The 57671-nt window shown below is 33.3% G+C and carries 45 protein-coding genes, 1 riboswitch and 1 other annotated feature (1 of these 47 running past the window's edge); of the genes, 10 read left to right on the top strand and 35 right to left on the bottom strand.

Annotation, left to right across the window (positions count from 1 at the left end; all coding sequences use genetic code 11):
* Positions 1-122, bottom strand: a sequence feature (ribosomal protein L20 leader region) (it extends 4 nt beyond the left edge of the window).
* A 62-nt stretch (positions 123-184) separates the two neighbouring features.
* From HMPREF2864_RS00745 to HMPREF2864_RS00680, 14 genes are all read right to left on the bottom strand, one after another.
* Positions 185-1678: an amino acid permease gene (locus tag HMPREF2864_RS00745; RefSeq protein WP_002458892.1), complete on the bottom strand. Its 1494-nt coding sequence runs from the start codon at positions 1676-1678 to the stop codon at positions 185-187.
* A 238-nt stretch (positions 1679-1916) separates the two neighbouring features.
* Positions 1917-2092: riboswitch (Lysine riboswitch) on the bottom strand.
* 49 nt (positions 2093-2141) lie between these two features.
* Positions 2142-4079: a threonine--tRNA ligase gene (thrS, locus tag HMPREF2864_RS00740; protein ID WP_070544752.1), complete on the bottom strand. Its 1938-nt coding sequence runs from the start codon at positions 4077-4079 to the stop codon at positions 2142-2144.
* Between the two features lie 359 nt (positions 4080-4438).
* Positions 4439-5359, bottom strand: a complete 921-nt coding sequence (gene dnaI / locus HMPREF2864_RS00735; RefSeq protein WP_070544751.1) for a primosomal protein DnaI — start codon at positions 5357-5359, stop codon at positions 4439-4441.
* Positions 5359-6735: a replication initiation and membrane attachment family protein gene (locus HMPREF2864_RS00730; protein WP_070544750.1), complete on the bottom strand. Its 1377-nt coding sequence runs from the start codon at positions 6733-6735 to the stop codon at positions 5359-5361. The genes dnaI and HMPREF2864_RS00730 overlap by 1 nt, the downstream gene beginning before the upstream one ends.
* Positions 6736-7206 carry a transcriptional regulator NrdR gene (gene nrdR / locus HMPREF2864_RS00725; protein WP_002458887.1) on the bottom strand — a complete coding sequence of 157 codons (471 nt, stop codon included), beginning with the start codon at positions 7204-7206 and terminating at the stop codon, positions 6736-6738.
* A gap of 315 nt (positions 7207-7521) precedes the next feature.
* Positions 7522-8529: a biotin synthase BioB gene (gene bioB, locus HMPREF2864_RS00720; protein WP_002493146.1), complete on the bottom strand. Its 1008-nt coding sequence runs from the start codon at positions 8527-8529 to the stop codon at positions 7522-7524.
* Positions 8530-8701: 172 nt separating this feature from the next.
* Entirely contained in the window at positions 8702-9703 is a 1002-nt protein-coding gene (gene gap / locus HMPREF2864_RS00715) for a type I glyceraldehyde-3-phosphate dehydrogenase (RefSeq protein WP_002458885.1), read from the bottom strand.
* A gap of 146 nt (positions 9704-9849) precedes the next feature.
* A complete protein-coding gene (coaE, locus tag HMPREF2864_RS00710) occupies positions 9850-10455 on the bottom strand; it encodes a dephospho-CoA kinase (protein WP_070544749.1) in 606 nt (201 codons plus the stop codon).
* Positions 10456-10470: 15 nt separating this feature from the next.
* On the bottom strand, positions 10471-11343 hold the full coding sequence (gene mutM, locus HMPREF2864_RS00705; RefSeq protein WP_002458883.1) for a bifunctional DNA-formamidopyrimidine glycosylase/DNA-(apurinic or apyrimidinic site) lyase: 873 nt from the start codon (positions 11341-11343) through the stop codon (positions 10471-10473).
* A gap of 16 nt (positions 11344-11359) precedes the next feature.
* A complete protein-coding gene (gene polA / locus HMPREF2864_RS00700; RefSeq protein WP_070544748.1) occupies positions 11360-13993 on the bottom strand; it encodes a DNA polymerase I in 2634 nt (877 codons plus the stop codon).
* A gap of 325 nt (positions 13994-14318) precedes the next feature.
* On the bottom strand, positions 14319-16028 hold the full coding sequence (pnpS, locus tag HMPREF2864_RS00695) for a two-component system histidine kinase PnpS (RefSeq protein WP_037545462.1): 1710 nt from the start codon (positions 16026-16028) through the stop codon (positions 14319-14321).
* On the bottom strand, positions 16028-16738 hold the full coding sequence (locus HMPREF2864_RS00690) for a response regulator transcription factor (protein WP_002478052.1): 711 nt from the start codon (positions 16736-16738) through the stop codon (positions 16028-16030). The genes pnpS and HMPREF2864_RS00690 overlap by 1 nt, the downstream gene beginning before the upstream one ends.
* Before the next feature lie 203 nt (positions 16739-16941).
* Complete coding sequence (icd, locus tag HMPREF2864_RS00685; RefSeq protein WP_070572086.1) at positions 16942-18210, bottom strand: NADP-dependent isocitrate dehydrogenase; 1269 nt, start codon at positions 18208-18210, stop codon at positions 16942-16944.
* 47 nt (positions 18211-18257) lie between these two features.
* On the bottom strand, positions 18258-19376 hold the full coding sequence (locus HMPREF2864_RS00680; protein WP_002458878.1) for a citrate synthase: 1119 nt from the start codon (positions 19374-19376) through the stop codon (positions 18258-18260).
* A gap of 346 nt (positions 19377-19722) precedes the next feature.
* Between HMPREF2864_RS00680 and HMPREF2864_RS00675 the strand changes: the two genes are divergently transcribed.
* Entirely contained in the window at positions 19723-21081 is a 1359-nt protein-coding gene (locus HMPREF2864_RS00675; protein WP_002458877.1) for an amino acid permease, read from the top strand.
* Between the two features lie 550 nt (positions 21082-21631).
* On the opposite strand, the gene pyk is transcribed toward HMPREF2864_RS00675, so the two are convergent.
* The 8 genes from pyk to HMPREF2864_RS00635 form a co-directional block, all read right to left on the bottom strand.
* Positions 21632-23392, bottom strand: coding sequence for a pyruvate kinase (pyk, locus tag HMPREF2864_RS00670; protein ID WP_002458876.1), 1761 nt, complete (start codon positions 23390-23392; stop codon positions 21632-21634).
* Positions 23393-23409: 17 nt separating this feature from the next.
* Positions 23410-24378, bottom strand: a complete 969-nt coding sequence (gene pfkA / locus HMPREF2864_RS00665; RefSeq protein ID WP_002458875.1) for a 6-phosphofructokinase — start codon at positions 24376-24378, stop codon at positions 23410-23412.
* Between the two features lie 162 nt (positions 24379-24540).
* The gene (locus tag HMPREF2864_RS00660; protein ID WP_002492588.1) at positions 24541-25485 is read right to left on the bottom strand and encodes an acetyl-CoA carboxylase carboxyltransferase subunit alpha; all 945 of its coding nucleotides are present in this window, start codon (positions 25483-25485) and stop codon (positions 24541-24543) included.
* Between the two features lies 1 nt (position 25486).
* Positions 25487-26344 carry an acetyl-CoA carboxylase, carboxyltransferase subunit beta gene (gene accD / locus HMPREF2864_RS00655; protein ID WP_002458873.1) on the bottom strand — a complete coding sequence of 286 codons (858 nt, stop codon included), beginning with the start codon at positions 26342-26344 and terminating at the stop codon, positions 25487-25489.
* A gap of 88 nt (positions 26345-26432) precedes the next feature.
* A complete protein-coding gene (locus HMPREF2864_RS00650; protein WP_002458872.1) occupies positions 26433-27662 on the bottom strand; it encodes an NADP-dependent malic enzyme in 1230 nt (409 codons plus the stop codon).
* A 204-nt stretch (positions 27663-27866) separates the two neighbouring features.
* Positions 27867-31061, bottom strand: a complete 3195-nt coding sequence (locus HMPREF2864_RS00645) for a DNA polymerase III subunit alpha (RefSeq protein ID WP_070544746.1) — start codon at positions 31059-31061, stop codon at positions 27867-27869.
* Positions 31062-31080: 19 nt separating this feature from the next.
* A complete protein-coding gene (locus HMPREF2864_RS00640; RefSeq protein WP_002458870.1) occupies positions 31081-32022 on the bottom strand; it encodes a DHH family phosphoesterase in 942 nt (313 codons plus the stop codon).
* Between the two features lie 16 nt (positions 32023-32038).
* On the bottom strand, positions 32039-33340 hold the full coding sequence (locus HMPREF2864_RS00635; RefSeq protein WP_002478044.1) for a DRTGG domain-containing protein: 1302 nt from the start codon (positions 33338-33340) through the stop codon (positions 32039-32041).
* Positions 33341-33580: 240 nt separating this feature from the next.
* On the opposite strand from HMPREF2864_RS00635, the gene HMPREF2864_RS00630 reads away from it, so the two are divergent.
* Positions 33581-33994 (top strand): universal stress protein, encoded by a 414-nt coding sequence (locus HMPREF2864_RS00630; protein ID WP_070544745.1) that lies wholly within the window; start codon positions 33581-33583, stop codon positions 33992-33994.
* 81 nt (positions 33995-34075) lie between these two features.
* Here the strand turns inward: HMPREF2864_RS00630 and HMPREF2864_RS00625 are convergent, their stop codons facing one another.
* Complete coding sequence (locus HMPREF2864_RS00625; RefSeq protein WP_037545471.1) at positions 34076-34765, bottom strand: metal-dependent hydrolase; 690 nt, start codon at positions 34763-34765, stop codon at positions 34076-34078.
* A gap of 160 nt (positions 34766-34925) precedes the next feature.
* Between HMPREF2864_RS00625 and HMPREF2864_RS00620 the strand changes: the two genes are divergently transcribed.
* Complete coding sequence (locus HMPREF2864_RS00620) at positions 34926-35981, top strand: M24 family metallopeptidase (RefSeq protein WP_070572084.1); 1056 nt, start codon at positions 34926-34928, stop codon at positions 35979-35981.
* Between the two features lie 56 nt (positions 35982-36037).
* Here HMPREF2864_RS00620 and ald read toward each other — a convergent pair whose 3' ends face one another.
* The gene (gene ald, locus HMPREF2864_RS00615) at positions 36038-37159 is read right to left on the bottom strand and encodes an alanine dehydrogenase (protein ID WP_070544743.1); all 1122 of its coding nucleotides are present in this window, start codon (positions 37157-37159) and stop codon (positions 36038-36040) included.
* A gap of 141 nt (positions 37160-37300) precedes the next feature.
* Here ald and HMPREF2864_RS00610 point away from each other — a divergent pair, with 141 nt between their 5' ends.
* Positions 37301-37801 carry a universal stress protein gene (locus HMPREF2864_RS00610; protein WP_002458864.1) on the top strand — a complete coding sequence of 167 codons (501 nt, stop codon included), beginning with the start codon at positions 37301-37303 and terminating at the stop codon, positions 37799-37801.
* A 360-nt stretch (positions 37802-38161) separates the two neighbouring features.
* Here the strand turns inward: HMPREF2864_RS00610 and HMPREF2864_RS00605 are convergent, their stop codons facing one another.
* From HMPREF2864_RS00605 to ezrA, 7 genes are all read right to left on the bottom strand, one after another.
* Positions 38162-39358, bottom strand: a complete 1197-nt coding sequence (locus HMPREF2864_RS00605) for an acetate kinase (protein ID WP_002458863.1) — start codon at positions 39356-39358, stop codon at positions 38162-38164.
* An 81-nt stretch (positions 39359-39439) separates the two neighbouring features.
* Positions 39440-40387 (bottom strand): class I SAM-dependent methyltransferase, encoded by a 948-nt coding sequence (locus tag HMPREF2864_RS00600; RefSeq protein WP_002478040.1) that lies wholly within the window; start codon positions 40385-40387, stop codon positions 39440-39442.
* Between the two features lie 118 nt (positions 40388-40505).
* Entirely contained in the window at positions 40506-41000 is a 495-nt protein-coding gene (gene tpx, locus HMPREF2864_RS00595; RefSeq protein ID WP_002478039.1) for a thiol peroxidase, read from the bottom strand.
* Positions 41001-41105: 105 nt separating this feature from the next.
* Positions 41106-41876 (bottom strand): TSUP family transporter, encoded by a 771-nt coding sequence (locus tag HMPREF2864_RS00590; RefSeq protein WP_002458860.1) that lies wholly within the window; start codon positions 41874-41876, stop codon positions 41106-41108.
* 37 nt (positions 41877-41913) lie between these two features.
* A complete protein-coding gene (gene thiI, locus HMPREF2864_RS00585) occupies positions 41914-43137 on the bottom strand; it encodes a tRNA uracil 4-sulfurtransferase ThiI (protein WP_002478038.1) in 1224 nt (407 codons plus the stop codon).
* Complete coding sequence (locus HMPREF2864_RS00580) at positions 43137-44270, bottom strand: cysteine desulfurase family protein (protein ID WP_002478037.1); 1134 nt, start codon at positions 44268-44270, stop codon at positions 43137-43139. Before HMPREF2864_RS00580 ends, thiI begins: the two co-directional genes overlap by 1 nt.
* A gap of 264 nt (positions 44271-44534) precedes the next feature.
* A complete protein-coding gene (gene ezrA, locus HMPREF2864_RS00575) occupies positions 44535-46229 on the bottom strand; it encodes a septation ring formation regulator EzrA (protein ID WP_002478036.1) in 1695 nt (564 codons plus the stop codon).
* 130 nt (positions 46230-46359) lie between these two features.
* Here ezrA and HMPREF2864_RS00570 point away from each other — a divergent pair, with 130 nt between their 5' ends.
* Positions 46360-46827: a GAF domain-containing protein gene (locus HMPREF2864_RS00570; protein WP_002478035.1), complete on the top strand. Its 468-nt coding sequence runs from the start codon at positions 46360-46362 to the stop codon at positions 46825-46827.
* 226 nt (positions 46828-47053) lie between these two features.
* Positions 47054-47656 (top strand): 30S ribosomal protein S4, encoded by a 603-nt coding sequence (gene rpsD, locus HMPREF2864_RS00565; protein ID WP_070544740.1) that lies wholly within the window; start codon positions 47054-47056, stop codon positions 47654-47656.
* A gap of 168 nt (positions 47657-47824) precedes the next feature.
* Here the strand turns inward: rpsD and HMPREF2864_RS00560 are convergent, their stop codons facing one another.
* On the bottom strand, positions 47825-48571 hold the full coding sequence (locus HMPREF2864_RS00560) for a glycerophosphodiester phosphodiesterase (protein ID WP_002458854.1): 747 nt from the start codon (positions 48569-48571) through the stop codon (positions 47825-47827).
* 78 nt (positions 48572-48649) lie between these two features.
* Here HMPREF2864_RS00560 and HMPREF2864_RS00555 point away from each other — a divergent pair, with 78 nt between their 5' ends.
* From HMPREF2864_RS00555 to serA, 3 genes are all read left to right on the top strand, one after another.
* Positions 48650-49096 (top strand): SACOL1771 family peroxiredoxin, encoded by a 447-nt coding sequence (locus HMPREF2864_RS00555; protein WP_002458853.1) that lies wholly within the window; start codon positions 48650-48652, stop codon positions 49094-49096.
* Between the two features lie 269 nt (positions 49097-49365).
* Positions 49366-50526, top strand: a complete 1161-nt coding sequence (locus tag HMPREF2864_RS00550) for a pyridoxal-phosphate-dependent aminotransferase family protein (protein ID WP_070572081.1) — start codon at positions 49366-49368, stop codon at positions 50524-50526.
* Positions 50516-52135, top strand: coding sequence for a phosphoglycerate dehydrogenase (gene serA / locus HMPREF2864_RS00545; protein WP_070572080.1), 1620 nt, complete (start codon positions 50516-50518; stop codon positions 52133-52135). The genes HMPREF2864_RS00550 and serA overlap by 11 nt, the downstream gene beginning before the upstream one ends.
* Before the next feature lie 385 nt (positions 52136-52520).
* Here the strand turns inward: serA and HMPREF2864_RS00540 are convergent, their stop codons facing one another.
* The 3 genes from HMPREF2864_RS00540 to HMPREF2864_RS00530 all read right to left on the bottom strand — a co-directional run bounded on the left by HMPREF2864_RS00540 (position 52521) and on the right by HMPREF2864_RS00530 (position 56222).
* Positions 52521-53645 (bottom strand): HAD family hydrolase, encoded by a 1125-nt coding sequence (locus HMPREF2864_RS00540; protein ID WP_002492601.1) that lies wholly within the window; start codon positions 53643-53645, stop codon positions 52521-52523.
* A gap of 130 nt (positions 53646-53775) precedes the next feature.
* Complete coding sequence (nagE, locus tag HMPREF2864_RS00535; protein WP_062077740.1) at positions 53776-55245, bottom strand: N-acetylglucosamine-specific PTS transporter subunit IIBC; 1470 nt, start codon at positions 55243-55245, stop codon at positions 53776-53778.
* Between the two features lie 359 nt (positions 55246-55604).
* Entirely contained in the window at positions 55605-56222 is a 618-nt protein-coding gene (locus HMPREF2864_RS00530) for a lysophospholipid acyltransferase family protein (RefSeq protein ID WP_002458847.1), read from the bottom strand.
* Between the two features lie 163 nt (positions 56223-56385).
* On the opposite strand from HMPREF2864_RS00530, the gene HMPREF2864_RS00525 reads away from it, so the two are divergent.
* Positions 56386-57609, top strand: coding sequence for a S1C family serine protease (locus tag HMPREF2864_RS00525; protein ID WP_002492617.1), 1224 nt, complete (start codon positions 56386-56388; stop codon positions 57607-57609).
* The last annotated feature ends 62 nt before the right edge of the window (positions 57610-57671 follow it).

Raw genomic sequence — 57671 nt, 5'->3', positions numbered from 1 at the left:
GCAAAAAAGAGCAGGTATAGCATACCCGCTCTTTAATCTGACATAATAATGCCTGTCATGTTAACCTGCCAACAGCTTGATGCGTCGCTACAGGTGAGAAACGGGTGTTTCTACTTGGTACGTTTCGTATTCAACGTATACAATCATAACAACATTATATGATTAAGTCAATTACTTTTATAAATTAATGGTGTTTTATTTCATTCATGTGAACATCTTGTCTTAAATCAACTTCTTCTAGTGGAATCTTTTTGGTTTTGTATCTTAATTTATGATAGATAAAGAACACTAAGAATACCGGAATACCCATATAAGTAATAACAAAGCGATTTAAATCAAATTCACCAGTTTTAATGAAATCCACATCTTGACCTATGATAACAATAACGCATAGAATACCAGCAAAAATAGGTCCAAATGGGAACCATTTAGCTTTGTATTTTAATTCTTTTTTATTATGGTGTTGTCGTTGGAATGCACGTCTAAATCGATAGTGACTTACAGCAATACCTACCCATGCGATAAAACCAGTCATGCCACTTGCCGCAACGATATATTCATATGCATTGCCACTAACCTTTTGAACTAAAAAGATAATGATCACTAATATTGCTGTGAGTAATAAAGATAAATATGGCACACCATATTTATTAGTTTTCCCGAAAATCGGGAATGCTAATTTATCTTTACTCATTGAATAAAGCATTCTTGTTGATGCATACATTCCAGAGTTACCAGCGGATAATACTGAAGTTAAAATAACTGCATTCATAAATGATGCGGCAAAAGCTAATCCAGCATTTTTAAAAACTAATGTAAATGGAGAAGTTGCAATGCTATTATCTCCGCCCATTAAGGCATTACTATCATAAGGTATTAACATTCCAATAACAAAAATTGCTAAAATATAAAATAACAATATTCTCCAAAACACTTGTTTAATCGCCTTTGGCACGGCACGCTCTGGATTTTCAGATTCTCCAGCAGTAATCCCTATAAGTTCTGTACCTTGGAATGAAAAACCTGCTACTAAGAACACACCTAATATAGATAGCAAGCTTCCGCCGAAATTCCCACCAAGTATAGGTCCTTCGCCTTTAGTAAATGTTTCAAAGCCAACAAATTTACCACCCATTATTCCAATAATAGTTAGAAGACCTATAGCAATGAAAATAATAACCGTAACAACTTTAATTAAAGCGAACCAGTATTCACTCTCACCATAGATTCTTACAGATAATGAATTCAATGAGAATATGATGACTAAAAAGATACAGCTCCATAGCCATGCAGGTATCCCTGCCATTGGTGTCCAATATTGAATAACTTGCGCGGCAATAGTTACATCCGCAGCAACCGTAATAACCCAGTTAAACCAATAATTCCAACCTAATGCAAAACCTAATGAAGGATCTACAAAGCGCGTTGCATAAGTACTAAATGAACCTGAGACAGGTAAGTATGTTGCCATCTCTCCTAAAGAAGTCATTAAGAAAAATACCATAATACCAATAATTGCATATGCTATCAATGCGCCAAGCGCACCTGCATCGTGTATGGCACCACCAGAAGTCATAAACAGTCCTGTACCAATACACCCTCCCATAGCAATCATAGAAATATGACGGTCTTTTAATCCTCGTATAATACCGCCATTTTGACTTTCAATCTTAGACATAAAAGCTCCCTTTCTTTTACGTAGAGGCTAGCTAAATACACCCGTTTTTCAATTGTAGATAAGGGACAAAACACATGATGAACGTATCTTTATATCGTCAAATACACAAAAATTTCCGTTGAGAAATTATTATTGTTTTACAAGTGTTTTATCGCGTCCTTTTCTTTTTATCAAACGAATCGATGTTAAAGCATAAAAAATGGTTACATATCTATAAGAGATATACAACCATTTTTTCTATATTGGTAGCACATCACATATTGTGACAGTACAGTATCTATTCGATAACTGTCCCAACAAACATATATTATGGATAAACATTTGCTTCGGCAACATTACCTTTCACTCACCTATATGCGTCCCATAAAAACTATAGATAAGTTACTTATTAAAGTTGCAACCTCTAACTCAAATTTAAAATTTTATATAATGAATATACATTAATTCCTACTATATTACAAGACTATCTATGTTTTTTTAGTCTGATTTCATCAACTAAATTCCATATAAATTCGTCCCTTTCAAGCGTCTGTTGATCTTGAGAGCCGTATTGACGAACATTAACTTGGTTATTCTCAACCTCTTTATCACCGACAACAATTTGATATGGAATTTTCTGCATTTGTGCTTCACGTATTTTATAACCCATTTTTTCATTACGATCATCAATTTCAACTCGTACTCCTTGGGATTTTAATTCATCTTGCAAGTTTCTTGCATAGTCATAATGTAAATCAACATTGACTGGAATAATTTCAACTTGCTTAGGTGCCAACCATGTTGGAAAAGCGCCTTTTGTTTCTTCTGTTAAGAAAGCGACAAAACGTTCCATCGTAGATACAACGCCACGATGTATCACTACTGGTCTATGATACTCACCATCACTACCGATATAAGTTAATTCAAAGCGCTCTGGCAATAAAAAGTCTAGTTGTGCTGTTGATAATGTTTCTTCTTTGCCCATAGCAGTTTTAACCTGAACATCTAGTTTAGGACCATAAAATGCCGCTTCACCTATTGCTTCAACATAAGGCAAACCAAGCTCATCAACTGCTTCTTTTAACATTGACTCTGCTTTATTCCACATATCATCGTCATCCATATACTTCTCTTTATCTTCAGGGTCTCTGTAACTTAAGCGGAATGTATAATCTTCAAATCCAAAGTCTTTATATACATCTTGAATCATATGAACTACACGCTTAAATTCATCCTTAATTTGGTCAGGTCTAACAAAAATATGTGAGTCATTTAAAGTCATACCTCTAACACGCTGTAGGCCTGATACTGCACCGCTTGCTTCATAACGATGCATTGTGCCTAATTCAGCAAGACGGATTGGTAACTCACGATAAGAATGTGGTTTATTTTTATAAATCATCATATGATGAGGACAATTCATTGGACGTAATACCATTTCTTCATTTTCATCTAATTTCATCGGTGGAAACATATCATCTCTATAATGAGCCCAATGACCAGAAGTTCTATATAAATCGACATTTGCTAAAACAGGTGTATAAACATGGTCATATCCCATACTAACTTCTTTATCAACGATATAGCGCTCAATTTCACGTCGTATTGTCGCACCGTTTGGTAACCAAAGAGGTAATCCAGCACCAACTAACTGATTATTTGTAAACAACTCTAAATCTTTACCAATCTTACGATGATCACGTTCACGACGTTCTTCAAGTAATTGTAAATGTGCTTTTAAGTCTTTTTTGTCGAAGAAAGCAGTTCCATATATACGTTGAAGCATTTTATTATTGCTATCTCCACGCCAATATGCCCCTGCAGTAGATAATAACTTAAATTCTTTGATTTTTGCTGTTGAAGGTACATGTACCCCACGACATAAATCTGTGAAGTCGCCTTGTGAATACAATGTGACCATCTCATCTTGAGGAATTGCATCAATTAATTCTAATTTATAAGGGTCATCCTTAAAGAATTCTTTAGCTTCTTCTCTAGAAACAACCTTACGTTCAATTTTATGATTTTCATTAACGATTTGTTTCATCATTTTTTCAATCTTTTCAAAATCGTCTGAGGAAATTTTATTTTCCATATCAAAGTCATAATAGAACCCGCCTTCAATAACCGGACCAACTCCAAATTGTACATTTCCATATAAACGTTTTAATGCATTTGCCATTAAATATGCTGTTGAATGTCTTAACACTTCTAATGCTTCTTCACTACCAGGAGTAACAATTTCGATTTCTCCATCTTCTTCAAGTGGTCGTGCTAAGTCAATGAGTTGCTGATTAAACTTACCAGCTACAGCTTTTTTACGTAATCCAGGACTAATTGACTGTGCAATTTCTTCAGTAGTAATACCTTTATCGAAAGCCTTCTTATTACCGTCAGGAAATTGAATATTTATTTTGGTCATACTAACATCCTCCTAAAATATGAACTAGTATCGTTGATTCTTTATTATATATAGCAGCAAAATAAAAATCCCATCCCAACAAAGGGACGAGATTATCGCGATGCCACCCTAATTAAGTAATGAAAATTCATATATCTTAAAGTACTTATATGAATATATCATCACTCTACCTCTACATAAGATAACGGTCTTGAGCCGGACATTCATTACAAATGTCTACAAATGAAGGAGTAACACGAAAAGTTATTAACCATTTTTCATCAACCAATGGCTTTCTAAATAATACCCTTAACATGTCGTATCTTCAAAAATTTCAACGATATAGATTTACGTTCATTATACAACACATATTTAAAATATCAATTGTTTCTATAATTTTTTCCTTCTAAATATACATCATCAGCTAAGCTTTTTATACGCTCTATAATCCTTGCAGCTTTTGTTTTTTCTGCCCCTTCACGTGTTATAGACAAATGATGTTCCAATTCTTCAAAGCTTAAATTAGAACTAAAGAAAGTTGGCAATTCTTGAACCATACGATAATGTAATAAAGGTCCAATAATTTCATCTCTAACCCATGGAGTTACTTCTTCAGCACCTATATCATCTAACATTAATATTCCAGCTTCTCTAATTCGAGCTAATCGTTGTTCGTAACTGCCGTCTTTAAAACCATTCTTTAAGCTTCTAATATATTCAGGCAAATATACGATAGTTGAGGCAACTTTTTGTGATTTTAACTGATTAGCCATCGCACCTAAAATAAACGATTTTCCTGTTCCAAATGGTCCATAAATGTATAAGCCTTTGACACTTTTACCATTAATAATACTTTTACATATGTGATTAGCTTTTATCGCTATTTCTAATCGATCTCGATCTTCAGTAAATATATCATTTAACTTTGCATTAAGTGTGTCACGCTGCATATGGTGGGAAGTAACTAGTTGGCTATCAAAACGCGCTTCATCGTATTTAATTTTGCAAGGACATGGTAAATATTTTATTTTTATGCGTTCATCTTCAACATAAAGTTCAGGTATGTGTCCTTTAACAAAGTTGGGACATGAATGATAATCATGACCATCATAATGCTTTTGCTGGTCTTTAAATTCTTGCAATACATTTAAATCACGATCAATCATGGCATTTGTTAATTCACTTTGGTGCATAGTTAAAAATTGCTTAACATCTGGATCGTTAATAACTTGTTGCTTGATTTGTGAAATACGCTGTTCTAAATTTGAATCTGATCCCATAATATTTTTAAAGCTTTTCATTAATCATCACCCCAATCTTTTTTTAATTGCTCTAGGAATTGTTGTCTATCTTTCTCCAAATTGTCATCTTTTTTCTTTATTTTCTCTTGTCTTTTAGCAGTGTCTCTGTTTTCCAGCCATTTCGGTGTTTTCTCTCTAGAAACAATTTGTTTTCCATAATAACGATTCTTTGCATTTTGAGGTTTTTGCTCTACTTGTTTTGGTTCATTCATTTTTAGTGCTCGTTCGTATGCTTCTTTTGCATTTGAAATGCCTAATTTTTTCCAATTAGAAGCAACTTCAAATATATATTTTTTAGGCAACATCATTTCGTTTTTTAACATCACAAATTGTAATAATATATTTATGACGCCTAACGGTAGTTTTTCTCTACTAACCAATTCTTCTATCATCAGCTTTTGTTGATGAGTCGGTTCTGAACCCGACCATGAGGAGAGCATATCAACTGGGCTTATATTATCTAAACTAGATAGCCACTCGTCTTGTTTTGTATTAGTCGAGTTATCGCGCGTATGTTGGCTCTCAGAATCATAATATTTATCAGCATTTATCTCTAATTTAGGCAATTGCTGTTCATGCTCAATTAAATAATATGATCTTGCTTGTTTGCGTAACTCTTCAAACGATAAAGTTTGTGCACTTGTAATAGAGTTTAAAATCATGCGTTTCATTGCCTCAACAGTTAAACCGTATAAAGTAGCCAATTGTAAGATTAAAGCTTTAGCTTCATCTGTAACTATTTCACTACTAATAAAATGATGTTGAAGTAACTCTTTAAGTAATTCGAAATCAAAGTGTTCATTAGACAAATCAAGACCTTTATAATATTGAGATGATTTAATGTTTTGACTATCAATTTTAATATCTTTATTAGGCATTTTAAAAACTTCAGTAAATTTGTGCGTAATATTTTGATAATTTGTTAAATCTTTTCTATCTTGCTCAAAATATTGTTTTAACTGTACAAAGCGCTTTTTATCGACTTCACTAAATAAAAAAACTGACAGCATAGGATCATTAAAAAATTGATAAGCTGTAGGTGGTTGTATTAGTTCATAGATAAAATTTGAATTATCAGATTGATGGCGCACAAAAGATTTAAGCAAGCCAATCCCCTCTAAATAATCCATTGTCTTTCTAAAATCTAATAAATTAACCTTTAACTCATTCATAATGGTATAATGCGTTAGCAATTCCTGATTATTTTCAGATACAAACTGATTTAAATAATGATATAAACCAATGGCATGCGTACCAATCAATGGAGCATATAATCGATTCAATATTTCTAAGTGAGCCTGACTAAGCTCAAAATGACGAATAACTTCAAAACTATCTCTTGGTCTTAAATCAAATTGGTAAGCTTGCATGGTCATTTAAGAGTCACTCCGTTTATTATCATTTAAGATACCTTGCATGGAAGCTAGAAGCTGATCAACATCTTTAAATTCTTTATATACGGATGCGAATCTGACATAAGAAACTTGATCGACATGCATAAGTAAATTCATTACATGTTCCCCAATATCTCTCGAAGAAATTTCAGTGTGACCCTCATCACGCAATTGCCATTCTACTTTGTTTGTAATATCTTCTAATTGTTGATAACGCACAGGTCTTTTTTCACAAGATCTTACCAAACCGTTTAATATTTTTTCTCTTAAAAATTGTTCACGTGTACCATCTTTTTTAACAACGATTAATGGGCTCACTTCTATGTGTTCAAAAGTAGTAAAACGCGTGCCGCATTTCTCACATTCACGGCGGCGACGGATTGCATTTGCTTCATCCGCATGTCTTGAATCAACAACTTTTGAATGTGTAGAGCTACATTTTGGGCATTTCATTTATATCACCCTCTTGATTAGATTATGCTTCATTATACTATATTTTCTATTTTGACAAAAGCAGTGACATGTTCATTGAATCCATACAGAATTTTAACAAATAGCAATTTAACATAACTTTTTTATACACGCTATTCTTATATATTTATAAAACCTTTTCTATTTTACTTTTTTCAAGAAAAATTATTCAATTATGGCTTTACTTTACAGTTTGCCCCTCCATAATAAATATTACTTATTCTCAATAGCGGAACAATATATTAAAATTTTTTAATTGATGTTGTTTGTTGAATTGTAACGTTGTTTTTTCTGTATTTACTTTGATTTGAATTGTGGATGACTAAAAGTTATTTCATCGTCATTGCCATAATCAATTTCAAAACCTAGATCCTCGAGCATTTGATAATCTAACTCATTTGGTTGACCACCGGTAATTAAATAGTCACCTACAAATATCGAGTTTGCAATTTGTAATGCGAGTGGTTGTAATGATCGCAAATTTACTTCACGGCCACCTGCAACACGAATTTCTTTTGTAGGGTTTATTAAGCGGAATATAGATAATATTCTTAAACACTTCATAGGCGTTAAATCATCCATACTACCAAATTTTGTTCCTTGTATCGGATGTAAAAAATTCACTGGAATACTATCAGCATCTATTTTTTTCAATGCGAAAGCCATATCAATTATGTCTTCATCGCTTTCACCCATACCACATATTACGCCTGAACATGGTGAAATATGATGTTCTTTCATATATGATAACGTTTGTATACGTTCATCATATGTATGTGTTGAAACAACTTGCCCATGATACGACTCGCTAGTATTAATATTATGATTATAGCGATCAACTCCAGCAGCTTTTAATTTTTCTGCCTGCTCTTCGTTAGCCAATCCAAGACAGGCACAAATCTTTAATTGTGGATGATCCTTTTTTATATCTTTTACCGTTTTTGTAATATGTTCTACTTCTTTGTCACTTGGTCCTCTACCACTCATAACAATACAATACGTACCAATTTTATTATTTGAAGCAACATCTGCGCCCTTACATATTGTTTCATTTGACACCAAGGCGTATCGTTGTTTGTGCTTCATCTCTCTAGATTGACCACAATAGCCACAATCTTCAGAACAAATTCCACTTTTTGCATTCAAAATCATATTTAGTTTGACTTTATGACCGAAATAATGTCGTCTAATTAAATAAGCTTCATGCACTAAATCTAATGTAGCTAAAGAAGCATCTCTGTAAATTTTTAAGCACTCAGCCTGAGTTAAATATTTCCCGTTAATAATTTGATTTGCTAAGTTCATTTCCCCACATACCTTTCTGCTTTCAATATAGTTATATCTTAGTCTTTGATACCAACATTGTAAACCATAGATATTATAAAGTTTACAATGTAGTTGTTTATTTTGTTAAGACTTAAAATATAAAACGAGGTAAGTTTCCAACTTACCTCGCATTGATGCAGTAATAAATTGTTTATTTAATTAGTTCTCCAAGTTGATTTGCTACCTCAACTACTCTATTAGAATATCCCCATTCGTTATCATACCAGGCTATAACTTTAACCTTATTGTCTCCCATGACCATTGTATTTTTAGCATCTATAACTGCTGAATGAGGATTTGTATTATAGTCCTTAGAAACTAGAGGGGCCTCTTCAACATCAATAATTCCTTGTAAGTTTGCATCTCTAAATGCATGATTAACTTCATCTACTGTCACTTTTTGTTTTAAATCAACGACTAAATCAACTAATGATACATTTTGAGTTGGCACACGAAGTGCTATGCCATGTAGTTTGCCATTCAATTCTGGCATAACTTCTTTTAATGCTTTAGCAGCACCTGTTGATGTTGGTATAATACTTTCCCCACAAGAACGCGCTCTTCTCAGATCTTTATGCGGATTATCTATATTATTTTGATCATTTGTAATTGCATGTACCGTTGTCATTAAGCCATTTTCAATGCCAAAACTATCATTTAAAACTTTTGCAACTGGTCCGATACAATTCGTAGTACACGACGCATTACTAAATATGTCATATGTATCAGTATCTAAGTCTTGATCGTTAACACCTTTAACCACCATCTGTACTTTTCCGCCTTTTGATGGTCCTGTCAATAACACTTTTTTAGCTCCTGCTTGAATATGTGCCTTAGCTTTATCACCATGGTTAAATTTACCGGTCGCTTCAATGACGATATCAATTTCTAAATCTTTCCAGGGTAAATTTTCTGGGTTTCTATCAGACACTAATTTAATATCATGGCCTTCCACTCGAATTCCACTTTCAATAGGTTCTACTCTTTTATCGTATCTCCCATGTGTTGTGTCATAATTAATTAAATGTGCAATTGTTTCAGGAGGATAGCTAGCATTGATGGCAACTACATTCAATGCCTCATTCTTTAGTGCTATTCTTAGCACCATTCTTCCAATTCTACCCATTCCATTAATTGCAATATTCGTTGACATTAAAAGCACCCCTTATATTCTTTATGTTATACTTTATGCAATTAGTATAACATAATTTATTTTCTTTGGAAGCGTTTACTTTTAGTTTTTAGAAATTTTTTATATAAAAAACCTTTTACAAATGTATGTAAAAGGTTCCTCTATATTTATTCTTGATTTATATATCCTTGATCAGTCAAAATGCGTTCTACGTTTTGTTTTAATTCTAATTTATCCCCCAAATTATCTATTACTATATCAGCCATTCTACTTTTTTTATCAATAGAAATTTGACTATATACGCGTGCTTTGGCTTCTTCCAAACTTATATTATTTCTTTCCATTAACCGTTCAATCTGAATACTTTCTGAAGTATATACTAACCAAACTTCATCTACCGTATCTTCTAATTCATTTTCAAAAAGTAACGGAATGTCCATCACCACATTATAACCTTGATTAAGGTAGCGTGATTTTTCTTTATCCATTAGTTGATGCACGATAGGATGTACAATTTCATTTAATTCTGTTCTTTTATCAGGGTGATTAAACACGAGTTGGCCCATATATTGACGATTCATTTCACCATCATCATTAATGGCTTCGTTCCCAAATGTTTGGCGGATTTGCTCCAATCCAGCAGAACCTTTTTTAACTGCTTCTCGAGCTGCAATATCTGCATCTACGACTTTAAATCCATAGGCTGTAAGTAATTCTGATACTGTTGATTTACCAGTGGCTATCCCACCTGTTAGTCCTATTACTTTTGGCATAAACTCACTCTTTCATTATTTTTGACAAACCGGACAAAAATGACTATTACGTGTAGCAATCACTTGCTGTTCTATTTTATGTCCACATTTTTTACATTGCTGTTGTTTATATACATTTAAGCGTAACTGCATCGTGCCTGTCTTACCATCTGCATGACGATAATCCGAGATACTCGTTCCGCCATACTTAATACCTTCATTTAAAACGGCTTGAACTTCTAAAAAAAGATTTTGTCTTGCTTGCTGATTTAAGCTTTGCACTTCAGTGGCGGGATGTATTGCAGCTCTATATAATGCCTCACAAGCATAGATATTCCCACAACCTGCAATAACTTTATGATCAAGGATTAATTGTTTAATAGGTTTGTGCTTTACTTTAGTTTGGTTTAAATAAGTCAAATAATGATCTAATGCGCTTTCGTCAAAAGGTTCGGGCGCCATATTTTTGAACGATGCGTAATTATTTAGTGCTTGTACATTTCTAATTTCACCAAAACGTCGAATATCTGAATAAACAAGTAATTTACCATTACTTAAATGAAAAATAACATGCCAATGTTTTCTATAGTTTGGAGCATATATCTCATCTAAATGATTTACGATAAAAAAACCACCTGCCATTCCTAAATGACTAATCAATACACGGCGCTCCTGATTCTTTTCAATATAAATATTAATGTATTTACTGCGTCGCTCTACTTTATATATTTTATAACCCTCTGTAAACTGCCTAAAACCATCAAGATTAATCCCTTTAATGATTGTTTCTTTCCCGTCTGACTTGCCGTCAATGACTTTTGAAGAAAATGTTACTGATTTTATAATCGTGTTAATTATAAAAGGTTCAATACCTCTTTTAACATGTTCAACTTCTGGTAATTCTGGCATACTTTATTTCCTCTTTCTATTTAGCATCATACCATGTAGCTCCATAGCTAGAATCTACAAGCAATGGGACAGCAAGTGTTAATGCATTATCCATAATTTCTTCAACAAATTCACTAAAATCTTGTACCTCAGACTTTGGAACTTCAAATATTAATTCATCATGCACTTGAAGTAATAATTTGGCATGATAGTTTGTTTCTCTTACATTTTTGTCAAATTGAACCATTGCCAATTTAATAATATCTGCAGCACTACCTTGAATAGGCGTATTCATGGCTGTTCTTTCAGCAAAACTTCTTAAATTAAAGTTGCGACTCGTAATATCTGGAATATAACGGCGTCGATGTAATAATGTTTCAACATAACCATTGGCTTTTGCATCTTTAACAATATCGGTCATATATTGTTTAACACCTGGAAAACTAGCCAAATAATCATCAATAAAAGCTTTTGCTTTTTTACGTGTAATACCTAAATTTTGGCTAAGACCATAATCACTTATACCATAAACAATACCAAAATTAACCGCTTTTGCTTGTCTACGCATTAAATCATTAACTTGATCTTTTTCAACTCCAAACACTTTCATAGCAGTAGCAGCATGAATGTCGTCTCCATGTATAAAAGCTTCTTTTAAACTTTCATCTTGAGTCATATGTGCTAATACACGAAGTTCAATTTGAGAATAATCCGCAGATAAAATAACATAATCATCTGACGTTGGTTTAAAGGCTTTACGAATTTTACGACCTTCCTCAAGACGAATCGGTATATTTTGTAAATTCGGATCAATTGATGAAAGACGTCCAGTTTGCGCTAATGTCTGATTAAAACGCGTATGGATACGTTGATCGTCACTTATGACTTTTTGCAAGCCTTCTACATATGTTGATTGTAATTTTGACAACTGTCGATACTCAAGAATGTAATCAATAATAGGATGTTTACCTTGTAACTGTTCAAGTACATCAACCGCAGTAGAATAACCCGTCTTTGTTTTTTTAATAATAGGTAATTTTAATGTTTCAAATAAAACAATGCCCAATTGTTTAGGTGAATTAATATTAAATGATTCACCTGCTGCTTCATATATTTCTGAAACAAGATTATCCAATTTTTCTTGAAGCTCGTTTTGCATTTCCTTAAGATCATTTACGTCTGTATAAATACCTGTTTCTTCCATGTCAGCAAGTATTCTCGCTAATGGCAACTCTAAATTATTCAACAAGTCCATTTGATTATGGTCTGACAGAATGTCTGACATTAATGGTTTACAATTATAAATAGCTTGCATAATGGCAGCGATATGCACTTCCAACACATCATCTAGTGGAACTTGTCGTTTTTTCCCTTTACCATATACAGCAATATCACTTTTGACAAAATTTTGATTATAATAACTTACTACGGATTGAACATCTTCTATAGTACGAGATGGATCAATAATATAACTTGCTAACATAACATCAAAATCAATATGCTGCAGATTAATCTCTAAACGATGTGCAGCAACATAAGTCTTTTTAGCATCAAAAACAATTTTATTATTATGATCATTTTCTAACCACTCAATGAGTTCAGTATATTGATGGATATCCTCAGCCGAAATAACGATATATTGATTTTGTGCATATAATCCAAACTTTAAAATTTTATCCTTTAAATAATTACTACCATCAATTTCAAAATGTATGATTGCATTATCTAGCTTTTTAAAATTTATATTATCAAAATGATGGATCACTTCAAAATTCTGTTCAGTCTCACTGTTATTTTCACTAGCACTACTGTCTATATCATTAAGTAATTGTTTAAATTCTAATTTTTGGAAAAGCTCAATTTTATCTTTATTATCATTTAAATCACCCATAATTGTATCTTTAAGATTCACTTTTATAGGGCTGTCACAATTAATGGTAGCTAAATCTTTACTCATAAACGCATCGGCTTTACTATTCTCAAGATTTTCCTTAAGTTTTTTTCCAGAAACTTCATCAAGATGATTATACACACCTTCAACAGAATGAAACTGGTTAAGTAACTTAATTGCCGTTTTTTCTCCAACACCAGCTACTCCAGGTATATTATCAGAAGTATCTCCCATAAGACCTTTCATATCAATAATTTGTTTTGGTAACAATCCATTATATTTTTCAGCAATGAATTCTGGTGTGTAATGATCTACATCAGTAACCCCTTTTTTCGTGTAATAAATTGTTACATGGTCCGTTGCTAATTGTGTTAAATCACGATCTCCTGTAATAATAATCGTTTCTAACCCTGACGCTTCAGCTTGTTTGCTCAACGTACCAATAATATCATCAGCCTCATAATTTTCTAATTCATAATACTTAATATGATATGCATCTAATAACTGTCGAATATATGGGAATTGTTCACTTAATTCTGGAGGCGTACTTTGTCTCCCACCTTTATATTCACTATATTTTTCGTGTCTGAAAGTCGTCTTACCTGCATCAAATGCTACTAAAAAATGATTAGGTTGCTCTTCTTTCAATATTTTCTCTAGTAACATAGCAAAGCCATATATTGCATTTGTATGAATACCAGCCTTATTCGACAGCAAAGGCAAAGCGTAAAATGCCCTGAAACTCAAACTATTTCCATCAATTAAAACTAATTTATCCACAATCAAACCTCCAGACCATATTTACCTATATTCTAGCATATAAAGAAGCACTTAACGAGCATGGCGAGTTTAGTGCTTCTTATGCATGAGCTTCAGCTCAGGTATTCCTTTATTGCACTTAACGAGCATGGCGAGTTTTATAGTTCCACTGTCTTTGGGCTAGTGGAACTTATGCATTTGCTCTGCAAAGGCGTTCCATTTTCTTTTTCTTTTAAATACCTTTAGTTCTCCCTTCATTTGAAAAGTGAAATACGCAAAAAACTGACGACAAGTTCTAAATTTTGTCGTCAGTTTAAAATAATATCTATTGAATGTATGAATAATATTATACTTCGTTATTACTATAATTATCTGTAAAAGTTACTTTGAATGTTGATCCTTTATTCGGTTCACTTTTGACACTAATGACACCATGATGTGCTTCAACAATATGCTTCGTAATTGATAAACCTAAGCCTGTACCACCTGAATCTCGACTTCTTGCTTTATCAACACGGTAAAAGCGTTCGAAAATATGCTTTTGTTCTTCTTTACTAATACCAATACCAAAATCTTGTATTTCTAAATATACTTTTGATTGTTGACGATAAACTCGCACAATAACTCGATTATTCTCCAAAGAATAGTTAATAGCATTTGATAGCAAGTTCGTAATGACTTGTGCAATTTTATTTTTATTCGCTTTGAAAATAATATCTGGGCTAATTTCATCTATAATTTCGATATTTTTGTCTTTCGCCTGATTTTGTAAATTATCTACAGTATTGTGTGCAAGTTCCGATAAATTGACATACGCTGTCTGTAATTCACGTTGTTGTTCTATATGTGACAAATCTAATAAATCCATAACTAAAGACTCGATTCGATTAGATTCTTTTAAAATAATATTTAAAAACATATCTAAAGATGCCACGTCATCTTTTGCACCTTCTATCAATGTTTCAGCAAAACCTTTAATAGAAGTGATTGGAGTCTTAAGCTCATGTGATACATTAGCAACAAATTCTCGTCTTAAATTTTCCAATTTCTTTAAGTTAGTTATATCATGTAAAACAACTACCATACCTTGCAAATGTTTTTTAGATTTTGACAGAATTGGCACGCAAGAAACATCAAAATATTTATGATGTACATTATTGATATTAACTTCAACTTGATTATACATGCTTTTTTCGGTTTTAAATGCTTCTAGAATCAGTTGTTTTATCTTATCATCAATAAAATCATTATAATCCTTGTTTTCAACCTTTTCTTCTAAACCAAAAACTTCATAATATGAATGATTGGCCACAACAATTTCACCATACTTATCAATCATTAATACAGAACTTGGTATATTTTCTAATGTAGTTTTTAAACGGTTTGATTGGATTTTTTGTTTATTATTTAATTTTTGTAAACGGCGTGCAAGTTCATTTGTTGTAACAAACAACGCCTTTGTTTCTTTGACGTTACTTTCAGGTACTCGAACATGATAATATCCATCAGCGAGTAACGAGGTCGCATATGTAACTTCGTTAATCGGTCTAATATATGTACGTTTAATACTTCTAACTGCTAAATAAATTGCGATAAGTACAACAACACCAATTAACGCTATATATTTCCAAAGCTCTTTCTGTAAATTAACCATCTCATCATCTATTCCACTAATGTATATAGCCTCATTGCTAAATTTATTTTTAAAAGTATAGTGGTATCCTTCATCAGCGCGGTCATAAATAATATTAGATGGATTAGCTGCATTATCAATTGCAGGGTTAATATCATAATGGCTTTTTGTTTCAAATATAATTTTATTTCCCTCTGTTATTTTGACAGAAATGTTTTCATTTTTTGCGATATTTTTAATTTCTTCAGTTTTACCTTGTTCTTCTAATTTTGAATAGTTTTCAGTTTTCTTAGTTAAATCAGCAACTTTTTTGTCCGTGAGCGTCTGATATATTGAATGATGCATAATAGCGCCTAATCCGATAAAACTTATTATTGTTATTGTACATAATAGTAAGAGTAACCGTTGATGAAATTTAAGCATTAAGCTTTAGGACGCTCCAATTTATAACCTAAACCTCTAACCGTCTTAATCAATTTTGGTTGTTTAGGATTTTCTTCTAATTTATCTCTTAAATGACTAATATGTACATCCACAATTCTAGAATCACCAGCAAATTCATAATTCCAAACTGAATTAAGCATGTGTTCTCTAGTAATAACTCTTCCTTGTCGTTCAATAAGGTAGAGTAAAAGTTCAAATTCTTTAGGTGTCAGTTCTAATAATTCATCATCTTTATAAACTTCAAAAAATTCTGGACGAATGCGTATATTTTCAATTAAAATATCTTCTTCGTTTGCTGCATCATTTGCAGCTTCATTAACAAACTGAGAACGTCTTAAAATTGCTTTAACCCTTGCAACTACTTCTCTAGGTGAAAACGGTTTTGTCATATAATCATCAGCGCCTAATTCCAAGCCTAAAACACGATCGAATTCATCATCTTTAGCTGTTAACATTAAAATAGGAACTAAGTTTTTGTCTGAACGAATCGTCTTACATACTTCAATTCCATCTTTTTTAGGTAACATAACATCCAGTACAATTAAATCTGGTTGTACTTTTTCTACCTTTTCTAGTGCTTCTTCACCGTCATATGCGACTTCGACGATATATCCTGCCGTTTCTAAGTTGTATTTTAGTAATGTTACGATTGATTGCTCGTCATCTACCACTAAAATTTTTTGTGACATGATGTGCCTCCTATATTGTAATTGCATTTTCACATTCATTATAACTGAAGTTTAAAAAAAAATAACATATCAAACATTAACTTTACATAATTTTTACATTAATTTAAATATAACCTAATATTAAGAGATTATGTACCCATTTAAAAGATAAAATCGAAATCCATTTTATAAATGAATTTCGATTCATATCTACAAACCAAGTCTTATTTTAAATTTTTAATTAATTCATCAGCAAATTCAGAAGTTGAAACTTCTGTTGCACCATCCATTAAGCGAGCAAAATCATATGTTACTATTTTTGAAGCGATAGTTGACTCAATGGCATCTGTAATTTTATCAGCTGCTTTTTGCCAGCCAAGATGTTCTAACATTAAGACAGAACTTAATAATTCAGATGATGGATTAACTTTATTTAATCCTGCATATTTAGGGGCAGTACCATGTGTAGCCTCAAATATAGCATGTCCAGTTTCATAGTTGATATTAGCACCTGGTGCAATACCAATACCACCAACTTGTGCTGCTAAGGCGTCTGAAATATAATCTCCATTTAAATTCATAGTAGCAACAACATCATGCTCTGCAGGACGCGTTAATATTTGTTGTAAGAAAATATCCGCAATAGAATCTTTAATGATAATCTTACCTTGTTGTTCAGCTCTTTCTTGAGCTTTATTGGCAGCCTCTTTACCATCATTTTCTACAATCTCATCATATTGCTGCCAAGTAAATACTTTATCAGCAAATTCATTATGCGCTAAATCATAACCCCATTGTTTAAATGAACCTTCAGTAAATTTCATAATATTACCTTTATGAACTAATGTGACAGATTTACGACCATTATCAATGGCATATTGTATAGCGGCTCTGACCAAACGCTCAGTACCTTCTTTTGATACAGGTTTAATACCAATTCCAGATGTTTCAGGAAATCTAATGTTCGATGCACCCATTTCATTTTGTAAGAAATCAATCACTTTCTTAACTTCTTCAGTACCTTCTTTAAATTCGATTCCAGCGTATATATCTTCTGTGTTTTCTCTAAAAATCACCATATCTACATCTTGTGGTCGTTTTACTGGAGATGGTACTCCTTTAAACCAACGAACTGGGCGGAGACATGTAAATAAATCAAGTTGTTGACGTAAAGCTACATTAAGTGAACGAATACCTCCACCAATTGGTGTTGTTAATGGTCCTTTAACAGCTATTAAATATTCTTCTATCGTTTTTAAAGTTTCGCTAGGTAGCCATTCTCCTGTTTCGTCATAAGCCTTTTGCCCAGCTAATACTTCTTTCCACACAATTTGTTTTTCACCGTTATAAGCTTTCTCAACTGCGACATCAATCACGCGGCTAGCTGCTTTCCATATATCTGGTCCAATACCATCCCCAATAATAAATGGAATAATAGGTTCATTTGGAACTTGTAACCCATCTTGTGTTTTAACCATTTTTTCTGCTGACATAATTTGAACCTCCATTATAAAAATTCACATTAGTAATTAATTAACTGCTATCTTTCTTCAATAGGGATATATTTTCGATCTTTCTCACCAATATATTTAGCTCGCGGTCTCATAATACGATTATCTCTATATTGTTCTAAAATATGGGCTGTCCATCCAGCTGTACGGCTGACAGCAAATATTGGCGTAAATAAATCATGTGGGATATCCATACTATGATAAACAGTAGCACTAAAGAAATCGACATTAGGAATAAGCCCTTTTTCTTCCTTCATTCGTTTTTCAATAGCAATTGAAATATCATATAATTCACTTCTTCCAGTTTCTGAAGTGATTTTTCGGCTCATTTCTCTGAGATATTTCGCACGTGGGTCGCCTTCTTTATATACACGATGGCCAAATCCCATTATTTTTTCCTTATTTGCAAATTTTTCATCTAAATAATCGTCAACCTGGTCTACAGACTTTACTTCAGATAACATGTTCATTACTCGTTCGTTCGCTCCACCATGCAAAGGCCCTTTTAAAGAACCAACGGCTGCTACAATACCAGAGTACATATCTGATAAAGAAGAAACTGCACAGCGAGCTGTAAATGCAGATGCATTTAATTCGTGATCCGCATGTAAAACTAACGCTTTATTAAACGCCTCAACTTCAATATCTGTAGGTAACTCTCCTCGTAGCATATATAAAAAATTCCCCGCATAATTTAATTCTGCTTTCGGTTTAAGCGGTTCTTTACCGTCTCTTACTCGAGCGAATGCTGTCACTAATGATGCTACTTTTGCTTGAATACGTATAGATCTTTCAAGAATTTTTTCTTCACTTTCTCCTTCAGCATTCGGATCAAAATGTGCAATGTATGAAACTGATGTACGTAAAGCTGTCATAGGATGAACATTATCAGTTACATATTCCTCAAAATGTTTATAAACTCGAGGATTTAATGTCATATAATAGTTTAATTTCTTCTTTAAATCTGCCAATTCCTCTTCAGTTGGTAAACGATAATTTTTTAATAAAAAGACGATTTCTTCAAATTCAGCATTTTCTGCTAAATCATCAATATCGTATCCTGCATAAGTTAATTGACTTCCAATAATTGAGCTGATTTTTGTTTCAGCTGCAATAACCCCTTCTAAACCCTTTTTTAATTCTGCCATATGAAATTCCCCTTTTCTTTTCTTTTATAATGGCTTTCAACTAATATTATAGCTAATCAATTTTCATTTGTGAACGCTTATTCTTTATACATGTAAACGTGTAAAGATAATAGTTAACAAACTATTAATACTCTTATACCCCAAAATCAGCGCTGTTATAACAATTCTATACAAATTTATGTTGTTCATTAGTCTGATTTTATTGAATATTTCAATTTTTTATTATATTTGATAACAATTTGTTAACACGATTTTAAGGAAAATTTTATAAAATTTATGAAAAATAATTGTCGAATGAAGTTTATAAGTGCATAATAATAATATCTAAATGTAAGGGAGTTGTCTTATGGAGGATAAATTACAAAGAGAATTGAGTAACCGTCACGTGCAATTAATCGCCATTGGTGGTGCAATTGGTACTGGATTATTCTTAGGTGCCGGACAAACGATTGCAATGACAGGTCCATCCATCTTATTAACGTACATCCTCATTGGATTTATGTTATTCATGTTTATGAGAGGCTTAGGGGAAATTATTATTCAAAATACTGAATTTAAGTCTTTTGCTGATGTAACTAATAAATATATTGGACCTTTCGCTGGTTTCGTGACTGGTTGGACTTATTGGTTCTGTTGGATTATTACGGGGATGGCTGAAGTAACTGCGGTAGCAAAATACGTAAGTTTTTGGTTTCCGCAAATTCCAAACTGGGTCAGTGCACTTTTCTGTGTACTCATATTAATGACGTTCAATCTTTTGAGTGCAAGATTATTTGGTGAATTAGAATTTTGGTTTGCCATTATTAAAATTGCAACAATTGTCGGGTTAATTGTCGTTGGTCTAGTGATGATACTTATGGCTTACAAAACGCAATTTGGATCTGCTAGTTTTGCTAACTTATATCAAAACGGTATTTTTCCGAAAGGTGCATCTGGATTCTTTATGTCATTCCAAATGGCATTGTTCTCTTTCGTAGGTATCGAAATGATTGGTGTTACAGCCGGTGAAACAAAAGATCCACAAAAAACTATACCTAAAGCAATCAACTCTGTACCATTACGTATTTTAGTCTTTTACGTCGGTGCATTAGCAGTTATTATGTCAATTATACCTTGGGATAAAGTTAGTCCTGACGATAGTCCATTTGTTAGACTATTCGCGTTAATCGGTATACCATTCGCTGCAGGACTCATTAATTTTGTTGTTCTAACAGCTGCTGCGTCATCTTGTAATAGTGGTATTTTCTCAAATAGTCGTATGTTATTTGGACTTGCCGATCAACAACAAGCACCACCTATTTTTAGAAGTACTAATAAACAAGGTGTGCCACATATTGCTATTATTGGTTCATCTGTATTTTTATTAGTTGCAGCACTATTGAACTATATTTTCCCAGATGCAACTTTAGTATTCACGTATGTTACGACTATTTCAACTGTATTATTTCTTGTAGTTTGGGGACTTATTCTCTGGGCATATATTAATTATAGTAGAAGAAATCCAGAGCTACATAAACAGTCGACATATAAATTACCAGGCGGCAAATACATGGGATATATCATTCTATTGTTCTTTGTTTTTGTTTTTGCATTGCTATTTGTAAATGTTGAAACAAGAAGAGCGATTTACTTTACGCCCGTTTGGTTTATTATTTTAGGACTTATGTATTATAGATATAAACAAATGGCGAAGAAAACTAAATAATAACCAAATATAAAGATTTGCAAGTAAGTTATTTAACATTTAAACACAACTTAAATGCTAAATTGCAGCTAGGATTCGGTTATTTAAATCTCAATTATGGACAGATTGGGATGTAAATCCCAAAATAAAAGCATAAAGATGATTGGAAATTAAAAATCATCTTTATGCTTTTTTAATATTCAATATTTCATATTATTATTTTGCTTGGTGCAATGTTTTTTCGTATTTTTCTTTGTTGGGGACCACCCCACCTTGCTTTGCTTGATAAAATGTTTTTTGCATTTCTCTTTATTGGCACCCCGTCTTCAGCTTGTTAAAGACATTTATATCTCAGCCCGTTATTTCTTATACTATTTATCTCTATCATGCTCTATTTATTGTAAAAAAGGAGCGGGACTGAATTCATCGTCCCGCCCCGGCAAGGTTGACTAGGATTGAAAAAAGCTTGGTATAAGCGTATTTTCAATCCAGTCAATTACTGCCAATATATAGTCCATAGTCTAAAATATAATTATATCCCAGACTCTATTACGATTTAATGTTTAAGTTATTAAAGTACGTTTGCATAGCCTTCAAAGATTTTTCCTTGTGAAGCATCAATTGTAATTAATATACCATCTTTAATTTCTTTAGTAGCATGTTCTACGCCAACAATCGTTGGAATGCCTTTTTCTAAACCAACAATAGCACTTGGAGAAGTAATACCGTTTTCTTCAGTGATTAAGCCAGCTGCTTTTTCAATGTATGGTACTAAAGTTTCGTCAACTGAAGTAGTAATAATAATTGAATTGCTTAAGTCTTTTCCTTCTAAATCGCTGGCATCATCTGCAACAACAGATTGACCTACAACTGATTCACGGCCAACACCTTGACCTTTTGCAATTTCATCACCAACAAGATGTAACTTCATCATATTAGTTGTACCTTTTTCACCAGTTGGAACACCAGCAGTAATAATGATTAAATCCCCATTTGTTACGCGTCCTGTTTCAACAGCAGTTGCGACAGAGTTATTTAATAAATCATCAGTGGTTTTACGACCTTTTTTAATAACTGGATATGCACCCCAAACAAGTGCTAATTGGCGAGCTGTATGTGCACTTGGTGTAACAGCAATGATATCTGAATGTGGTCGATATTTAGAAATTGTTACTGCAGTCGAACCACTTTCAGTAGCTGCAACGATAGCTTTAACGTTTAAATTAAGAGCTGTATGTGCTACAGAAACCCCAATCGCGTTAACAAATGATGTTTCAACTAGTTTTGTACGATCTGATAATAATTTTTTGTAGTCTTGCGCAGCTTCAGCAGATACAGCAATATTTCTCATTGTTTTCACTGCTTCTTCTGGGTATAAACCAGCAGCTGTTTCACCTGATAACATTACGGCATCCGTTCCATCATAAATGGCATTAGCTACGTCACTTGCTTCAGCACGAGTTGCACGTGGATTACGTTGCATAGAGTCTAACATTTGCGTAGCAGTAATAACAGGTTTTCCTAATTTATTACATTTTCTAATTAAATCTTTTTGAACAATTGGTACAGATTCTGGTGGAATTTCAACACCCATGTCTCCACGTGCTACCATTAATCCGTCAGATACTTCTAATATTTCTTCAATATTGTCAATACCTTCTTGGTTTTCGATTTTAGGGAAGATTGTAATATTATGATTGTTTTCTCTTTCTAAAATTTCACGAATATCTAAAACATCGCTTGGACGTCGAACAAAACTTGCAGCGATATAATCGACATCTTCTTTAATTCCAAATAAAATATCATCTGCATCTTTATCTGTAATACCAGGTAAGTTTACTCTGACACCAGGGAGATTGACACCTTTTTTATTTTTTAATTCACCTGTATTTAAAATTTCACATCTAACTTCGCCGTTAGCTTTATCTATTTCCTTAACTTCAAGTTCAACTAAGCCATCGTCTAATAAAATGTATGAACCTACTTGAACATCATTAATTAAATTTTCATAAGTTACTGAAAATTTTTCTGGTGTTCCTTCTACTTGAGTCATACTCACAATAACTTCTTTGCCTTTTTCTAACATAATTAGGCCATCTTTCATGTCATGAGTACGAATTTCAGGACCCTTAGTATCAAGTAAGATTCCAATTGTTTTCCCAAGTTTTTTCGCTACTTTTCGAATCGTATCAATTCGTGCTTTATGTTCTTCATGACTGCCATGAGAAAAATTCAAACGGGCAACATTCATGCCAGCTTTCATTAATTTTTCTAACATTTCTTCTGATTCAGATGCAGGTCCTATTGTACATACTATTTTAGTCTTTCTCATTCTAATTGCCTCCTAAATTAAATAGATAGCTTTTTAGCTAGTTCATAAATATCATTGTTAAATTTATGATCTGAAATTTTGAAAATCTCATCGAATGGCGTAGCTGTAAGTTGGTTATGCGTAATACCTACGCCAAGACCAGATTTACCTTGAATTAACAAATCAACTGCATGACCGCCTAACCTTGATGCGAGTACACGGTCAGTGCCTGAAGGGCTTCCACCGCGTTGAATGTGACCTAATACTGAAACACGTGTGTCAACGTTTATATATTTCATTAATTCATCCGCACATTCTTGGCCACTCATACAACCTTCAGCAACCATTACAATTGAATGTTTCTTACCACGTTTAATACCACTCTCTATTTTTTCGGCAACGTCTTTAATTTCTGTTTTAACTTCTGGCACCATAATCGTTTCGGCACCTACTGATAGACCAGCCCACAAAGCTAGATCTCCACAATCACGTCCCATTACTTCTACAATAAATGTTCGAGCATGGCTAGAAGCTGTATCCCTTATTTTATCGACACATTCAATGATTGTATTTAATGCTGTGTCAAAACCGATTGTAAAATCAGTACCATTAATATCGTTATCAATCGTACCTGGAACACCTATAGTTTGAATTTCAGGACATTCTTCGCTAATACGTTGTGCGCCTCGATAACTACCATCGCCACCAACGACAACCAGACCTTCAATCCCTCTCTTTCGAAGATTATCTATCCCAACTTTACGATGCTCTGCTTCTTTAAATTGAGGACATCTCGCTGAGTATAAAAATGTACCTCCACGTTGTATGGTATCCCCTACAGAGCCAAGTTCTAATTTATGGATATTATCATCTAGTAAACCTTGGTAACCTTGATAAATGCCATAAACCTCGATGTTGTTGTAAATCGCTGTACGAACAACTGCTCTTACTGCAGCGTTCATACCTGGTGAGTCACCACCGCTAGTTAATACTGCAATTTTTTTCATGACGACATACCTTTCTTAACTAGATTTCTCTTTAACTCTAAATTACCACACTTTTTGGGGTCATTCCATCAATATTATTAAGGTTTATTGATGTAAACGTTTTAATTGTTAAGTTTATATTAAAAGAGTGAAATGGTAACCATTTCACTCTTTTACACTTAATTAATCAACAAATGAACCAATATGTCTGAATTTATTATATCGGTCTTCTGCTAATTGTTTTTTATTTAATTTTGACAATTCAGCAAGTTCGTTTTCAAATGCCGCTTTAATATGTTGTGCTTGAATCTCAATATCTCTATGTGCACCACCTAAAGGTTCTTCAATAACATTATCAATAATCTTTAATTGTAATAAATCATTAGCGGTAATTTTCATCGTTTCAGCTGCCATCTTAGCTAAACTACTATCTTTCCAAAGTAATGCTGCAGCGCCTTCTGGTGATATTACAGAATATGTACTATTTTCCAGCATTAAAATGCGATTGGCAACACCAATTCCTAATGCACCACCGCTACCACCTTCACCTATAACAATAGCAATGACAGGGACTGATAATGATGCCATTTCGATTAAATTTTTCGCTATAGATTCACTTTGCCCACGTTCTTCTGCTGCCTTTCCTGGATAAGCACCTTTCGTATCAATAAATGTAAAGATAGGACGATTAAATTTCTCAGCCTGTTTCATTAATCGTAACGCTTTGCGATAACCTTCTGGGTGAGCCATTCCAAAATTACGATAAATATTATCTTTCGTATCTTTACCGCGTTGTTGACCAATCACAGTTACTGGCATTTCATTTAAGTACGCAATGCCTCCTACCATAGCAGGATCATCACGAAAGTTTCGATCACCGTGAAATTCTATAAATGCATCAAAGATATGTGGAATATAATCCAATAAAGTAGGTCTCTCTTGTAAACGAGCAATTTGAACTCGATCCCAAGGTTTCAAATTTGTATAAATCTTTTTAGTTTCTCTTTTTAATGAAGCCTCTAATAAATCAATTTCATCTTGTAAATCCACATCATTTTTTTGTTGAGATTCTTTTAATGATTCAATTTTGTTCTTTATATCATATAGTGGTTTTTCAAAGTCAAGCATCCTAATTCACCTCTTGATGCATTTTTAAGATTTGGGCTAATGTTTCTTTCATGTCTTTACGATGAACGACTTTATCAAGTTGTCCATGTTCTAATAAAAACTCAGCCGTTTGAAAATCTTCAGGTAATTTTTCATTAATTGTTTGTTCGATAACACGTCGTCCTGCAAATCCAATTAATGCTTTTGGCTCACTCAAGTTGATATCACCAACCGAAGCAAAACTTGCGGAAACCCCACCTGTTGTAGGATGAGTTAAATATGAAATATAGAGTAAACCTGCGTCAGAATGACGTTTTAATGATACGCTTGTTTTACCCATTTGCATTAAAGAAATAATACCCTCTTGCATCCTTGCTCCACCACTTGCAGAGAATAAGATAAAAGGTAATCGATGTTCAGTACAATAATCAATAATGCGACATATTTTTTCACCTACTACCGATCCCATACTCCCCATACGAAACCTTGAATCCATTACAGCAATACCAAATGGTAGATTTTCTAATGTTGCAATGCCAGTGACAACTGCTTCCTGTAAATCTGTCTTTTGTTGATCTTTTTCAATTTTTTCTTCGTAACCTGGAAAATCTAAAGGATTTGCTGATGTCATGCCTTTATCAAATTCTTGAAAACTACCTTCATCAGAGACAGCTTCAATACGTTTATAAGCTGTCAAAGCAATGTGATGGTCACAATTGAAACAGACATTTAAATTTTCCGCTAGTTCTTTTGTATACATAATCTTTTTACATTTAGGACACTTGGTCATAATACCCGCTGGCACATCATTTTGCTTGGAATCCTGTACTGTTAAATATTTCTTTTTCTTACTACTTCTGTTAAAAAAATCTTTAAACATGCATAAACCTCCACGTCACTAAACATCTAAAGCACTATATTATATTTAAAGTTATCTGATATATCTTTAATATCTTATGTTTACTTGCTTATTGTATATCTGTTAGTTTCATCGTTTTATCATAAATTGCTTGTGGTTCAACTTCAATTCGAGCTACACCAGTTTCCATTGCAGCTCTTGCAACTTCTCTAGCAACAGATGGTGCTACACGCTTATCAAATGGATCAGGAATACAATAATCAGGTCTTAATTCATCCGGTTGAATAAGATTCGCAATTGCTTCTACTGCAGCTTTTTTCATTTCTTCATTTATATGCGTTGCTTCAACTTCTAATGCGCCACGGAATATTCCAGGAAAAGCAAGTACATTATTGATTTGATTTGGAAAATCCGACCGACCTGTACCAATAACCTTTGCTCCTGCTTCTTTGGCATCTTCCGGTTTAATCTCAGGATTGGGATTAGCCATAGCAAAAATTATGGCATCTTTAGACATTGATTGTACCATTTCCTTAGTTAATAAATCGGCAATTGATACACCTATAAAAACATCTGCCTCTTTAATAACATCTTGTAAGCTTCCTTCTATTTTATCTTTATTTGTAAATTTAGCAACAAATGATTTTGTCTCATTCATTCCATATGGTCGATCTTCATATATTGCACCTTTAGAATCACACATAATCATATGACGTACGCCATATGCATCCAATAATTTACAAATAGCAATGCCAGCTGCGCCAGCACCATTTAATACTATTTTAATATCAGATAGTGGCTTGTCTACAATTCTTAATGCATTTATAAGTCCAGCCAGAGTAACGATAGCAGTACCGTGTTGATCATCATGGAATACAGGTATATTGGTTTCTTTCTTTAAGCGCTCTTCAATTTCAAAACAACGTGGAGCTGATATATCTTCTAAATTAATGCCCCCATAGTTCGGTGAGATTAATTTGACTGTTTGGATTATTTCTTCAGTGTCAGTAGTATCTAAAGCAATTGGTACACCATTAATACCTGCAAAACTTTTAAATAGTACCGCTTTGCCTTCCATAACAGGAATGCTCGCAGCTGCTCCTATATTACCTAGTCCTAATACAGCTGTACCATCTGTAACCACTGCTACAGTATTTCTCTTAATAGTATAATCATAAACCGTTCTAGGATCTTCGTGTATTTCTTTACAAGGTTCAGCAACACCTGGAGAATAAGCTAAGCTTAATTCTTTTTTATTCGTTACTTTAACGTTGGGTGTAACTTGCAATTTACCTTGATTTTCTTTATGCATCTGTAAAGCGTCATCTCTTAAAGACATTACATCAACCCCTATTCATTTTTTGGATACTTATAATGAAGATGTTGAGACAAAACCACGATTAATCAAACACTCGACCTCTTCTTACGTTTAGAAACAAATCATAATTCTAACCATCATTTTATGTATATAAAAATAGTAAACTCATGATTGTTTACATTTAATCATCAGTTTACTATATCATAATTTAATGTTTGTTAAAAGTTATATAATTCTTATGTCTTCTGGCTTATAGTTATCTATAAGCTGTTCGATTTTACCTTGTTCACGCTCAATGTAGCCAACATTTTGCATTTGTTTCGTAGTTTCATCAAAATAGTTCACATCAATACTTTTAAAAGATTTATCAGTTTGTAACTGTTGTTTTAATCGTTGTTTATCATTGATATGGCGCAATACAATTTGCTTCGCATGGCTAATCTTGTGCTGCTGATAGTCTTCTAAGTAAGTAATTTGCTGAATAACTAATTGCTGCTTCTGATTACGTTGTTCAAACTTCCCACTGACAATATACATTTCATTTTCTTGTATCTGATTACCATATTGACGGTATTGCTCTGGAAAAATCACACCATCAATAACTTTAATACCATCATTTACAACAACAAAAGCCATTTGTTGGCCTTTCTTCGTCCTTATCTGTTTGATTTGATCGAACTGCACAAGAATAGGTTGATGATTAGCAGCATTAGCCAATGTATAAATTCCTAAGAACTGTTTGCGATGAAACATTTTTTCAACTGGATGTTTTGAAATGTAAAACCCAAGATATTCTTTTTCATACATGCTTAACTGTAAATCATTCAATTCTGCTTGTTCCTCAATCTCATCTTTAGGGGTCATACCCGCAATGTCAAAAATATCTAAACCAACATGTGTAATATCATCGACTGCTTCATCTATCATTTGAAGTGATGTTGCGCGATTGTGCCCCAGCGAATCAAATGCCCCTACTAAAATCAAAGACTCTAAAAGTTTACGTGTTTTTATACGTTTGGGTATGCGTTTAGAAAAATCTTTAAAACTTTTAAAATTTCCTTGTTTTTTTCTATTATTTACGATTGTTTTCACGCTTTGATAGCCTACACCTTTAATTGCACCTAAAGATAGGTAAATACCTTGTGGTGTTGCTTTATAAAACCAATGACTATGATTAATATGTGGTGGTAAAATTGCAATTCCCTGTATCTTTGCTTCTTCAATAATTGCCGCTGTTTTTTGCTCATTTCCTACAACATTACTTAAAATATTAGCGTAAAAGTAATGTGGATAGTGTACTTTTAAATACGACATGATATAAGCTATTTTAGAATAACTAACTGCATGCGCTCTAGGGAAACCATAATCAGCAAATTTTAAAATTAAATCAAAGATTTGTTTACTTATTTGTTCTTCATAGCCATTTCTTTGGGCGCCTTCAACAAAATGTTGTCGTTCATTTTCTAATACAGCACGATTTTTCTTGCTCATTGCACGTCTTAATATATCCGCTTCTCCATAACTGAAGCCAGCAAATCGACTAGCAATTTGCATAATCTGCTCTTGATAAATGATAACACCATATGTACTTTTTAAAATGGGCTCTAAATCTGGATGTAAGTATGCTACCTTTGATGGTTCGTGGCGTCGTGTAATATATGTGGGTATTTCTTCCATTGGACCCGGACGATATAAAGAAGTTACTGCAACAATATCTTCAAAGTGTTGCGGTTTCAAGCGCTGTAACACGTGACGGACGCCTTCTGATTCTAGTTGGAAAATACCTGTTGTTTCACCTTGTGATAACAGTGCAAATACTTTAGGATCATCGAAAGGTATTGCTTCAATATCGATCTCAACATTTAAATCATATTTAACTTGTGTCACTATTTGATGGATAATAGATAGATTACGCAATCCTAAAAAGTCAATTTTTAATAATCCTAAACGTTCTGCTTCAGTCATTGTCCATTGAGTCAATAATCCTGTATCACCTATTGTTAAAGGAACGAAATTAAATAAAGGTTGGTCGTTAATAATAATTCCTGCAGCATGTGTAGATGTATGACGCGGTAATCCTTCTAATTTCTTACATAGTTCAAACCATTTTTCATGTCGATAATTGCGATGAACAAAGTCTTTGAATTTATCATTGTCATAGGCTTGGTTTAACGTAATACCTAATTGATGAGGAATAAGTTTTGATATTTCAGCAAGTGTAATTTCATCAAATCCCATAATTCGACCTACATCTCTTGCAACAGCCCTTGCCAATAGATGTCCAAAGGTAACAATTCCTGACACATGATATTCGCCATATTTTTGTTGCACATACTCAATGACGCGCTCACGTCTCGTGTCTTCAAAATCAATATCAATATCTGGCATCGTAACACGTTCAGGATTTAAAAATCGCTCAAACAGCAAATTATATTTTATAGGATCAATCGTTGTTATTCCCAATAAATAGCTAACTAATGATCCTGCAGAAGATCCACGGCCCGGTCCTACCATTACATCATGGGTTTTGGCATAATGAATTAAGTCACTAACAATCAGAAAATAGTCTTCAAATCCCATATTTGTAATGATTTTAAATTCATGGTTTAGTCTGTCTATATAATTTTTTTGATTTAATTGTAATGTTTTTAAACGCTGCACAAGCTGTTTCCATAGGTATGCTTTAGAACTACTATTATCTGGTGTTTTAAATTGTGGCAACAATGATTGATGATATTGTATTTCTGCATTACACTTTTCAGCTAATGCTTGCGTTTGTGCCCACTCCTCTTGTGAAACTGTCAATTCGTCTAGCTCACTAGCTTCAAGGAAGTGTTCATTTAAATTATCCATCTCATTAACTAAATCTAACTTTTCATTCAATTTAATAGCCTGAAGGGCGGCAATGGTATCTGCATCATTATCATTTAAATAACGTGCAGTTCGTAACCAGACTCGTGGCAATCCAAAATCATTTTTGCTATCACTATTTACATATATAAACTCATCATTTAAAAATTTTTCTAATATATGTTCGTGCTTTTGTTCTACTTGTTTAAAAACGATAGCAATGTTGCTTTGGTATTTAGTAATCCATTCAAATGGCACCAATGATTTATCTTTCATTTTGATAGCTGAAGATAACTGGTACATCGCTGTCAATCCTTCATTATTTAACGCATAAAGTACAGCTTCTACAGAAGATAATCCATCAGTAATATAGACAGTCATCCCAAAGATAGGTTTAATATTGGCAGACACACATGCGTCATAAAATTTTGGATAGCCATATAACACATTGGTATCAGTAATAGCTAATGCTGTATAACCTTGCTTTGAAGCTTTAGCCACAACATCTTCAATTTTTAAACTTGAATTCAACAAATCATATGACGTATGAATATTAAGATGTACAACCAATATTAACACTCCTTTCTTTTTAAACAGTTAGCTTTTGACGTAACAATCGTGCAAGTTGTTCAAATTCTTCCCAAGAATATACAGAGGCACCTGATGCATTGGGATGTCCACCACCATCAAATTGAGCGGCTACATCATTAATTGTGATACCTTTTGACCGTATTCGACAACGAATCTGTTCACCCTCATCGACTGCAAATACCCAAATTTTCAATCCTTTAATATCAGCTACTGTATTTACAAACTGTGATGCTTCATTCGGTTTAATATGATATTGCTCAAGTACATCATTTGTAATCTTGATCTGGCAAAATGCATCATCTTTAAGTTGGAAATTTTGTAAAACATAACCTTGAAACGGCATTAATTTCGGATCTTTCTCAGATAATTTATTCAACTCTGCATTATGATTAAATGGGAAAGTTAATAAAAAACTAGCTACTTTCATTGTATGAGGCGTTGTATTATTAAATAAGAAACGACCCGTATCACCAACAATACCTAAATACAATACCCGCGCTATTTTAGAAGACATTAAATAATTGTCATTAAAATGTGCAATCATATCATAAATAATCTCACTTGTAGACGAAGCTTTGTCGTTTACATAGTTGATGTCCCCATATTGATCTACTGGTGGATGGTGATCTATTTTAATCAAAGACTTACCTAAATTATATCGTAAATCATCAATTCTTGGTGCATTTGCTGTATCGCAAATAATGACAAGTGCATCTTGATAATCTCTATCTGAGATTGAATCTAAATCCCCTATAAATGACAATGATGGCTCAGCTTCTCCAGTAGCAAAAATGCGCTTATCAGGAAACTTAGCTTGCAAATAATACTTTAAGCCTAGTTGTGAACCATAAGCATCTGGATCTGGCCTTACATGACGGTGTATAATGATTGTCTTCGCACGTTCTATTTCATCCATAATTTGATTCCATATTTTTTCCATAATCCAACTCCCCTAATTAGATAATATCTTCAAACATTTGACACATTATCATACCTTTAGCAACTTTTTGATTATTACAATTCATCGCTACTTCAAGTTTTGCAAAATTCCGTCCAACATCTAATATATCGTATTTAACTTCAATTGAAGATTCGATTGTAACTGTTTTAATATATATAATATTTAAACTTTCAATCATCACATCGACTTTTTTATATTTTCTCATTTTATATTGCACTGTTTCTTCTATAATTGCTACAAAGACCGCTTTGCTTAATGTACCATATTGATTAGTTAGTAATGGTGATACTTCAACAGCAATTGATTCTGGAGTAACTGCAATATGTTTAGCAATTTGGTCGTTGATTGTCTCACCAATTTGTGGTTGCCGTCCTAATAATTGCATGGATTTCAAAACATCTTCTCTTGTGATAACACCTAATATTTTCTTGTTAGTTGTAGTTACTGGAAGTATTTCAATTCCTTCCCAAATCATCATATGTGCACAGCTCGCCACAGTCGTTGATAATTCAACATTTATAGGTGGTTTTGTCATCACACTTTGTATGACATCATCATGGTCCATATCGATGGTTTCTTTGCTCGTAATAATGCCTACTAGTTTCCAATTTTGATCCACAACAGGAAAACGACTATGGCCAGTAGTCTTTGCTTTTTCTTTATACTCTTTTAGACCCATGTGCGAAAAAATTACGGTCGTTTCATTAACTGGTTTAACAATATCTTCAACAATCAAAATTTCTTTACGAATAATTTGATTAAACATGGCCCTGTTAATAATATTTGCAACTAAAAATGTATCATAGTTTGACGATAAAATAGGTAATTGATGCTCATTAGCGTAATTTATTATTCTTTTTGACGTCTTAAAGCCACCGGTAATTAAAACAGCACATCCTCTTTTCAACGCTTCAAATTGTGCATCTTCTCTGTTTCCAACAATAAGTAGTGTCTGTTTACTAATATATTTTATCAAATCTCTAATTTCCATTGCACCAATCGCAAATTTTGACACTGTTTTGTGCAGTCCTTGTCTACCACCTATAACTTCGCCGTCAATCATCTTAACGATTTCGCTGAAAGTTAAGTTTTCAATTTCATCACGCTTCTTCTTTTCAACTCGAACTGTGCCTACACGATCTATCGTCGTCACTAAGCCAAGTTGTCCAGCATCCTTAATCGCTCGATAAGCCGTGCCTTCTGATACTTCTAACACTTTAGCAATTTTTCTGACCGAAATTCTTTGACCTACTGATAAGGCTTCGATATAAGCTAAAATTTGTTCATGTTTAGTCATTTTAATACCTCTACTATTTTTGGACATTGTTATATGTATTATAACTTTTTAAAGCTAAAAAATCGATTTAATATCACAAAAAATAAAGCCTTTTAATTAAAATGCTCACCTTATTCTTTAATTACATATTATTCATTACTTATAAAGTTATTTTATTTTGAATAAAGTTTATTTTTCACACAATTATTATTGGAAAACAAGCATAATTCTACTACAATAAGGGTGAGGAGGGATGTATCTATGTATAAAAATATTTTATTGGGTGTAGATATTCAACTTAAAAACGAAAAAGCATTAAAAGAAGTGTCCAAATTAGCTGGTAAAGATACTGTGGTTACTATTTTAAACGCTATTGGAGAACAAGATGCTCAAGCATCTATAAGAGCTGGTGTTCATCTTGATAAGCTATGCGAAGATCGTGACAAAGGTCTTGCAAAAACAAGAAAAATACTCGATGACTACGGTATTAAATATGACCAAATTATTGTGCGTGGCAGTGCAAAAGAAGAATTACTTAAGCACGCAAATAGTGGCAAATACGATATCATTGTTTTAAGTAACCGCAAAGCTGAAGAACAAAAGAAATTTGTTCTCGGTAGTGTCAGTCATAAGGTAGCTAAGCGCGCACACATCCCTGTATTAATCGTTAAATAGTTTCAATTCTGTATGAATATTAAAAAGGACTCAGTTATCACTAAGGTTTCTGAGTCCTTAAACTTTTACACTAATTCTATCTTAAAACTTAACCGCTTCACCTGGTTCAAGTATTTGTACATCACCATATGTTACAGCTTCTTTAAATTCTTGTGGATTTTGTTCAATTAATGGGAATGTATTGTAGTGTATTGGTACAGAAATTTTGGGTTGAATAAATTCATTAATCGCATAGCTTGCATCATCAATCCCCATTGTGTAATTATCACCTATTGGAATGAAGCAAACATCTACAGGATGACGTTGTGCAATCAACTTCATATCGCTGAATAGACCTGTATCTCCTGTATGATAAATTGTCTTACCTTCTGTTTCAATAATTACACCCATCGGCATACCCAGGTAGATTGGAATTCCGTCGTCATTTGTTAGGCTTGAACTATGGAAGGCTTGGACATATTTCACAGTTCCAAATTCGAATTCTGCCTTTCCTCCAATATTCATACCGCGAACATTTTCTACACCTTTGTTTGTAGTTAAATAACCCTCTAATTCTGCTGAACCAATCACCGTAGCATGATTACGATTTGCTAATTCAACCGTATCACCAAAATGATCTTCGTGTGCATGAGTTAATATAATATAATCAACCTCTAACGTTTGTTCATCTAAGTCACACTTGTCATTACCTGAAATAAAAGGATCGATAATAACTTTTTTACCGTTGCTCTCAAAATAAACTGTTGATTGTCCGTGAAATGAAAGTTTCATCATATTTCCTCCTTAAAACTTCTGTAATTTAGTTATACCCTACATATTACAATTTTAACAATAAATTATAAGTTAAAGATAGGATTCATTAATGAGTATATTTTGAAAAATAACCTAAATAGCCGTATTATGGATTTAAGATGATTTAGGAGGTAAACACATGACAAACACAGATACAATCATTGAAACGTTAAAGGATCAGCAAGCTGACGCTGCATGGATTACAACACCACTTAATATCTTTTATTTTACTGGTTATCGTAGTGAACCACATGAACGATTATTTGCTCTGCTAATTAAAAAAAATGGAGAACAAATATTATACTGTCCTAAAATGGAAGTTGAAGAAGTAAAAGCATCTCCCTTTGAAGGTAAAATCATTGGCTATCTAGATACTGAAAATCCATTTAATTTAATGACACAAACATTTAATAAAATGTTGATAGAAAGTGAGCATTTAACTGTTAAACGACAACGTGAATTGGCACAAGGCTTTAACGTAAAATCATTTGATGACATTGATTTTACTATTAAACAGTTAAGAAATATTAAATCAGCTTCTGAAATTGAAAACATCAAAAAAGCGGCCCAACTCGCTGATAAATGTATAGAAATTGGTGTTTCTTTCTTAAGAGTTGGTGTAAAAGAACGCGATGTTGTAAATCATATTGAAAATGAAATTAAAAAATATGGTGTTTCTGAAATGAGTTTTGATACCATGGTATTATTTGGCGACCATGCTGCATCACCTCATGGCACACCGGGAGATCGTGAGTTACAAGACAATGAATATGTCCTCTTTGATTTAGGTGTAATCGTTAACCACTATTGCAGTGATATGACTCGAACTGTGAAATTCGGTACACCTGAAAATCAAGCACAGGAAATATATGATATTGTATTAAAAGCAGAAACAACTGCAATTAAAGCTATTAAGCCAGGTGTAAAGCTTAAAGCAATTGATAAAATAGCACGAGATATTATTTCTGAGGCAGGTTATGGAGAATATTTCCCACATCGTTTGGGACATGGACTTGGATTAGAAGAGCATGAATATCAAGATGTTTCTAGTACAAATGAAAACGTATTAGAAGCTGGAATGGTCATAACAATTGAGCCTGGTATTTATGTACCTAACGTAACAGGAGTAAGAATTGAAGACGATATTCTAGTTACTGAAAATGGTTATGAAATACTTACGCGTTATGACAAATAAAATATTGCTATACTAAAACGTCCGGATAACTTTAATCCGGACGTTTTTCACCTCAATTATTTTTCTTTAAGCGCATCTTCAACTGAAAGGTATTCTAAATTAAATGCTTCAGCAACACCTTTATTTGTAACATGACCTTTATACGTGTTTAAACCTTGAGACAATGGTTGATTAGCTTTAAATGCTTCTTTATACCCCTTATTAGCTAGTAATTGTGCGTATGGTAGTGTTGCATTATTCAATGCAATCGTAGATGTGCGTGGTACTGCTCCAGGCATATTCGCAACTGCATAGTGCACCACGCCATGTTTAATATACGTAGGATCATCATGTGTCGTAATTTTATCTGTCGTTTCGAAGATACCACCTTGGTCTATGGCAATATCAACTACGACCGCGCCATCTTTCATTTGTTTAATCATATCTTCTGTAACAAGATTTGGTGCTTTAGCTCCTGGAATAAGTACTGCACCAATAACTAAGTCACTTTCTTTCACTGCATTTTCAATATTAAGTGGGTTTGACATAATAGTATGAATACGACCATCAAATAAATCATCAAGTTCCTGTAATCGCTTAGGATTTACATCTAAAATTGTTACATCTGCACCTAAACCAAGTGCAATCTTAGCAGCATTTGTACCAGCTTGTCCTCCACCAATGATTGATACACGTGCTTTAGGTACCCCTGGAACACCACCTAGCAAGATGCCCATTCCGCCTTTAACTTTTTGTAAAAATTCTGCACCGATTTGAGCTGACATTCGACCTGCAACTTCACTCATTGGTGTAAGCAATGGTAATGAACGATCTGGTAATTGCACTGTTTCATATGCTATCCCAACCACTTTATTATCGATAAGTGCCTGTGTTAATTTTTCTTCATTAGCCAGATGTAAGTAAGTAAATAAAATAAGACCTTCTTTAAAATATTGATATTCTGATTCCAATGGCTCTTTTACTTTGATAACCATTTCAACATCCCAAACATCAGATGCATCATTTATAATTTTAGCACCTGCCTGTTCATAATCAATATCTTCAAAAAATGAGCCCATACCAGCGTTAGTTTCAACAAGAACTTCATGCCCTTGCTCAACTAAAGCATGCACACCGCTGGGTGATAAGCCCACTCTGTTTTCATTGTTTTTTATTTCTTTTGGAATCCCTATTTTCATTCCTTCCACCTCCATTCATATCGTAACGCTATCACTATGAAAGCGCAATCAAAATATACACAAAATTGTAAAACTATATTAATTTAATATTCTGTAAATTGTGGTAAAATAAAATTAAGAAAAGCGAAAGGGGCAACCGCAATGTTAACTTATAAAAATATTCTAATCGCAGTAGATGGATCACATGAAGCTGAATGGGCTTTTAACAAAGCTGTAGATGTTGCAAAACGTAATGAGGCTAAATTAACGATTGTTAACATCATTGATTCAAGAACGTATTCTTCATATGAAGTGTATGATGCTCAGTTTACTGAGAAATCTAAAAACTTCTCAGAGGATTTACTGAGAGGCTATAAAGAAGTTGCTACAAAAGCAGGTGTTCCAACAGTTGAAACGCGTTTGGAATTCGGTTCACCAAAAGCTATTATTCCAAAAAAACTAGCATCTGAATTACATGCAGATTTAATTATGTGCGGTACATCAGGTCTTAATGCAGTTGAACGATTTATCGTTGGCTCTGTTTCAGAAGCTATTGTACGTCATGCACCATGTGACGTATTAGTGGTTCGTACTGAAGAAATCCCAGAAGATTTCCAACCACAAGTGGCTACAGCAGAACTTCGTAAGCAATATCAAGCGTAATTAAATCACTTTTATTTATATTATATTGACGAGGCAAAGACATAAATGTCTTTGCCCTTTTTTGTTACTATATTAAACGATACTAAGACATAGCTAAGTGCTTTTAAGTTCGAATTCCATAGGCGACACACTCACATGAGAAAACAGAACAAGGAGTCCAAAGCACAGTAAAGCTGGTTAAACCTTTTTTAGCAAAGCAAGTTGGGTAGCTGAAGTTCTCACCTATGTATGAGAAACAACAATTCACAATATTGAGTATAAAAGAAACACAAAGCTAATTTATGTCAAACCTGTAATACACCCTTATAATTAAAGGAGACGTCCCTATTTCAGAAACGTCTCCTTTTTAACTTTAAATTATTATAAATCGCCAAATTTAACTGTGTCTCTTGCAATCATAACTTCTTCATTTGTTGGAATAACTAAGACTTTTACTGGTGAATGTGGGTAATTGATAAAGGCTTCTTTACCACGTAATCCTTCATTCTTCTTAGGATCCCAATATACGCCCATAAATTCTAAGCCCTCAAGAACTTTTGCACGAACAACATCAGAGTTTTCTCCAACACCAGCTGTGAATACAATGACATCAACCCCATGCATTCTTGTAGCGTACGAACCAATGTATTTATGAATTCTCTCTGCAAAGACATCTAAAGCAATTTGTGCACGTTTATTACCTTCTTGAGCATCTCCTTCAAGGTCACGCAAGTCACTTGAAGTACCAGAAATACCTAATAAACCAGATTCTTTATTCAATACATTTAGAACTTCTTCAGCTGATTTATTTGTTTTTTCCATAATAAAAGGAATAAGTGCTGGGTCAATATTTCCGGAACGTGTACCCATAGTCACACCAGCTAAAGGTGTGAAGCCCATAGAAGTATCAATAGATTCTCCACCATCAATAGCTGCAATTGAGGCACCATTACCAATATGACATGTAATAATACGTAATTCTTCAATTGGTTTACCTAATAACTCTGCAGCGCGTTGTGATACATACTTATGACTCGTACCATGGAAACCATATTTACGAATGCCATAATCTTCGTAATATTGATAAGGTAAGCTATATAAATAAGCTTGTTCTGGCATTGTTTGATGGAATGAAGTATCAAATACTGCCACATGTGGAATATTAGGTAATAATTTTTTAAATGCTCTAATTCCCATCAAATTAGCTGGGTTGTGAAGCGGTGCTAATTCAGATAATGATTCAATTTGTTTCTCTACTTCATCAGTTACAAGAGCTGATGTTGGGAACAATTCACCACCATGAACAACACGGTGACCAGTTCCTTCAATATCATTGATATTTTCGATGAAGCCATGTTTTTCAAAACTATCTAACATGATATTAACTGCTTCTTCATGATCTTTAATATCTCTTACTTCTTTTACTTTTTCATCATTTACTTCTACAGTAAAAATTGAATCCTTTAATCCAATACGTTCAATTAAACCTTTTGTTACTAATTTTTCTTCAGGCATTCTAATCAATTGAAATTTCAAAGAAGAACTACCAGCGTTAATCGCCAAAATTAATTTCGACATTTGTCCTTGGCCTCCATTTTTTATAATAGTATCCTATACTATTTAACCATTAATACAGTAGTAATTCAAGAGTAATACAGTTTAATTTTCTGGATGATTTGTTACTAACCAATCATTCAATTCAGCAATAAATGATTGAAATTGATGTGGATTCTTAAAATCAGGTATATTAGCCAATAAAACTTCAACCGATTTAGTCACATGTGGTTTTTTCTTTTGTAAAATTAAAATAGATTTGCGCGCATGTTCACTTTTAAACAGTGTTTTAGGTAAGTTTAAAAATGCTTGCATTTCTGTTTCTGTAGCAATAAAATTCTGCAGCTGTTGTACCCTATCCCCTTCAAATATAGAGCTAGGTACTACTAAAAATGCATAACCACCTTGACGTAAAGCTGTTACACTCTGTTCAATCAATAAATGATGCGAAAAACTATGTCCTTCTTTAAATCCTAAAACCATATCTTTACTCCGTTCGTCAACAGGATAATATCCAATAGGAAAATCTCCAATCACAACGTCGGCTTCTTCTAAAGGTAGTGGCATGATAGCATCTTGAGGATATACATCAAAAGGTATTTCTAAAAAGTTCGCTAAATGGACACTTACTCTTGATAACACGGGATCAACTTCAATAAGATGATGCATGAGCGTCGATTCTTTCAATACTTCATTTACTGTTGCGCTTAAATGGCCAGCACCACTTGCCATATCAACAACATGTAATTCTTGCGATTTTGCCATAAACTTTTGAACTAAAAATCCCAAAATCAATCCTATTGAATCAGGGGTGATTTGATGATTGGCCTGTATTGTTTCTTCCTGTAATAAACTTAAATAGGCAAATTGAAAGGCTTTACGACGATCTTGTAATGTAGCTTGTTCAAGTAAATCTCGACGCTGTTGATACACATATTCCATCGCTAATCCTAGATTTTCGATAAAGCTTTGTCCATTTTCTTTATTCAAGCTCTTAGCCTTTTCATCAAGCGTTTTAAATAACGTTTCCATGATGGTTTCTTGTTCTTGCATGATAACGAGACTTCCTTTCTCATAAAAAATGTCCACATTATTTCTTGAGAAGTCAATATCTTTATGTTCTCATCGATTGAAATAACTGTGGACACATCAATTTAATATTATTAACAGATTATATTTGTTGATATGCTTCTAATGCAGCATCAAAGTTTGGAAAATCAGTGTTTTCACTTACAATTTCTTTATATACAACTTTATTATTTTTATCTAAGACGAATACTGCTCGATTTAATAATCGCATTTCTTCGATAACTACACCAAAATTTTTACCGAATGAAAGTTCTTTATGGTCACTTAACGTAATGACATTATCTAAACCATTCGCTGCACACCATCTCTTTTGTGCAAAAGGTAAATCTACAGAAATCGTTAATACAACACCGTCTTCTTTCGCTGCTTCTTCATTAAATTTACGCGTTTGTTGATCGCAAACACCAGTATCTATAGAAGGAACCACACTAATTAATTTCTTTTGTCCTTGATAAGTATCTAATGTTACCTCACTTAAATCATTAGCCAATACTGTGAAATTCGGCGCTTGATCTCCTTGTTGTACTTCTGAACCTAATAAATGAATAGGTTGGTTATTGAATGTGACTTCAGCCATAATCGATGACCTCCTAATAATGTTATATACTTCATATATGTCATCATACGCCATACATAATTACAAAATCAATCATTTAATCTATAAAGAAAGTACTATTTTTTCTTATAACCAATCTCTGACATAATCAAAAATATTTTTTAATATTAACATTGAAGTGACAGTGACAAATAATAATTTTATATATCCTACACCCTTGGCAATCGCAAAGCGCGCACCAACATATGATCCAACAATCATGCTTATAGCCATAATGAAACCAATCATATAATCAACATGCCCCAAAATCATAAACAAGATAAGTGCACCTATATTTGACGCAAAATTCAAAACTTTAGCATTTCCAGCTGCACTTAAAAAATCAAAACCAAATAGCAATAATACAAACAGCATAAATGAACCCGTACCTCCACCCAAAAAACCATCATAAAAACCAATAATAAGCATGAGTGTTACAAAAATTATTGCTTTTACAGGCGTTAATTTAGTAAAAGTACGTACACTTCCCCAATCTTTTTTCACTAGTGTATATACCATTACTAATGTCAATATGATAATAATTAATGGTTTAAGTACTTCTGCCGGCAGAAAGATAGCTAAACTAGCCCCTCCAGCTGCAAATATGAATACAAATGGAAAGAGCTTGAGAACGATGTTCAAATCCACATGTCCGGACCGAATAAATTTAATCGTACTCGTCAAGGATCCAAAACTGCTTGCAAGTTTATTTGTACCTAATGCTAATGCAGGTGGTAAACCAATTGCCAACAAAGCGGGCGTTGATATTAAGCCACCCCCACCTACAACAGCATCAATGAATGCAGCTAAAAAGCCAAATAAAATGATAATTAAAACAATGTAAATATTTATATCCATCACAGCATCCCCTTACACTTAATAACTATCAAAGATACTAAAATAATTCATTTATTAAAGCAGCTGTGTCTTCATCTTTTTTGCTTTTATAATTTTTATCTATTGTTAATGTTTCAATCTGCTCTACCGCTTGTTGTATCAAACTATCAAAATCAAACACACGCTCATATTTTTCAACCTTATCAAAATCTGGTTCTGTTACAGGATTTTTTGGTGTAAAAATAGTACAACAATCTTCAAACGGTTGAATTGATACGTCATATGTACCAATCTTGCGTGCCATTTTAACAATTTCTTCTTTATCAAGTGTCAATAGAGGACGTAATACAGGTGTAGAAGTAACATGATTAATAGCATACATACTTTTCAACGTTTGACTTGCTACTTGTCCTAGATTTTCTCCATTAACAATCGCATGTGCACCTATTTCATGAACAACTTTGTCAGCAATACGCATCATCATACGACGCGTAGATGTCATTGTGTATCTTGGGTGAACAACTTTGTTGATTTGTTTTTGTAAATTTGTAAATGGAACAATATGCAATTTAATTGGACCTACACGTTGAGACATAATGCGTGTAAGTTCAATGACTTTTTCTTTGGCTTTTTCACTTGTAAATGGTGGGCTATGGAAATGTATGGCTTCAATGGTTACACCACGACGCATTACTTCAATTCCTGCAACCGGTGAGTCAATACCTCCTGATAACATTAATAATGTTTTGCCACCTGTACCAACTGGCAACCCACCAGCGCCTTCAAAGATTTCATGATATACATAAATCGCGTCTTTTCTAACTTCAACACGTAGTTCATAGTCTGGTTGTTTTACGTTCACTGTAAGTCCAGGAACATTTTCAATAACAGCGCCACCCACTATACGTTGTAATTCATAAGTATCTAATGGAAAAGTTTTATCTGAGCGTTTAACATCAATTTTAAAAGAAGCATTTGTGTTAAAATTTAATGCTAATTTGATACAAAGTTGATTGATTTCATCAACAGTTTTGCCAGTTTTTAATACTGGACTTACTGATTTAATACCGTAAATTTGAGTTAAGCGCTGGATGACTTCATTACAATCCGTTTCTTCTTCTAAATCTATGTACATGCGATCTCTTTTTCCCATGACATGCGTGCCATTGATTGATTTTAATGCTTTATTCACATTGTCCTTTAAGCAGTTGACAAACTTTTTACGGTTAGCCCCTTTTAAAGTGAGCTCACCATACCTAACTAAAATATGATCATAATTCATTACTTTAATAACTCCTTCACTTCTCCATATATTTCATTAAATGCTTTTTTGAATGTATCTATATCTTCTTGGCTTGTAGTATCACCAAAGGATATTCTAATGCTTCCTTCAATGCGTTTATCTGACAATCCCATAGCTAACAATACTTCATTAAGTTTTTCTCTTTTAGAAGAGCAAGCACTCGTTGTTGAAACCATAACATCCAGTTTAGAAAATGCATTGACAAGTACTTCTCCTTTAACGCCTGGAAATGCGATATTAACAATGTGTGGTGCAGCATTTTCTGGCGAGTTTAAGTATACACCTGGATAATTTTTTAACATATCTACAATTTGCTGTTTAAATGATGCAAATTTTTCATACCGTGATAACAAGTGTTCATTAGCTAATTTTAACGCTTTGACCAAAGATACATCCATAGGCAAGTTAACAGTTCCACTACGTACACCATACTCTTGACCGCCACCTTGAATAATCGGTGTGAGCTTTCTAACATTATCTATGAGAAGTAAACCTTGTCCCTTTAAGCCATTAAATTTATGACCACTCAGACTCATGCTATTGATTCCTTCTATTAACAGAGGTATTTTACCAAATGCCTGTACAGCATCTACATGAAAATGCGCTTTAGGATAGTGCTTTAATAAATCTACAATAGCTTGTATAGGTTGAATTTGTCCCATAATATTATTAACATGCATACACGTTACAAGACCAACATCTTCGGACATTAATTGTTTTAAATGTTCCACATCTATTATTCCTTGCGAAGTAACATTTACATATTTTAATGTAAAACCTTCTTGTTCTAAACTACGCATTACTTCTAACACTGAAGGATGTTCTAAAACGGATGTTATAATGACATTAGCTGTATCTCTTTTTCTATAAGCGATACCTTTTAATGCGATATTGTTTGATTCAGTTGCGCCACTAGTGAATAGAACATCAAATTGCGGACAATTCATGATTTGTGTTACTTGCTTTTTCGCTTGTTGCAATATTTGCGCTGCTTGTAACCCAGCATAATGTGGGCTATTCGGATTATAATATAATGACTGATTCACCTTTACAAAAGAATCTATTACGTCTAGATTGGCTTTCGTTGTTGCCGCATTATCAAGATAAATCAAAACCAACACTCTCTTTCATTTAACTGTATTCTATTAAAACCATTATCTGCTATTTTTATAAAAATTAATACTCAAGCATTATACTATTTTTTTGAAAAATTAAAAGTAAATTTCTTCATTTGTCTCTTTTAAGATTCTACTGCCCAATTGAATTCGTAGAGCAGAGTGCAATTTAATTTTATTACGGAGTCAATATAGTATAAGTAGGCTGGAACATAATCAAATGTCCCAGCCTATTTTATGCATTTCTATTGTATAGTGCAATTATTCTTTTGTCATTTGTTCTTCTATATATTTTGTTATACCTGGTTCAACTTTCTCAAGTGCTTGTTCAGCAAGCTCAATTGATCGTTTATAACGATTGTTTTTAAATAGGCGTTCTGCTTCGTTTAGACTCTTATCTAAACTGTTATCATCTTTGCGATAGCGATTACCGTATTGTATTAATCGTTCAGCATAAACTGCATTTACTAATACATCATTAGCCTCGTCTTCAAACGTATTCATTTGAATTACAATTTTAGCAACTTTATCCTTTAATTGTTTGACATGAATAGGTTTGGTACTAAACTGTTCATTTACAGCTCTAACTTCGTGGTCAATCTCATTTTTCATAATGATAAATCGTTCTGGTACACTTGTTAGATTAGATGCAAGCAATCGACGATATACTTCTTCTTTTTTAGACTGTACACGTAAAAGATTATCTTCAGCATCTGCTTCATCTTCTCGTAATTGAATTAAATGATTTTGTAATTTTTCTTGATCCTCGTTTATTTCTGCAACATGATCGTCTAAATACTCTAAGTTGTCTTTAACTTCACTATAACGGACCGCTGACTTAGACATTTCTTGTAATATTTCATCGTAAACTGCAATTAGATTTTGAATTTCATTTTCATGCTGTCTCACGCTATGAACATCGCTCTCATTAATGAAATAATTTTCTTTAACATAATCTATTTCAGTTTTAAGTGTATAATTCATTTCTTTCGCTCTAAATAATGCGTCAGTAATGTCCTCTTTAGACTCTTCAACTTCATTTTTGGCTTTAACTTCATATTCAATTAAATCATACATTTCATCTAATTTATCATTAATGGCGTCTAATTTTTCATTTGCAGCTTCTAATTCTAATCGACTAATCATTGGCTCAACAAAACTTAATTCCGTTTTCAAACTTTGTAGCGTGCCATCAATTTTGACATGGTCTAAATCAAAACCATCAACTTTTAAGTCGCGACAGCCATATTTTAAATCTTGGAATTGTCCTGGTAATTCCTTTTGGGCTTCACGAATTAATTCCGGAATTTCTTCCATATATGTTTTAAGTTGTGTCATTGTTTCATTTAAGCCAGCAATGTGATTATGTGCTTGAACATAATTACCTTCTGCTTTAAGTGTTTCAAATTGATCAAGTTGCGGTTCGAATTGTTCAATTTGTTGTTCTAAAGGTGCAGCTGCTTCACCATATTGATGTCTATTAGCCAACACATCACGTTTCATTTCACGGTAATTTGTTTTACATTGTTGATAAATACTATCACTATCTTTATGTAAAGCTACAATTTCATCAACTTCTTTTAATTGTGACTGATACCCTTCTTCATAATGATCCATTAATTCATTGGCATCATCGATATCATTCTGAGCTGCTGAAAATTTAAATTTATCAAGCTGTTCTTCAGCACTTTGTAGTTTTTCTTCTACTGGTGCTAAATAATTAGTTGTGTTATCCATTGTAGCTTTTTTCAATGCATCATATTTCGTTTTTGTTTCACCTTTCAAGTTTAGCTTTGTTAATTTTTCTAGATTGCTTTCATAAGGTAACTGTTGAATTTCAACTTTACGTTCTTCAGCATTAGAAATTAAAGTTCGCTTGTTTGAGCGCAAAAAGAACATAATTCCTATAGCAATCAATAAAATGATGAAAATTGCTAAAATAATGTATAAGACCATCTCATTCTCCTCCTAATTTATCACATTTTATTATAACGTAATTTGCCCTGTGATTTAAGTGAAAAATAGATGAATTGCCGAATTTATTTTTACCTATTATAATATGAAGAAAAATGAGCGAGGTAATTTAATGACTGGTACAACATCTACAAATTATAATTTACTTTCAAAACAACTTCAGAGTTTAATAGAAGATGAAACTAATTTAATCGCTATATTAAGTAACACATCTGCTTTATTAAATGATAATCTCGACCAAATAAATTGGGTTGGTTTTTATTTAATAGACAATCAAGAACTAATATTAGGACCATTTCAAGGTCATCCAGCGTGTGTTCACATCGCTATTGGAAAAGGTGTGTGTGGCACTGCTGTTGCACAAAACCAAACACAGCGCATTGCGGACGTCCATCAATTTCCGGGACATATCGCTTGTGATGCACAAAGTAAATCTGAAATAGTCATACCTTTACATCAAAACAATGAAATTATTGGTGTATTAGATATTGATTCTCCTATTAACAGTCGTTTTACAGAGGAAGATCAGCGACAATTAGAAAACTTAGTATCAATTATCGAACAACAACTTTCTCTGTAGTTATATTTAAGTATTGACACTTTACCATAAAATGTTACAATAATATTTGTGTGAATTTACGAAAGTAGCAGCTATATATTATTAAGCGCTATGTTGTTCCCAAAGCGGACGTGTCGTGTAACTGTAGCTATAAGGCGAAGACACATAAAACAACATATCTTGATGAGCATATAGCACTCTTTTTTGTTTATTCATAACAACAAAAAAGAAAAGGAGGAGTCAATTTATGGCTCGATTCAGAGGTTCAAACTGGAAAAAATCTCGTCGTTTAGGTATCTCATTAAGCGGTACTGGTAAAGAATTAGAAAAACGTCCTTACGCACCAGGACAACATGGTCCAAACCAACGTAAAAAATTATCAGAATATGGTATGCAATTGCGTGAAAAACAAAAATTACGTTATTTATATGGTATGACTGAAAGACAATTCCGTAATACATTTGATATTGCTGCTAAGCAATATGGTGTACATGGTGAAAACTTCATGATTTTATTAGCTAGTCGTTTAGACGCAGTTGTTTATGCATTAGGTTTAGCCCGCACACGTCGTCAAGCTCGTCAATTAGTTGGTCATGGTCATATTGAAGTAGATGGTCGTCGTGTCGATATCCCATCATATTCATTAAAGCCTGGTCAAATGATTACTGTACGTGAAAAATCACAAAACTTAGATATTATTAAAGAATCTGTTGAAATCAATAATTTCGTTCCTGAATACTTAGATTTTGATGCAGATAACTTAAAAGGTACTTTCGTACGCTTCCCTGAACGTAGCGAATTACCAGCAGAAATCAATGAACAATTAATCGTTGAGTACTACTCAAGATAATAAGTGTTAGACTTTAGGACATTATTCCTAAAAAATTAGCCAGTAAATGCGTATTTTGTAAATGCATTTACTGGCTTTTTTACGTTACGGATGACTGTATGGCTTCATATTCCCTGTATTATCGTATTTTTACTTACAGGTCACAATTTAAAATTATTAACGCTTTCTTTATAGTTGAAAAAGTTCATCTGGTATATCTGTAATAATGCCATCGACACCTAGTTTAATAAGTGACTGTGCAGCTTTGGCTTCATTTACAGTGTACGGCATAACTTTGAGATTAACTTGATGTGCGCCATCGATAAATTTTTTAGTTACTATAGAGTAATTGGGATTAATATAGTCCGCATATTGTGAAATATCTTCAAAATTTGGTAAACGATGCCAATATTTCTTCTTACTTATCAATACACCAAGTTTGTATTCTGTCGTTTTTGTTGCTATAGATCGCACACTTTCTTCGTCAAACGATTGTAAAATCACTTGCCTTTTCGGCATATGATAGCGATCCAAAACGTCGAGTAACATATCTTCAATACCGGGATATTGTTGAGGAACTTTCAACTCTATCAATAATATTTTTGAATACTGTCGAGCTAATTGTAATATATCTTCTAATTTAGAGATTCGGGTTCCCTTAAAAGCTTCTCCCCATTTGATTCCAAAATCAAATTGTTGTAATTGCTCATATGTATAATCTATGACTTTTCCTCGGCCATTAGAAGTGCGATCAATTGTATCATCATGTATGACCACAAGTTGCTTATCTTTAGTGTAATGGACATCAATTTCTAACATATCTATTGGTAATTCTAAAGCCGCTTTTAAGCCTATATATGAATTTTCAGGATAACGTTTTGATAAACCACGATGTGCAACGATGCTAAACGTTGAATTAGGTCTTGAAATAGTCATTAAAAGTCCCCTTCCTTGCTTTCTATTTTAAATTATCTAAACTAAAGTTAACATATCAAACATGGAGGTCAAAGTTATATGGTTAAGCATGATTTTAAAGTAAAAACACATTGGACAGGAGGACGAGAAAGTATTGGTACCGTAGAAGGCGATATTTTGAATGAACGTATTTCCATTCCCTCATCTCTTGGTGGTAATGGCACCGGGACAAACCCAGATGAAATGTTAGTTTCAGCTGCCTCATCTTGTTATATCATATCACTCGCAGCCGCTTTAGAACGTGCAAGGTTTGATAACATTACTATTAAAAATGAATCTATAGGAACTGCTCAATTTAATCAAGGTAAATTTTCAATGATAAGAATTGTTCATAAACCAACAATATTTATTGATAAATTGCAAAGCAATCGTTTACAACAACGTATTTCAAAGCTAACTCAAATTGCTGATGAACATTGTATGATTTCAAATTCAATCAGAGGAAATATAGAGATTATTATTGAACCAACAATAGCAGAGAATTAACAATGCGTATTATTTTATATCAAGTGACTAAGTACAGCATTCTATGAACAAAAGTCCTGCAATGCGGAGAAAAAAGGCACGAAGAAGTTTTTTAAGTTGAAATCCTCTTTGTGTCTTTTTGGTATTTATGTCTTAAACTGTTTCAGCATTCAAATTGAAATTAGGTACAACTATCTCTATTTTTAAATATATAATATATGAAATTGCCTTTAAAATTTTCAGAATATTTGGTAAAATTGAAAAATCATCATATTGGAGGAAGTTTTATTATGCACTATTACGAAACTTTATTATTAACACCTGGTCCTACCCCAGTACCGAAAGAAATCAATGAAGCCATTCAATTGCCTATGGTAGGTCATCGCTCGGCCGACTTTGAAAACATAGCTAAGACGGCATTTACATCTCTGAAAAAGATTTTTGGCAGTACAAATGATGTTATGGTATTAACTTCAAGTGGAACAAGCGTATTAGAAGCAAGTATGTTAAATATCGTTAATCCAGATGACCATTTTGTCGTTATTGTCTCTGGAGCTTTTGGTAATCGTTTTAAACAAATTGCAGAAACATATTATCAAAATGTACATGTTTTTAATGTAGCATGGGGAGAAGCTGTTGACATTGATGCATTTAAAAATTACTTATCTAATCTAAATGAAACGATTACAGCTGTATTTTGTCAGTATTGTGAGACATCAACTGGTGTCTTGCATCCCGTTGGACAAATAGGATATGCAATTAAATCTTTTGATCCTGACATTTATTTTGTCGTTGATGGTGTCAGTTGCATTGGTGCTGTTGACGCAAATATGGAGCGGGACAATATCGACGTGCTAATATCAGGTAGTCAAAAAGCTATTATGCTGCCACCAGGACTTGCTTTTGTCGGATACAATGATCGAGCACTCGAAAGATTTCAAGAAGTAAAGACGCCCAGATTTTATTTAGATTTAACTAAATATCATTCATCATTAATACAACATAGCACACCTTTCACACCAAATGTAGCACTCTTTAGAGCACTTAACCGCTATAGCGCGTTAATCGAAAATGAAGGATTTGAACATGTTATTAAACGACATAATATCATTAAACAAGCTTTAAGAACCGCACTAAAGGCTTTAGATTTAGACTTATTAGTAAAATCACAAGACGCCTCACCTACCGTCACTGCTTTTATACCAAAAGATAGTGCTGAGCTCAAATACATTAAAGATTCATTAAAAGCAAACTATCGTATTACAATTGCTGGTGGCCAAGGCAAACTTAAAGGTCAGATTCTGCGCATTGGTCATATGGGAAAGGTTTCACCATTTGATATTCTTTCTGTTGTTGCAGCGTTAGAAACGATTTTATCTGACTATCGCAAAATGAATTATATTGGTAAAGGCATGAAAGCATATATGGAGGTAATTCATCATGAAGCATAAGATATTAGTAGCAGACCCTATATCTAAAGAAGGTCTTACGGCATTAATAAATAATCCCAACTTTCAATTAGATATTCAAACTAATTTATCAGAAAATGAATTGTGTGAAATGATTGATAGTTATGAAGCTCTAATTGTTCGTAGCCAAACACAAGTCACTGCTAAAGTATTAGAATCTGCCTCACACCTCAAAGTTGTTGCACGTGCTGGAGTTGGCGTTGACAACATTGACATAAATGCTGCTACATTAAACGGTATAATCGTGATTAATGCACCTGATGGAAATACGATTTCAGCAACTGAACATTCAGTTGCTATGCTCTTAGCAATGGCACGCAATATTCCAAATGCACATGCTTCATTACAACAAGGAGCATGGAATCGTAAAGCATTTCGTGGTGTAGAACTTTATCAAAAAACTCTGGGAGTAATTGGCACTGGGAGAATTGGTCTTGGGGTAATTAAACGTTTGCAAAGCTTTGGTATGACTGTTTTAGCATATGATCCATTTTTAACTAAAGAAAAAGCCAAAGAATTAAATATCGTTATAGCCTCACTAGATGAGATAGCTAAAAAAACAGATTTTTTAACTGTGCATACACCTTTAACTGAGAAGACAAAAGGTATGATTGGAAAGGACTTCTTTAATAAAGCAAAATCAACATTACAAGTGATTAACGTTGCACGTGGTGGTATTATAGATGAAGCAGCTTTATTTGAAGCAATAGATAAAAAACAAATTGCCAAAGCTGCCATCGATGTCTTTGAAGAAGAACCTCCAACTAATTCACCTTTAATTAGTCACGACGATATTATTGTAACGCCTCATTTAGGTGCCTCAACTATTGAAGCCCAAACCAAAGTAGCCATTTCAGTTTCGGAAGAACTTGTAGACTATTTTGAGAAAGGATTAATTAAGCATGCGATTAACGCGCCAACATTAGATTTTTCTAATATTAGCAACACTGCTCGAGAATTCATTAAAGTTAGTGAAATTGCAGCTGAACTTGCTGTGCAATTATTTGATCACGCACCAGAAGACATTAAAATCACAGTAAGCGGAGAAATTGTTGAACCGCACGCAGATTTAATCTTGCGTTCATCCATTACACAGTTACTAAAACCACATTTTGGCCATCGTGCAAATTTAATCAATGGTTTAGCATTATTAAAAGAACAAGAAATTAATTATCAAGTTGAAACAAGAACATCAGCTGGCTCAGCTTTTAAGAATTATGTTGAAATACGTTTGCAACATCAATCATATTCTCTAACTATTGGTGCAACCGTTATTGAAGGGTTTGGTCCAAGAATTATAAGAATTAATGATTTCTCAGTCGATTTTCAGCCTAATGCTTATCAATTAATAACTTATCACAACGATGTGCCTGGAATTGTCGGTCGAACAGGAGCGTTGCTTGGTCAAGAACAAATCAATATTGCAAGTATGTCGTTAGGTAGAAATACTGAAGGCGGACAAGCCATGATGATTATTGCTGTCGATCAACCAATCACAGACAAAGTTATTCAACATCTCAAACAAACCCAGCAATTCACAAAGATTCATGGAACAATTCTATCGATTCCTAACACAGAGTCTAAGGCATAAAGTTTTCTCCAAGAACTTAGAATAATATCATAAACTATATATACAGAATGGACCATCAATCTCAAAATTATGAGGCTGGGACATAAATCTCAGAAAAATAGCAGTCAGATGAATTGAATTCAACTCATTTGACTGCTTCTTTTTTATTGAATACTTCGTATTGTTGGCTCGCTTTCTTAGGAGACAGCTTCAGCCACCCCAACCTACACTACCAATAGAAACTTCAGTTTTAATATATTCAAATGATATCACCTACCATATTCATGATATTGTGAAAACCAAGCCCTAAGAAAAATTTAGTCATTTTCAATCCATTACATTTATGTCCCAGACTGTTCAAAATAATCCGTAAATAATCCATTATATATAACTTACCAATCTTTATCTATAGTAGAATGCTTCTAATTTCACCAACATGGTTGATAATAAAGTCTGCCCCATGCTGTTCTAATTCAAGACGAGCTGATTTGCCGCTCAATCCAGTTAATGTTCCAATAAACGTTGCTCCAATTTTTTTCGCACACAATAAATCTGCTAGTGAGTCTCCCACAATATAAACATCTGTACCACAAACGATATGATTTTGATTTTTGATATATTCACTGTAATGCTCACGATGATTTCCATTTAATGTTGCTATATAACTAAATGGATTCGGCTTACCTAAAGGTGCAGAAGATGGATATTGTGATTCAGCAGTTAATACCTCTGATGCGGTCACAATATGTGATTGATCAAACCATTGTAATAAACTAAATGATTTAAACGGCACAATTGTTTCTGTTCTAGGTCTGCCTGTTGCAACAGCCAATTGATAGCCTGCTGCATTTAAATCATGTAATAATTGTTGAATTTCCGCTTCAGGCCGTAATAAAATTTCTTGAAAAATAAAGCCTTTTTTAAAGGTGCTTCTTGGTTTTTTCTGTTCAATCTCTTCATATAAACTTTGTCCTAAATACCATTCTTGATAAACCTCTTGCGTAAAATGCCACAGCGTACTTTTTAAATTAAACATATCATCTTGAACAATCTCTAGCTCCTGTTGTGCATATTGCTTTAATGATTCATATATTTGAGTTTTCCCATGTGTTGTCGTTGATAAAAAATGCTTAACATTTAGTGGTGAAAGGCTCGGTTGTTGATTTAAATGTTGCTTAATAAATGCAATATTGTCTACAGTAAAATGCTGACTTGACAGCACAGCCTCTCTATCTCCTTTAGAAAGCTCCTTCAAAATATGTATAAAATGAATGCTAAAAACAATAAATAACATATCCCAATTCGAATTAAGACCCAGTGATTTAAAATGATTTAAAATCTTATCATTCTGAAATATCTCATTTCTAATTTGTTGAATTTGATCATCTGTTAAATCACTATATTGTTTAATAGGTTGAAGGCCTAAATAATCTTCACTATGTAATAATTCATCAACTGTGAGTGCTGAAACATCAAAACAACGTTCTTCACTTAAAAAAACGCCATCAACATCAAATAATATAGATTTCACTCACACCACATCCTCTCTATTACTTTTCTTAATCATACCTAATTGATATGTTTGGTGCAAATGCAAAATGCGGTTAAACAGTACGTCAATGTAGACATTTGCTTAACCGCATTTTAATGCTATTTAAATTCTACAATTGCTTTTCAATTTCATCAGCAACTTGTTGAACATGCGTTCCTACAATTACCTGCGCTGAATGGTTGCCACTCTTAGTAACACCTACTGCCCCAGCATTTTTTATTTTCTGTTCGTCTATCACTACATTATCCTTCAGTTCCATTCTAAGACGTGTCGCACAATTCGTTAATGATACAATATTATCCTTACCGCCAAGCCCTTCTAAAATCTGTTTAGCAGTATTGTAATATTTACTTTGACCCTCACCATTATCTGGAACTGCGTGATGATTGTTATCAGTTTCAGTAGGATCAGCAAGCAAATTATCCCCTCTACCAATTGTATTTAAGTTAAAGACCTGTATAACAACTCTAAAAATAACATAATATAATACAAAGAAACACACGCCTTGTACTAATAACATCAACGGATGATTTGCAACAGGATTAATTAATGATAGAGAATAGTCTATCAATCCTGCACTAAATGCAAACCCTGCAGTCCAATGAAACAATGCTGCAATAAATAGTGATAACCCAGTTAATAATGCATGAATAATAAATAAAACGGGTGCTACAAACATGAAAGCAAATTCGATAGGTTCAGTTACACCAACAAAGAATGCACCAATTGAGCTAGCTAAAAACCAAGCATACACTTGCTTTTGCTGTTTGCTTTGAGCCGTATGATAAATCGCTAAAGCAGCAGCTGGCATACCGAACATCATTACTGGGAAGAAACCTGCTTGATAACGTCCTGTAATGCCTTTTACGGCATCTTTACCACTCTGGAATTTACCAATATCATTGATGCCAATAGTATCGAACCAGAATACACTATTTAATGCATGATGTAATCCAGTTGGTATTAATAACCGATTAAAGAATCCATATAAAAATGCGCCAAATGGTCCAAACCCTGTGATTGTTTTTCCAAAAGTAACTATAGCATTATAAACAACTGGCCAAGCTACAAGAAGCACCAACACCAAAAACGTACAGAAAAATGCAGTTAATATCGGCACTAATCTACGTCCACTGAAGAAAGATAGCGCAACTGGTAATTCTGTTTCACTAAATTTATTATATGTATACGCTGCTATTAAACCGATAACAATACCAATAAAAACATTTGAATTATTCATTTGTGAAAAAGCTAAATCTAGACTATTTTCTTTAACATGTAAAACTGGAGCTATCTTGGCTGGTGACAAAACAACAGTTACTAGCAAATAACCTGTCACTGCTGCAAGCGCAACTGCCCCATCATTCTTTTTCGCCATACCAATCGCTACACCAATTGCGAATAAAATACCTAATTGTTCCAGTATGGTTGAACCAACAGTAGTAAAGAACAAAGCAACTTGTGCCCAGATATGCAACGCATTTAATGCATTACCTATTCCAGTAATAATCGCAGCAGCAGGTAATATTGCTACTGGTAACATTAGCGAGCGACCTAAATTTTGAAAAAACTTACCCATATTATCAATCCTTAATACGTATTTATTTTTATTACTTATTTATTATAATTGCCAAACAAATAAATAACCATATGCATTTTGTATTTTTATAGATTTATTTGAAAATGTTAACAAAATATTTAATATTACGAAACTTCTAATACAAAGTATATATTGCATAATCTTCATAGCTTGCACGCTTCTATTTTAGTTATGAATTTACCTTTAGCAATATTACATAGCAGTTTAATTAATCATTGTTTCATCTTTAATGTGTAAAAAGTAAAAGCGAACTTCTATTAAATTTTAATAAAAATCCGCTTTATTTCACTATATATTTTATCTTCAACCTTAAATTTGTTGGTAATATAACAATTTAATTATTTTTCATAATATAAGACATTTAACTCTTTCTGTAATTCCCCTGTTCTTTTTTCAATTTCTTTGGTAAGATATTCAATCTTTTCATTACGTTTTAATTCTTTTGGAATATCACTAAGATAAATAGGTTTTCCAAATTTAATTGTGGCACGACCAGTCAACAATCCTAAAATATGCTTTGGTCCAACGTAAGCAGCTGGTAAAATCGGCGACTTACTTAACAAAGCAATTGTAGAGGCACCTCTTTTTAATGGTGCGCCTTCTGTAGATGTTCGATGTCCTGTTGGAAAGATACCTACCGTTTTATTTTGCTTTAATAAATTAATAGGACGTTTTAATGTACTAGGACCTGGATTTTCTCTGTCTACTGGAAATGCGTTTAAAGAAGTTAAAAATTTGCCTATCCATTTATTTTTAAATAATTCTTTTTTAGCCATATAATTAATTTCATTTGGCACAAGCGCTAGCGCTAACATAATGACTTCGTTATAGCTTTCATGTGTACATGTCACAATATATTTACTATCCTTCGGTACATTTTCTTTCCCTAATACATATAAAGATTTAGCCCCTTTTACTAACAAGACATTTAATAATTTACTGATGATTTGATACATAATGGCACCTTCTTTGCTTTTATTTCAACAAATTGAATTTTATCATTATATTCTTGCCTTAACAAGCAGCGTCAAAGATACTTCTAAAGTCTGATAGTAATTTACTAGAATTATTGTTGAAAACCATACATAATAATATTATGTATGAAATAGGAGGTAGACAATGTCAATATTCAATCAACATTATAGAAATCCAAAACCTCGTTTTCCTTTGTTTAAAACAATAGTCATTGCTATTGTTGCAGGAATCATAGGTGCATTAATCGTCTTAGGTATTGGAAAAGCGCTAAATCATACTAGCTTGAATCAAAATGGTTCGCAAGTGCAAGAGGCAACAAACTCTAAAGGTGGCAATCGGCTGGATGGTAAAAGTGAAAAATACAATTCTGTCAACCAAATGATTAAAGATGTATCACCTTCAATTGTGGGTGTTATTAATATGCAAAAAGCTTCAAGTATTGATGACTTGCTGCGTGGTAAATCCACAAAATCACAAGAAGCAGGTGTTGGTTCTGGTGTAATATATCAAGTTAATAATGATTCATCTTATATTGTAACGAATAATCATGTTATTGATGGCGCGAATGAAGTTAAGGTACAATTACATAATGGTAAACAAGTTGATGCTAAACTCGTTGGTAAAGACGCGGTTTCAGATATTGCAGTTTTGAAAATCAAACAAACAAATGGAGTTAAAGCCATTAAATTTGCTAATTCTAGCAAAGTGCAGACAGGTGACTCTGTATTTGCAATGGGTAATCCTTTAGGACTTGAATTCGCTAATTCAGTTACTTCAGGTATCATTTCAGCCAACGAACGTACCATCGATGCAAATACATCGTCTGGCGGTACGAAAGTGACTGTCTTACAAACTGATGCTGCGATTAATCCAGGTAATTCTGGAGGTGCACTTGTTGATATAAACGGTAATCTTGTGGGCATAAATTCAATGAAAATTGCCGCTGAACAAGTTGAAGGTATCGGCTTTGCTATTCCTAGTAATGAAGTTAAAGTTACGATTGAACAACTTGTAAAAAACGGCAAAATCGAACGTCCTTCAATTGGTATTGGATTACTAAATTTAAGTGAAATTCCAGACTCGTATCGTGAAGAATTGCATACAAATCGAAAAGAAGGCGTATATGTGGCTAAGGTTGAACATGGAAGTACGATCAAGAAAGGTGATATTATTACAAAGATAGATAATACAACAGTTAAAGAAGATACCGATTTAAGAACGTACTTATATCAACATAAAAAACCTGGTGAAAAGGTAACTTTAACTATTATTAGAGACGGAAATACAAAAGAAATCGACGTAACATTAAAAAGTCAAAAAGCATCTCATACTTCAGAGTCATCAAGAAGTAGCCAATTTGCACAATAACTTCTTAGCATTTGAATTTAATTTATATAAAAAGGGTCTGGGACATACATCTCAGAAAAACA

The organism is Staphylococcus sp. HMSC059F04 (assembly GCF_001812565.1).
Taxonomy (GTDB): domain Bacteria; phylum Bacillota; class Bacilli; order Staphylococcales; family Staphylococcaceae; genus Staphylococcus; species Staphylococcus lugdunensis.
Note: the sequence above shows the minus strand (reverse complement) of the source record. Positions and strands in the feature narration are given on the sequence as shown.

What these genes read in the sequence shown, in the direction of transcription:
- pnpS (WP_037545462.1), bottom strand. Translation starts at nt 16,028, where the DNA reads ATGCTTAAATTTCATCAACGGTTACTCTTACTATTATGTACAATAACA.
- dnaI (WP_070544751.1), bottom strand. Translation starts at nt 5,359, where the DNA reads ATGAAAAGCTTTAAAAATATTATGGGATCAGATTCAAATTTAGAACAG.
- nrdR (WP_002458887.1), bottom strand. Translation starts at nt 7,206, where the DNA reads ATGAAATGCCCAAAATGTAGCTCTACACATTCAAAAGTTGTTGATTCA.
- HMPREF2864_RS00680 (WP_002458878.1), bottom strand. Translation starts at nt 19,376, where the DNA reads ATGGCAGAATTAAAAAAGGGTTTAGAAGGGGTTATTGCAGCTGAAACA.
- HMPREF2864_RS00635 (WP_002478044.1), bottom strand. Translation starts at nt 33,340, where the DNA reads ATGACTAAACATGAACAAATTTTAGCTTATATCGAAGCCTTATCAGTA.
- HMPREF2864_RS00590 (WP_002458860.1), bottom strand. Translation starts at nt 41,876, where the DNA reads ATGGATATAAATATTTACATTGTTTTAATTATCATTTTATTTGGCTTT.
- coaE (WP_070544749.1), bottom strand. Translation starts at nt 10,455, where the DNA reads ATGCCAAAAGTAATAGGACTAACAGGTGGGATAGCCACTGGTAAATCA.
- pfkA (WP_002458875.1), bottom strand. Translation starts at nt 24,378, where the DNA reads ATGAAAAAAATTGCAGTATTAACTAGCGGTGGTGACTCACCAGGTATG.
- HMPREF2864_RS00550 (WP_070572081.1), top strand. Translation starts at nt 49,366, where the DNA reads ATGCACTATTACGAAACTTTATTATTAACACCTGGTCCTACCCCAGTA.
- tpx (WP_002478039.1), bottom strand. Translation starts at nt 41,000, where the DNA reads ATGGCTGAAGTCACATTCAATAACCAACCTATTCATTTATTAGGTTCA.
- nagE (WP_062077740.1), bottom strand. Translation starts at nt 55,245, where the DNA reads ATGGGTAAGTTTTTTCAAAATTTAGGTCGCTCGCTAATGTTACCAGTA.
- HMPREF2864_RS00730 (WP_070544750.1), bottom strand. Translation starts at nt 6,735, where the DNA reads ATGACCATGCAAGCTTACCAATTTGATTTAAGACCAAGAGATAGTTTT.
- pyk (WP_002458876.1), bottom strand. Translation starts at nt 23,392, where the DNA reads ATGAGAAAGACTAAAATAGTATGTACAATAGGACCTGCATCTGAATCA.
- accD (WP_002458873.1), bottom strand. Translation starts at nt 26,344, where the DNA reads ATGTTTAAAGATTTTTTTAACAGAAGTAGTAAGAAAAAGAAATATTTA.
- HMPREF2864_RS00620 (WP_070572084.1), top strand. Translation starts at nt 34,926, where the DNA reads ATGACAAACACAGATACAATCATTGAAACGTTAAAGGATCAGCAAGCT.
- mutM (WP_002458883.1), bottom strand. Translation starts at nt 11,343, where the DNA reads ATGCCAGAATTACCAGAAGTTGAACATGTTAAAAGAGGTATTGAACCT.
- rpsD (WP_070544740.1), top strand. Translation starts at nt 47,054, where the DNA reads ATGGCTCGATTCAGAGGTTCAAACTGGAAAAAATCTCGTCGTTTAGGT.
- serA (WP_070572080.1), top strand. Translation starts at nt 50,516, where the DNA reads ATGAAGCATAAGATATTAGTAGCAGACCCTATATCTAAAGAAGGTCTT.
- HMPREF2864_RS00690 (WP_002478052.1), bottom strand. Translation starts at nt 16,738, where the DNA reads ATGTCACAAAAAATTTTAGTGGTAGATGACGAGCAATCAATCGTAACA.
- ezrA (WP_002478036.1), bottom strand. Translation starts at nt 46,229, where the DNA reads ATGGTCTTATACATTATTTTAGCAATTTTCATCATTTTATTGATTGCT.
- bioB (WP_002493146.1), bottom strand. Translation starts at nt 8,529, where the DNA reads ATGAACTTAGCAAATCAAATTATTAACGGGAAATATTTAACTCAGGCT.
- ald (WP_070544743.1), bottom strand. Translation starts at nt 37,159, where the DNA reads ATGAAAATAGGGATTCCAAAAGAAATAAAAAACAATGAAAACAGAGTG.
- thrS (WP_070544752.1), bottom strand. Translation starts at nt 4,079, where the DNA reads ATGACCAAAATAAATATTCAATTTCCTGACGGTAATAAGAAGGCTTTC.
- HMPREF2864_RS00525 (WP_002492617.1), top strand. Translation starts at nt 56,386, where the DNA reads ATGTCAATATTCAATCAACATTATAGAAATCCAAAACCTCGTTTTCCT.
- HMPREF2864_RS00530 (WP_002458847.1), bottom strand. Translation starts at nt 56,222, where the DNA reads ATGTATCAAATCATCAGTAAATTATTAAATGTCTTGTTAGTAAAAGGG.
- HMPREF2864_RS00570 (WP_002478035.1), top strand. Translation starts at nt 46,360, where the DNA reads ATGACTGGTACAACATCTACAAATTATAATTTACTTTCAAAACAACTT.
- gap (WP_002458885.1), bottom strand. Translation starts at nt 9,703, where the DNA reads ATGTCAACGAATATTGCAATTAATGGAATGGGTAGAATTGGAAGAATG.
- HMPREF2864_RS00560 (WP_002458854.1), bottom strand. Translation starts at nt 48,571, where the DNA reads ATGACTATTTCAAGACCTAATTCAACGTTTAGCATCGTTGCACATCGT.
- HMPREF2864_RS00660 (WP_002492588.1), bottom strand. Translation starts at nt 25,485, where the DNA reads ATGCTTGACTTTGAAAAACCACTATATGATATAAAGAACAAAATTGAA.
- HMPREF2864_RS00630 (WP_070544745.1), top strand. Translation starts at nt 33,581, where the DNA reads ATGTATAAAAATATTTTATTGGGTGTAGATATTCAACTTAAAAACGAA.
- HMPREF2864_RS00610 (WP_002458864.1), top strand. Translation starts at nt 37,301, where the DNA reads ATGTTAACTTATAAAAATATTCTAATCGCAGTAGATGGATCACATGAA.
- icd (WP_070572086.1), bottom strand. Translation starts at nt 18,210, where the DNA reads ATGTCAGCAGAAAAAATGGTTAAAACACAAGATGGGTTACAAGTTCCA.
- HMPREF2864_RS00675 (WP_002458877.1), top strand. Translation starts at nt 19,723, where the DNA reads ATGGAGGATAAATTACAAAGAGAATTGAGTAACCGTCACGTGCAATTA.
- HMPREF2864_RS00600 (WP_002478040.1), bottom strand. Translation starts at nt 40,387, where the DNA reads ATGCAAGAACAAGAAACCATCATGGAAACGTTATTTAAAACGCTTGAT.
- HMPREF2864_RS00745 (WP_002458892.1), bottom strand. Translation starts at nt 1,678, where the DNA reads ATGTCTAAGATTGAAAGTCAAAATGGCGGTATTATACGAGGATTAAAA.
- thiI (WP_002478038.1), bottom strand. Translation starts at nt 43,137, where the DNA reads ATGAATTATGATCATATTTTAGTTAGGTATGGTGAGCTCACTTTAAAA.
- HMPREF2864_RS00640 (WP_002458870.1), bottom strand. Translation starts at nt 32,022, where the DNA reads ATGGAAAAAATATGGAATCAAATTATGGATGAAATAGAACGTGCGAAG.
- HMPREF2864_RS00650 (WP_002458872.1), bottom strand. Translation starts at nt 27,662, where the DNA reads ATGTCTTTAAGAGATGACGCTTTACAGATGCATAAAGAAAATCAAGGT.
- HMPREF2864_RS00605 (WP_002458863.1), bottom strand. Translation starts at nt 39,358, where the DNA reads ATGTCGAAATTAATTTTGGCGATTAACGCTGGTAGTTCTTCTTTGAAA.
- HMPREF2864_RS00625 (WP_037545471.1), bottom strand. Translation starts at nt 34,765, where the DNA reads ATGAAACTTTCATTTCACGGACAATCAACAGTTTATTTTGAGAGCAAC.
- HMPREF2864_RS00555 (WP_002458853.1), top strand. Translation starts at nt 48,650, where the DNA reads ATGGTTAAGCATGATTTTAAAGTAAAAACACATTGGACAGGAGGACGA.